At 70.6% G+C, this 56511-nt stretch carries 50 protein-coding genes and 1 pseudogene (1 of these 51 only partly in view); 28 read left to right on the plus strand and 23 right to left on the minus strand.

Features of this window, described 5'->3' with window-relative positions; genetic code table 11:
- The 6 genes from AC2W7E_RS06270 to AC2W7E_RS06295 form a co-directional block, all read left to right on the plus strand.
- On the plus strand, nucleotides 1-568 hold a 568-nt coding region (locus tag AC2W7E_RS06270; RefSeq protein ID WP_485988762.1), incomplete at its 5' end, for an FHA domain-containing protein.
- Nucleotides 565-4539, plus strand: coding sequence for a type VII secretion protein EccC (locus AC2W7E_RS06275; RefSeq protein WP_025104637.1), 3975 nt, complete (start codon nucleotides 565-567; stop codon nucleotides 4537-4539). The genes AC2W7E_RS06270 and AC2W7E_RS06275, both read left to right, overlap by 4 nt.
- Before the next feature lie 19 nt (nucleotides 4540-4558).
- On the plus strand, nucleotides 4559-4861 hold the full coding sequence (locus AC2W7E_RS06280; protein ID WP_085604937.1) for an SAV_915 family protein: 303 nt from the start codon (nucleotides 4559-4561) through the stop codon (nucleotides 4859-4861).
- On the plus strand, nucleotides 4858-5154 hold the full coding sequence (locus AC2W7E_RS06285; protein ID WP_062635420.1) for a hypothetical protein: 297 nt from the start codon (nucleotides 4858-4860) through the stop codon (nucleotides 5152-5154). The genes AC2W7E_RS06280 and AC2W7E_RS06285 overlap by 4 nt, the downstream gene beginning before the upstream one ends.
- The gene (locus AC2W7E_RS06290; RefSeq protein ID WP_485988763.1) at nucleotides 5154-6365 is read left to right on the plus strand and encodes a hypothetical protein; all 1212 of its coding nucleotides are present in this window, start codon (nucleotides 5154-5156) and stop codon (nucleotides 6363-6365) included. Before AC2W7E_RS06285 ends, AC2W7E_RS06290 begins: the two co-directional genes overlap by 1 nt.
- The gene (locus AC2W7E_RS06295) at nucleotides 6362-7123 is read left to right on the plus strand and encodes a hypothetical protein (protein ID WP_485988764.1); all 762 of its coding nucleotides are present in this window, start codon (nucleotides 6362-6364) and stop codon (nucleotides 7121-7123) included. Before AC2W7E_RS06290 ends, AC2W7E_RS06295 begins: the two co-directional genes overlap by 4 nt.
- 9 nt (nucleotides 7124-7132) lie before the next feature.
- Here the strand turns inward: AC2W7E_RS06295 and AC2W7E_RS06300 are convergent, their stop codons facing one another.
- Both AC2W7E_RS06300 and AC2W7E_RS06305 read right to left on the minus strand, forming a co-directional pair.
- Nucleotides 7133-7609 (minus strand): recombinase family protein, encoded by a 477-nt coding sequence (locus AC2W7E_RS06300; protein ID WP_485988765.1) that lies wholly within the window; start codon nucleotides 7607-7609, stop codon nucleotides 7133-7135.
- A 53-nt stretch (nucleotides 7610-7662) separates the two neighbouring features.
- Nucleotides 7663-8652 (minus strand): malate dehydrogenase, encoded by a 990-nt coding sequence (locus AC2W7E_RS06305; RefSeq protein ID WP_025104631.1) that lies wholly within the window; start codon nucleotides 8650-8652, stop codon nucleotides 7663-7665.
- A 51-nt stretch (nucleotides 8653-8703) separates the two neighbouring features.
- Here AC2W7E_RS06305 and ypfJ point away from each other — a divergent pair, with 51 nt between their 5' ends.
- The gene (gene ypfJ / locus AC2W7E_RS06310; RefSeq protein WP_371510995.1) at nucleotides 8704-9585 is read left to right on the plus strand and encodes a KPN_02809 family neutral zinc metallopeptidase; all 882 of its coding nucleotides are present in this window, start codon (nucleotides 8704-8706) and stop codon (nucleotides 9583-9585) included.
- A gap of 70 nt (nucleotides 9586-9655) precedes the next feature.
- Nucleotides 9656-10626, plus strand: a pseudogene (pip, locus tag AC2W7E_RS06315) (prolyl aminopeptidase).
- A gap of 10 nt (nucleotides 10627-10636) precedes the next feature.
- Here pip and AC2W7E_RS06320 read toward each other — a convergent pair.
- The 6 genes from AC2W7E_RS06320 to AC2W7E_RS06345 all read right to left on the minus strand — a co-directional run bounded on the left by AC2W7E_RS06320 (nucleotide 10637) and on the right by AC2W7E_RS06345 (nucleotide 15115).
- Nucleotides 10637-11647, minus strand: a complete 1011-nt coding sequence (locus AC2W7E_RS06320; RefSeq protein ID WP_485988766.1) for an aldehyde dehydrogenase family protein — start codon at nucleotides 11645-11647, stop codon at nucleotides 10637-10639.
- Nucleotides 11536-12399, minus strand: a complete 864-nt coding sequence (locus AC2W7E_RS06325) for a hypothetical protein (RefSeq protein ID WP_485988767.1) — start codon at nucleotides 12397-12399, stop codon at nucleotides 11536-11538. The genes AC2W7E_RS06320 and AC2W7E_RS06325 overlap by 112 nt, the downstream gene beginning before the upstream one ends.
- A gap of 67 nt (nucleotides 12400-12466) precedes the next feature.
- Nucleotides 12467-12730, minus strand: coding sequence for a glutaredoxin family protein (locus AC2W7E_RS06330; protein ID WP_025104627.1), 264 nt, complete (start codon nucleotides 12728-12730; stop codon nucleotides 12467-12469).
- Entirely contained in the window at nucleotides 12727-13644 is a 918-nt protein-coding gene (locus AC2W7E_RS06335) for an alpha/beta fold hydrolase (RefSeq protein WP_485988768.1), read from the minus strand. Before AC2W7E_RS06335 ends, AC2W7E_RS06330 begins: the two co-directional genes overlap by 4 nt.
- Nucleotides 13641-14618 (minus strand): cation efflux transmembrane domain-containing protein, encoded by a 978-nt coding sequence (locus AC2W7E_RS06340; protein WP_485988769.1) that lies wholly within the window; start codon nucleotides 14616-14618, stop codon nucleotides 13641-13643. The genes AC2W7E_RS06335 and AC2W7E_RS06340 overlap by 4 nt, the downstream gene beginning before the upstream one ends.
- The gene (locus AC2W7E_RS06345; RefSeq protein WP_485988770.1) at nucleotides 14615-15115 is read right to left on the minus strand and encodes a hypothetical protein; all 501 of its coding nucleotides are present in this window, start codon (nucleotides 15113-15115) and stop codon (nucleotides 14615-14617) included. Before AC2W7E_RS06345 ends, AC2W7E_RS06340 begins: the two co-directional genes overlap by 4 nt.
- A 109-nt stretch (nucleotides 15116-15224) precedes the next feature.
- On the opposite strand from AC2W7E_RS06345, the gene AC2W7E_RS06350 reads away from it, so the two are divergent.
- Entirely contained in the window at nucleotides 15225-15617 is a 393-nt protein-coding gene (locus AC2W7E_RS06350) for an SIP domain-containing protein (protein ID WP_102208730.1), read from the plus strand.
- Nucleotides 15618-15624: 7 nt separating this feature from the next.
- Here the strand turns inward: AC2W7E_RS06350 and AC2W7E_RS06355 are convergent, their stop codons facing one another.
- A complete protein-coding gene (locus tag AC2W7E_RS06355; RefSeq protein ID WP_060922253.1) occupies nucleotides 15625-16080 on the minus strand; it encodes an FAD synthase family protein in 456 nt (151 codons plus the stop codon).
- 169 nt (nucleotides 16081-16249) lie between these two features.
- Between AC2W7E_RS06355 and AC2W7E_RS06360 the strand changes: the two genes are divergently transcribed.
- Nucleotides 16250-17428 (plus strand): glycosyltransferase, encoded by a 1179-nt coding sequence (locus AC2W7E_RS06360; protein ID WP_485988771.1) that lies wholly within the window; start codon nucleotides 16250-16252, stop codon nucleotides 17426-17428.
- Here the strand turns inward: AC2W7E_RS06360 and AC2W7E_RS06365 are convergent.
- Genes AC2W7E_RS06365 through rfbA form a run of 3 tightly spaced genes read right to left on the minus strand, consistent with a single transcriptional unit; the run spans nucleotide 17425 to nucleotide 20707 of the window.
- Nucleotides 17425-18840 carry a sugar nucleotide-binding protein gene (locus AC2W7E_RS06365; protein WP_485988772.1) on the minus strand — a complete coding sequence of 472 codons (1416 nt, stop codon included), beginning with the start codon at nucleotides 18838-18840 and terminating at the stop codon, nucleotides 17425-17427. The two genes, AC2W7E_RS06360 and AC2W7E_RS06365, sit on opposite strands and share 4 nt — an antisense overlap.
- A complete protein-coding gene (gene rfbB / locus AC2W7E_RS06370) occupies nucleotides 18840-19838 on the minus strand; it encodes a dTDP-glucose 4,6-dehydratase (RefSeq protein ID WP_315109726.1) in 999 nt (332 codons plus the stop codon). The genes AC2W7E_RS06365 and rfbB overlap by 1 nt, the downstream gene beginning before the upstream one ends.
- On the minus strand, nucleotides 19835-20707 hold the full coding sequence (gene rfbA / locus AC2W7E_RS06375) for a glucose-1-phosphate thymidylyltransferase RfbA (protein ID WP_085604093.1): 873 nt from the start codon (nucleotides 20705-20707) through the stop codon (nucleotides 19835-19837). The genes rfbB and rfbA overlap by 4 nt, the downstream gene beginning before the upstream one ends.
- A gap of 512 nt (nucleotides 20708-21219) precedes the next feature.
- Between rfbA and AC2W7E_RS06380 the strand changes: the two genes are divergently transcribed.
- Complete coding sequence (locus AC2W7E_RS06380; RefSeq protein WP_485988773.1) at nucleotides 21220-21876, plus strand: glycosyltransferase family 4 protein; 657 nt, start codon at nucleotides 21220-21222, stop codon at nucleotides 21874-21876.
- 9 nt (nucleotides 21877-21885) lie between these two features.
- Here the strand turns inward: AC2W7E_RS06380 and AC2W7E_RS06385 are convergent, their stop codons facing one another.
- Nucleotides 21886-23226: a phenylacetate--CoA ligase family protein gene (locus AC2W7E_RS06385; RefSeq protein WP_485988774.1), complete on the minus strand. Its 1341-nt coding sequence runs from the start codon at nucleotides 23224-23226 to the stop codon at nucleotides 21886-21888.
- A 42-nt stretch (nucleotides 23227-23268) separates the two neighbouring features.
- Nucleotides 23269-25266 (minus strand): glycosyltransferase, encoded by a 1998-nt coding sequence (locus tag AC2W7E_RS06390; protein ID WP_485988775.1) that lies wholly within the window; start codon nucleotides 25264-25266, stop codon nucleotides 23269-23271.
- A 187-nt stretch (nucleotides 25267-25453) separates the two neighbouring features.
- On the opposite strand from AC2W7E_RS06390, the gene AC2W7E_RS06395 reads away from it, so the two are divergent.
- The 9 genes from AC2W7E_RS06395 to AC2W7E_RS06435 all read left to right on the plus strand — a co-directional run bounded on the left by AC2W7E_RS06395 (nucleotide 25454) and on the right by AC2W7E_RS06435 (nucleotide 40125).
- Nucleotides 25454-26407, plus strand: a complete 954-nt coding sequence (locus AC2W7E_RS06395) for a glycosyltransferase family 2 protein (protein ID WP_315108093.1) — start codon at nucleotides 25454-25456, stop codon at nucleotides 26405-26407.
- Entirely contained in the window at nucleotides 26398-27117 is a 720-nt protein-coding gene (locus AC2W7E_RS06400; RefSeq protein WP_485988776.1) for a CDP-alcohol phosphatidyltransferase family protein, read from the plus strand. The genes AC2W7E_RS06395 and AC2W7E_RS06400 overlap by 10 nt, the downstream gene beginning before the upstream one ends.
- The gene (locus AC2W7E_RS06405; RefSeq protein WP_315108091.1) at nucleotides 27114-27731 is read left to right on the plus strand and encodes an arsenate reductase/protein-tyrosine-phosphatase family protein; all 618 of its coding nucleotides are present in this window, start codon (nucleotides 27114-27116) and stop codon (nucleotides 27729-27731) included. The genes AC2W7E_RS06400 and AC2W7E_RS06405 overlap by 4 nt, the downstream gene beginning before the upstream one ends.
- Before the next feature lie 196 nt (nucleotides 27732-27927).
- Nucleotides 27928-28461, plus strand: a complete 534-nt coding sequence (locus tag AC2W7E_RS06410) for a DUF4352 domain-containing protein (RefSeq protein ID WP_315108088.1) — start codon at nucleotides 27928-27930, stop codon at nucleotides 28459-28461.
- A 75-nt stretch (nucleotides 28462-28536) separates the two neighbouring features.
- Nucleotides 28537-33258, plus strand: coding sequence for a PKD domain-containing protein (locus AC2W7E_RS06415; RefSeq protein ID WP_485988777.1), 4722 nt, complete (start codon nucleotides 28537-28539; stop codon nucleotides 33256-33258).
- Nucleotides 33259-33269: 11 nt separating this feature from the next.
- Nucleotides 33270-34574 (plus strand): hypothetical protein, encoded by a 1305-nt coding sequence (locus AC2W7E_RS06420; RefSeq protein WP_315108086.1) that lies wholly within the window; start codon nucleotides 33270-33272, stop codon nucleotides 34572-34574.
- Nucleotides 34575-34629: 55 nt separating this feature from the next.
- The gene (locus AC2W7E_RS06425; RefSeq protein WP_085604072.1) at nucleotides 34630-35982 is read left to right on the plus strand and encodes a tyrosine-protein kinase domain-containing protein; all 1353 of its coding nucleotides are present in this window, start codon (nucleotides 34630-34632) and stop codon (nucleotides 35980-35982) included.
- A 254-nt stretch (nucleotides 35983-36236) separates the two neighbouring features.
- The gene (locus AC2W7E_RS06430; RefSeq protein ID WP_485988778.1) at nucleotides 36237-38804 is read left to right on the plus strand and encodes a right-handed parallel beta-helix repeat-containing protein; all 2568 of its coding nucleotides are present in this window, start codon (nucleotides 36237-36239) and stop codon (nucleotides 38802-38804) included.
- Nucleotides 38805-38814: 10 nt separating this feature from the next.
- A complete protein-coding gene (locus AC2W7E_RS06435) occupies nucleotides 38815-40125 on the plus strand; it encodes an MATE family efflux transporter (RefSeq protein WP_485988779.1) in 1311 nt (436 codons plus the stop codon).
- Nucleotides 40126-40146: 21 nt separating this feature from the next.
- Here AC2W7E_RS06435 and AC2W7E_RS06440 read toward each other — a convergent pair whose 3' ends face one another.
- The 3 genes from AC2W7E_RS06440 to AC2W7E_RS06450 form a co-directional block, all read right to left on the minus strand.
- On the minus strand, nucleotides 40147-41028 hold the full coding sequence (locus AC2W7E_RS06440) for a glycosyltransferase (protein WP_485988780.1): 882 nt from the start codon (nucleotides 41026-41028) through the stop codon (nucleotides 40147-40149).
- Between the two features lie 249 nt (nucleotides 41029-41277).
- Nucleotides 41278-42471 (minus strand): DUF1972 domain-containing protein, encoded by a 1194-nt coding sequence (locus tag AC2W7E_RS06445; protein WP_485988781.1) that lies wholly within the window; start codon nucleotides 42469-42471, stop codon nucleotides 41278-41280.
- Between the two features lie 4 nt (nucleotides 42472-42475).
- Nucleotides 42476-44002 (minus strand): sugar transferase, encoded by a 1527-nt coding sequence (locus AC2W7E_RS06450; RefSeq protein ID WP_025104608.1) that lies wholly within the window; start codon nucleotides 44000-44002, stop codon nucleotides 42476-42478.
- Nucleotides 44003-44356: 354 nt separating this feature from the next.
- Here AC2W7E_RS06450 and AC2W7E_RS06455 point away from each other — a divergent pair, with 354 nt between their 5' ends.
- Entirely contained in the window at nucleotides 44357-45502 is a 1146-nt protein-coding gene (locus tag AC2W7E_RS06455; RefSeq protein ID WP_485988868.1) for a low temperature requirement protein A, read from the plus strand.
- 9 nt (nucleotides 45503-45511) lie between these two features.
- Here the strand turns inward: AC2W7E_RS06455 and AC2W7E_RS06460 are convergent, their stop codons facing one another.
- A complete protein-coding gene (locus AC2W7E_RS06460; RefSeq protein ID WP_025104606.1) occupies nucleotides 45512-46126 on the minus strand; it encodes a TetR/AcrR family transcriptional regulator in 615 nt (204 codons plus the stop codon).
- A 368-nt stretch (nucleotides 46127-46494) separates the two neighbouring features.
- On the opposite strand from AC2W7E_RS06460, the gene AC2W7E_RS06465 reads away from it, so the two are divergent.
- From AC2W7E_RS06465 to AC2W7E_RS06475, 3 genes are all read left to right on the plus strand, one after another.
- A complete protein-coding gene (locus tag AC2W7E_RS06465) occupies nucleotides 46495-47445 on the plus strand; it encodes an intradiol ring-cleavage dioxygenase (protein ID WP_303708537.1) in 951 nt (316 codons plus the stop codon).
- Between the two features lie 195 nt (nucleotides 47446-47640).
- A complete protein-coding gene (locus tag AC2W7E_RS06470; RefSeq protein WP_303708536.1) occupies nucleotides 47641-47919 on the plus strand; it encodes a hypothetical protein in 279 nt (92 codons plus the stop codon).
- A 151-nt stretch (nucleotides 47920-48070) separates the two neighbouring features.
- Nucleotides 48071-49138: a fatty acid desaturase family protein gene (locus AC2W7E_RS06475; protein WP_485988782.1), complete on the plus strand. Its 1068-nt coding sequence runs from the start codon at nucleotides 48071-48073 to the stop codon at nucleotides 49136-49138.
- 63 nt (nucleotides 49139-49201) lie between these two features.
- Here AC2W7E_RS06475 and AC2W7E_RS06480 read toward each other — a convergent pair whose 3' ends face one another.
- The 3 genes from AC2W7E_RS06480 to AC2W7E_RS06490 all read right to left on the minus strand — a co-directional run bounded on the left by AC2W7E_RS06480 (nucleotide 49202) and on the right by AC2W7E_RS06490 (nucleotide 51668).
- Complete coding sequence (locus tag AC2W7E_RS06480; protein WP_025104602.1) at nucleotides 49202-50605, minus strand: coiled-coil domain-containing protein; 1404 nt, start codon at nucleotides 50603-50605, stop codon at nucleotides 49202-49204.
- A gap of 198 nt (nucleotides 50606-50803) precedes the next feature.
- Nucleotides 50804-51277, minus strand: a complete 474-nt coding sequence (locus AC2W7E_RS06485; protein ID WP_082749978.1) for a hypothetical protein — start codon at nucleotides 51275-51277, stop codon at nucleotides 50804-50806.
- 85 nt (nucleotides 51278-51362) lie between these two features.
- Nucleotides 51363-51668 (minus strand): DUF7882 family protein, encoded by a 306-nt coding sequence (locus AC2W7E_RS06490; protein WP_315108721.1) that lies wholly within the window; start codon nucleotides 51666-51668, stop codon nucleotides 51363-51365.
- Between the two features lie 163 nt (nucleotides 51669-51831).
- Here AC2W7E_RS06490 and AC2W7E_RS06495 point away from each other — a divergent pair, with 163 nt between their 5' ends.
- Both AC2W7E_RS06495 and AC2W7E_RS06500 read left to right on the plus strand, forming a co-directional pair.
- The gene (locus AC2W7E_RS06495; RefSeq protein ID WP_315108718.1) at nucleotides 51832-53157 is read left to right on the plus strand and encodes a VCBS repeat domain-containing M23 family metallopeptidase; all 1326 of its coding nucleotides are present in this window, start codon (nucleotides 51832-51834) and stop codon (nucleotides 53155-53157) included.
- Nucleotides 53158-53201: 44 nt separating this feature from the next.
- Entirely contained in the window at nucleotides 53202-54047 is an 846-nt protein-coding gene (locus AC2W7E_RS06500; RefSeq protein ID WP_315108715.1) for a transposase, read from the plus strand.
- Nucleotides 54048-54053: 6 nt separating this feature from the next.
- On the opposite strand, the gene AC2W7E_RS06505 is transcribed toward AC2W7E_RS06500, so the two are convergent.
- A complete protein-coding gene (locus AC2W7E_RS06505; RefSeq protein ID WP_315108713.1) occupies nucleotides 54054-54491 on the minus strand; it encodes a hypothetical protein in 438 nt (145 codons plus the stop codon).
- Between the two features lie 107 nt (nucleotides 54492-54598).
- On the opposite strand from AC2W7E_RS06505, the gene AC2W7E_RS06510 reads away from it, so the two are divergent.
- Together AC2W7E_RS06510 and AC2W7E_RS06515 are read left to right on the plus strand one after the other, a co-directional pair.
- Nucleotides 54599-55342 (plus strand): phosphotransferase, encoded by a 744-nt coding sequence (locus AC2W7E_RS06510; protein WP_315108711.1) that lies wholly within the window; start codon nucleotides 54599-54601, stop codon nucleotides 55340-55342.
- Nucleotides 55343-55378: 36 nt separating this feature from the next.
- Entirely contained in the window at nucleotides 55379-56434 is a 1056-nt protein-coding gene (locus tag AC2W7E_RS06515) for an alpha/beta fold hydrolase (protein WP_315108709.1), read from the plus strand.
- 53 nt (nucleotides 56435-56487) lie between these two features.
- Here AC2W7E_RS06515 and AC2W7E_RS06520 read toward each other — a convergent pair whose 3' ends face one another.
- Nucleotides 56488-56511: the 3' portion of a hypothetical protein gene (locus AC2W7E_RS06520; RefSeq protein ID WP_485988783.1), read on the minus strand. 192 nt of this gene lie beyond the right edge of the window; 24 of the gene's 216 nt are visible here — the last part of the coding sequence; its start codon lies beyond the right edge, outside the window; its stop codon occupies nucleotides 56488-56490.

Consider the following 56511-nt stretch of genomic DNA (forward strand, 5'->3'; position numbering starts at 1 on the left):
CGCTCGCTCCGCCGCAGGTCTGCCGCTGGTGGCGTCGCCGTCCGTCGTGGACGAGGACTCCCAGCCCACCGACGCCCGCGCCGCCTCCCGCCGCACCGAGACCCCGGAACCGGCGGCCCCCGGATCGGATCGGCCGCTCTTCACCGTCGCCCCGGCGCCCGGGTCGCAGGCGGGTACCGAGGCGCCTGCGGCAGCCCCCGAGACCGGGGCCCTCCTGCTCATCTTCGACACCGGCCAGCGGGTGCAGCTCGCCCTCCCCGTCGCCGCGAACCTCGGGCGCGGCCCCGTCGCCAGCGCGCACGACGACCGCCTCATCGTCGTCACCGACCCCGACGCTTCGGTCTCGAAGACGCATCTGCGCATCGAGCACTCCCGCGGCCGCACGTGGGTCACCGACTTCGGTTCCACCAACGGTTCCGACGTCCGCAGCGACGACGGCCAGACGACCGAGCTGGTCGCCGGCGAGCGCGTGCTCCTCGACGATGCCGACCGTGTCCGCATGGGCAACCGCAGCTTCACCATCAGCCTTCTGCTGGGCACCGACAGCAGCGCCGGAGAGAGAGCATGACAGGACCCCGTCTCGCCCCGCCCCGTGTCCCCTCCGGGAGGCTCCCGGTCCAGGCCCCGCCGGAGCTGCAGCCGAACGACGGCGGCATCGGGATCCTCGGGTCGCTGCTGCCCATGCTCGGCAGCGTCGGCGCGATCGTCATGGTCACCATGTCGAACCAGTCCGTCACGGGTCTGCTCACCGGCGGCATGTTCCTGCTGTCCTCACTCGGCTTCGTCGCCGTCAACGGGTGGCGCCAGCGTTCCCAGCGGCAGGCGGCCACGCTCGGTGCCCGCCGCGAGTACCTCGCGTATCTGACCGAGCTGCGGCAGACCGTCCGCGTCGCCGCCCGCCAGCAGCGCCGCTCCGCGAACTGGCACCTGCCGGCGCCGTCGACGCTGCCGTATCTCGCGGAGGAGCGCACCCGCGTCTGGGAGCGCGGCGTCAACGACCCCGACTTCCTGTCCGTCCGCGTGGGCGTCACCGATCAGCCGCTGTGCGTCACGCTCGAAGCCCCGGAGCTCCCGCCGCTGGCGCAGCTCGACCCCGTCGCCGCCTCGGCCGCGCACCGCTTCATGCTGACGCACGAGGTCCAGAAGAACCTCCCGCTCGGCGTCACCCTCCGCGACTACGCCCGCATCGAGATCACCGGTGACGAGGACGAGACCCGGGCGCTGGCCAGGGCCATGCTGCTGCACGCGGCCACCATGCACGACCCCGACGTGCTGCAGATCGTCATCGCCGCGGACACCGGCGTGCTCCCGCAGTGGGAGTGGGCGAAGTGGCTGCCGCACACGCACTCACGCACCGTGCGGGACGGCCTCGGCGCCGCCCGGATGATCGGCTCGCAGCTGTCCGAGCTCGAGGACATGCTGCCGCCCGAGGTGCGCGAGCGCTCGCGCTTCGCCCGCGACGGCTCCGGACCGAAGACGCCGCACATCGTCATCGTCACGGACGGCGCCACGACGTCGTTCAACGACGCCCTCGTCACCGGCGACGGCGTGCAGGGCGTGACCGTGATCGACCTCCCCGCCCGCTGGGGTGACCTCGACGACCCGAACGCCCTGCGCATCGCGTTCGAGACCGGCGGTGCCAGCACGCGCGCCGAGCTCGTCAGCCTGCAGGTGCCCGCACGGCCGTTCGAGGCCGATGCGATCACCATCGTCGAGGCGGAGGCGACCGCCCGCCGGCTCATCGCCCTGTACTCGGGCGGCACGGCGATCGCGAGCAAGAAGAGCGCGACCGGCCAGGCCGAGCTCGTCGAGCTCCTCGGTCTTCCCGATGTGCGCGACCTCGACCTCGACGCCGCCTGGGCACCGCGCCTGGAGCGCGACCGGCTCCGCGTGCCGATCGGCCAGACCGAGGACGGCAGCCCGCTCATCCTCGACATCAAGGAATCGGCGCAGCAGGGTATGGGCCCGCACGGCCTCATCATCGGTGCCACCGGCTCGGGGAAGTCGGAGGTGCTCCGCACGCTCGTGCTCGCGCTCGCGATGACCCACTCGCCGGAGCAGCTCAACTTCGTGCTCGTCGACTTCAAGGGTGGCGCGACGTTCGCCGGCATGGCCGACATGCCGCACGTCTCGGCCATCATCACGAACCTCGGTGAGGAGATCTCCCTCGTCGACCGCATGCAGGACGCGCTCCAGGGCGAGATGGTGCGCCGACAGGAGCTGCTGCGGGCCACCGGTCCGTTCGCCAACGTGGCCGACTACGAGAAGGCGCGTCGCGGCGGCCGCACCGACCTGGCGCCGCTGCCGGCCCTGCTCATCGTCGCCGACGAGTTCTCCGAGCTCCTGTCGGCCAAGCCGGAGTTCGTCGACACGTTCGTCAACATCGGCCGGCTCGGCCGCTCGCTGCAGGTGCACCTGCTGCTGTCCTCCCAGCGGCTGGAGGAGGGCAAGCTGCGCGGCCTCGACACGCACCTCTCCTACCGCATCGGTCTTCGGACGTTCTCGGCGGCCGAGTCCCGTACGGTCCTCGGCGTGCCGGACGCCTATCACCTGCCCACGCAGCCGGGCGCCGGCATCCTGAAGTCCGACACCGAGACCATGACCCAGTTCCGCGCCGCGTACGTGTCCGGACCACCGCCGCGTCGTCGTCGTCGGGCCTCGTCCGGCTCCGGCCAGAGCACGGGTTCGACCGCGGTCGAGCTGTTCACCGCCGCGCCGGTGTGGCGGGCGGAGGCGCCGGTGGACGAGCCGGAGGTCGTGGTCGACGCCGAGCCGGAGGAGAAGCGCAACACCTTCGAGATCGCGGTCGAGTCCATGAAGGGACGCGGCCCCGCGGCGCACCAGGTGTGGCTGCCGCCGCTGGTGACACCGGCCACCCTCGACCAGCTCTTCGGCGACCTCGTCGAGGACCCGTCGCTCGGTCTCGTCTCCCCGCGCTGGCGGAAGGCGGGAGCGCTCACGGTCCCGCTCGGCATCGTCGACGTGCCGCTGGAGCAGCGCCGCGAGAACCTCGCGGTCTCACTCGGCGGCGCGGCCGGCCACATGGCCATCGTCGGCGCGCCTCTGAGCGGTAAGAGCACGCTCGCGCGGACGACGGTCGCCGCCCTGGCGCTCACCCACACGCCACAGGAGGTGCAGTTCTTCGTCATCGACTTCGGCGGCGGCAGCTTCACCGGCATGCAGGACTTCACGCACATCAGTGGCGTCGCGACGCGGTCCGAGCCGGACGTCGTCCGCCGCACGGTGGCTGAGGTCACCAGCCTGCTGAACGCCCGCGAGGTGTACTTCCGGCAGCACGGCATCGACTCGATCGACGCCTACCGGCAGCGCCGCGGGCAGGGACTGGCCGACGACGGCTACGGCGATATCTTCCTCATCGTCGACGGATGGGGCACGCTCCGCGCCGAGTTCGAGATGCTGGAGCCGCAGATCCAGGCGATCGCCGCCCGCGGTCTCACCTACGGCGTCCACGTCGTGATCACGGCGGCGCGCTGGATGGAGATCCGGGCCAACATCAAGGACCTCATCGGCACCCGCATCGAGCTGCGTCTGGGCGACCCGACGGACTCCGAGGTCAACCGCAAGGCGGCGGAGAACGTCACGGCCATCCCCGGCCGCGGCCTCAACGACCGCGGTCTGCAGATGCTCACGGCGCTGCCGCGTGTCGACGGCGTGGACGACGCATCGAGCCTGCCCGACGGGATCGACGACCTCGTGGCGCGCGTCGCGGCGGCGTGGCACGGACCGGCCGGACCCAAGCTGCGCCTGCTGCCCTCGCGCATCAGCCATGCCGATCTGCGCGCCGTCGCGGCCGCGCAGTCGCCGGACGGCGCGGAGCCCCGCGAACTCCTGCTGGGCATCGACGAGGCGAACCTCGCCCCGTTCTCGATCGATCCGGTCGCCGAGCCGCTGCTGTATCTGTACGGCGACGCGGACTCCGGCAAGTCGTCGATGCTCCGCGGCGTCGTGCACGAGATCACGCGCCTGTACGGACCGACCGAGGCGAAGATCTTCGTCGTCGACTACCGTCGTGCCCTGCTCGGCGAGATCCCGCAGGAATACCTCGGCGCCTACCTCACGTCGCACGAGATGACCGAGGGCGGGATGAACGAGCTCGCGCAGTTCTTCCGGAGCCGCATCCCCGGACCCGATGTCACGCCCGACCAGCTCCGCAGCCGGTCGTGGTGGAAGGGGGCGGAGGGTTTCGTCCTCATCGACGACTACGACCTCGTGGCGACCTCGCAGGGCAATCCGGTCGCGGTCCTCGCGCCGCTGCTCGCGCAGGCGGCCGACCTCGGCCTCCACGTGATCCTCACCCGCCGCACCGGCGGGGCGAGCCGCGCCGCGTACGATCCGATCATCCAGCGCATGACCGACCTGGGTGCGACCGGCATCCTGCTCTCGGGCAGCCCCGAGGAGGGCCAGCTCATCGGCAAGGTGAAGGCCGTTCCCGCGATTCCGGGCCGTGCGCAGATCGTCAGCCGCGATCGGGGCCTCGTCTCCGCGCAGCTGCTGTGGGTGCCGCCGAGCTACGAGTGACAACCGAGGAGAGACCGAGATGACCTTCGAACCGATGCCGGCCGCAACGCCGATGGTCCCACCCGTGCTGTACCTGCCCCTGAGCGTGACGTCGACGCCCGAGGAGCAGCTCGTCGAGATCCGGGAGCTGAAGGACGGGCGGCGTGCACTGCTCGCCTACACCGCCCTCGACCGGCTGCTGGAGCTCGCCGGCGAGCGGCAGCCCTGGGTGCTGGTGCGCACCGAGGACCTCGGTCAGATCAAGGAGGCGCAGCCCTACGACGTCGTCATCTTCGACCTCGACGTGCCCGCGTCCTACCGCCGGAACGGAGCCATCGCATGAGCCGCATCGCGATGGATCCGGAGGTGATGGCCGTCCATGCGGACATGCACGAGGAGGCGGTCGAGCTCATCGAGACGAAGCTCTCCGGCATTCCGACGGCCGTCGACGGCGGGCTCGCCTCCGATACGGTCGCCGCGATCATGCAGCGGGTGGGGGAGGGCGTCGACGCCCTCTACCGGATCAACGGCACCCTCGGAGAGATCGTCCGCGCCATCGCCGACGACGCGGAGACGAACGAGCAGGACGTGATCGACCAGCTCGACCCGGTCGCGGCCATCGTCGAGGACCTCTGATGACGATCGACACGACCACGTACGGCGACGCCGACCAGGTGCAGGCGGCCGCGGACTGGCTCGACCCCGACCTGAAGGACGCCGCAGACGTCTCCTCCAATGTCACGACCTTCATCCCGACCGGCGTGCGCGGGCACTGGTACGGCGAGTCGGCGGACGACTACGTCACGATCCTCTCGCGCACGACCGACGCCGCGAAGGAGATCAAGGACCTCGCCCGTGACGCCGCCGAGAAGCTCCGGTCGTACGCCGGGCAGCTGCGGCGCATGAAGGAGGACTTCGCGACGCACCGCGACAATGCGCGGGCGGCGGGGCTCCCGGTCAACGGGATGATCATCGGCCGGCCGGTGTCCCTGATCCCGGTATGCCCCACCTCGCGCGACGACCCCTACTGGGACGAGTGGCAGGAGCACCTCGACCGCATCGAGCTGTACAACGAGATCGCCGCCGACGTCGGCTCCTGGTGGGGCGAGCTCGAGGTCTGGATCAGCGAGAACCTCGACGGCTTCCTCGGGACCATGCCGAGCCAGTCCACGGCGGACAAGATCCTGTCCGGTCTGCGGGAGGCGAGCGGCGAGGTCCCGAAGATCTACCTCGAGGGCCAGGGCCTGGCGTGGGCGGAGACGGCGGCCGAGCTCACCTCCCACGCGGAGGATCTGCGTCTCGGAGCATCGGACTTCGTTCGCGAGCTGCGCTCCGGCAACCCTGCCGTCAAGGCCGCTGCCGAGGCCGCCAACCCCACCGGCATGCGGTGGGCGGCTGACGAGGCCGAGGATCTGGCCCGCGGACTCTCTCGCGCGAGTCGGGCGGTGCCGTTCATCGGCTGGGGCGTCGACGCCTGGAACCTGGGCTCGGCGATGTCGTCGGGCGATGACCCGTCGTCCACCGCGGTGGAGATCATCGGCGGTGCGGCGGGTGGCGCGGCTGCGGCTGCCGGGGTCGCCGCGCTCGCGGCGGCCGGTGTCGTCACGCTCCCGGTCTGGGGCACGGCGGTGGTCGTCGGCGGGGCCGCGGTGGCGGTCGGTGCCGGTGCGGTGTGGGCGTACGAGAACTGGGTGCCGCAGGACGTCCGGGAGTCGATCGACGCCGGCATGGCGGATGCATGGGACACCACGACGGACTTCGCGGAGGACGCCTGGGAGAACACGACCGACTTCGTGGGCGACGCGGGGCACAACATCGGCAAGGCGTGGAAGGGACTGTTCGGGTGACAGGGCAGCAGCAGTCGACGTCTCCGGAGACGATCTGGGTACCCGGTCATCCGGGGTGGCAGGGGCAGCAGCGGGCGACCACGGCACTCACCGTGTTCGGCGTCGTGTTCGCCATCGTGGTCCTGCTGTTCAGCCTGATCCTGTTCGCCGATCCGGCTCCCGCGATGAAGGCTCTGGGGATCGGTGTGCTCGCGGCCGTCGCCGTGGGCGTCTGGCTGCTGGTGGCCCATGCCCGCGTCTCGCGGGTCCGAGTCGTCCGGCCGGTCGTCGACGGTCCGGCGATCGCGTTCGGCGGGGCCGCGGGGATCGTCTGGCCGCTGCGCGCCCTCGCGCCCGTGGGGGCCCTGCTCCTCGCGGCGTGGGCATGGAGCATCTTCACGGTGCCCGCAGACCGACTGCCGCTCCTCACCCTGCTCCTCCTCCCGGTGGTCGCGCTGATCATGACGGTCGCCGGCATCCGGTCGTGGTTCCGGGCTCCCTCCGCCCATCGCCTGACGCTGCGCCCCGACGGGCTGCAACTCCGGATCCCGCGCAACAACGTGGCCGTGGCATGGGACGAGGTCGTCGGCGCCGGCCTGGAAGGCAACCGCGTGGTGCTGCGGACGGCGACCGCGCAGCCGTCCTCGTGGGCGGCGGCCGACCTCGCGAGCGACCCTGTGCTCCTGGCCGAGCTGGTCACCTTCTACGCGAACCGTCCCGACGCCCGTGCCGAGATCGGCGCGGGCACGCTCGCCCGTCTGCGGTCCGGCGAGTTCTAGCGGCGCCTCTCAGCGGGCGCCGGCGGCGTCGGCGAGATGACGCGCCTCGTGGCCGAGGACCTTCACGATGATCCCGTGGCGCCGGAGTTCAGCGACGGTGCGCGCGCCCTCTTCGGCGTCGAGCCCCAGGGCCCGGATGTTCGCCACCACGACCACGTCTCCGGTCCGGAGCGTCGAGATGAGTCGCGCGAGGCGGTCGTTCCAGCTCTCCAGGATGTCCGGCGCCGGGTGACGGAAGCCCTCGATGGGCACGCCGAAGCGGGTGAGGTCGGCGCGCTGCTCGACGACCGACGGCATGCCCTCGCGGGCGACGACGAGGCCGACCAGGCGGGAGCCCGCGGGACGCGCGGTCCAGAAGTTGCGGTTCTGCTGCAGCTCCGTGAAGCACTTCGGGCACGTCGCTGCGTCGTGCGGGAGGTGGAGCGGGCTCGTCAGCGCATCGTCGAGAGACGGCGTCGTTCCCGCCGGGTCAATCGTGTCGCTCATCCCGCACCTCCGCCCTCTATTCTGCCCTGCCCAGGTGTCCCGCGGCGACCGGATCAGAGCAGTCCGAGGGCTCGGACCGCGTCCCGCTCCTCCACGAGCTCCGCGACCGAGGCGTCGATGCGCGCGCGGGCCCGGTCGTCGATCTCCAGGCCTTCCACGATGTGCCACTCGCCGTCGACGGACTGCACGGGGAACGACGAGACGAGGCCCTCCGGGACACCGTACTCCCCGCGCGAGACGACGGCGGCGGAGGTCCAGTCCTCGGTCCCGCGGACCCAGTCGCGCACATGGTCGATCGTCGCGCTCGCGGCGGAGGCGACGGAGGACGACCCGCGGACCTCGATGATCTCCGCGCCGCGCTTGGCGACCCGGGGGATGAACGTCTGGTCCAGCCACGCCGGGACGTCGCCGACGATCCGCTCCAGGGCATCCTGCACGGGCTTCCCACCGACGGTCGCATGCGACACGTCGGGGAACTGCGTGGCCGAGTGATTGCCCCAGATGGGCACCCGCCGCACCGTGTGCACGGGGGCGCCGAGCGTCTGGGCGAGCTGGGCCCGTGCGCGGTTCTCGTCCAGCCGCGTGAGGGCGGTGAAGCGGTCGGCGGGCACGCCGTCGGCCGCCGCGGAGGCGATCAGGGCGTTCGTGTTGGCGGGGTTGCCCACCACGGTCACGCGGACGCCGGGGGCGGCGTTCGCGGCGATGGCGGCGCCCTGCGGCCCGAAGATGCCGCCGTTCGCGGCCAGCAGGTCGCCGCGCTCCATGCCGGGACCGCGGGGGCGGGCGCCCACGAGCAGGGCGAGGTCGCAGCCGTCGAAGCCGACCGCGGCGTCATCGGTCACCTCCACGTGCTCAAGCAGGTCGAAGGCGCCGTCCTGGAGCTCCAGCGCCGCGCCCTCCGCTGCGCCGAGCCCCTGCGGGATCTCCAGCAGCCGCAGCCGCACCTTCTCATCCGGACCGAGCATGTCGCCGGCGGCGATGCGGAAGAGGAGCGCGTAGCCGATCTGTCCGCCCGCGCCGGTGATGGTGATCGTGGTGGCCATGTCACGAGCCTACGTCCGTCGCGGTGTCGGCGCGCGGAGTACCCTCGACGCATGACGTTCAATCCCGACGCCGACCTCTCCCGCAACACCACGCGCCGCCGTGGACGCACGGCGGCGATCGCGGGCGGCTCCGGCGTCGGCGTGCTCGCCCTCCTCGCCCTCATCGCCGGCCCCCTGCTGGGCATCGACCTGAGCGGACTCGTCGGCGGCGCGCCCGGGGGTGGGAGCGAGCCCGCCGGCGGTTCGGCCATCGAGAACTGCGACAGCGGTGCCGACGCGAACGCGAACGTCGACTGCCGGATGGCGGGGGCGCAGGTCGCGCTCGACGCCTTCTGGGAGGACAACGTGGAGGGGTACCGGGCTCCGCAGCTCATCGTCGTCGACGGAGCGACCTCCACGCAGTGCGGCACCGCCTCCAACGCGGTCGGCCCGTTCTACTGCCCGCCGGAGGAGACCGTCTACATCGACCCCACGTTCTTCCAGCTCATGCAGCAGCAGTTCGGGGCCTCGGCCGGGAACCTCGCGCAGCTCTACATCGTCGGGCACGAGTGGGGTCACCACATCCAGAACCTCCTCGGGGCGATGGAGCGGTACCCGAACAACGGGACGGGTCCCGGCAGCAACGGCGTGCGCATGGAGTTGCAGGCCGACTGCTATGCCGGCGGCTGGCTCGGCCGCGCGACCGAGCAGACCGACGCCGACGGCGATCCGTACCTCGAGAAGCCGACGGAGGAGCAGATCCGCGACGCCCTGAACGCGGCGTCGACCGTCGGCGACGATCACATCCAGGAGCAGTCCGGGCAGGTGAACCCGGAGACCTGGACCCACGGCTCCAGCGAGCAGCGTCAGCGCTGGTTCGCGGAGGGATACCAGAACGGGCTCGATGCGTGCGGGCAGGTGTTCACCCTCCCCGCCGATCAGCTCGACCCGTAGACCCGGCGCTCCCGCCGTTGTCAGATAACGTGGACTCGGCAGGACCGCACGACCGGTTGGGGGACCGAACATGACGAACACCGAGGGGCTCTATCCGCCCATCGAGCCGCACGAGACCGGAGTGCTGCTCGTCGGCGACGGGCATCGCGTGGCCTGGGAGATCAGCGGCAACCCCGAGGGTAAACCCGTCGTGTTCCTCCATGGCGGCCCCGGCAGCGGCACCTCGCCGTGGCAGCGCCAGTTCTTCGACCCCGACGTCTACCGGATCGTCCTTCTCGATCAGCGCGGATGCGGTCGGAGCACGCCGTCCGCCGCGGAGCCGGAGGCCGATCTCCGGCACATCACCACCGCGCACCTCATCGCCGACCTCGAACTGCTGCGCAAGAACCTCGGCATCGAGACGTGGCAGGTGTTCGGCGGGTCCTGGGGCAGCGCCCTCGCGCTCGCCTACGCCCAGGCCCACCCCGACGTGGTCTCCGAGCTGATTCTGCGCGGGATCTTCACGCTCCGTCGCGCCGAGCTCGAGTGGTTCTACGAGGGCGGGGCGGCGGCGCTGTTCCCCGACCTGTGGGAGGACTTCATCGCGCCGATCCCGGTCCTGGAGCGCTCCGGATGATCGAGGCGTACCACCGGCGGCTGTTCGACCCGGACCCGGCTGTCCATGAACCGGCGGCCCTCGCGTGGGCGGCGTGGGAGGCGGCGACCGTCACGCTGCGCCCCGACCCGGAGCAGATCGCGGCGATGGCCGATCCCCGCCGGGCCGTCGCTTTCGCACGCATCGAGAACCACTTCTTCGTGCACCGCGGCTGGTGGGCCGAGGGGCAGCTGCTCGCGGGGATCGACGCCATCCGGCACATCCCGACCGTGATCGTGCAGGGCCGCCACGACGTGGTCACCCCGATGATGACGGCGTGGGACCTGCACCGTGCCTGGCCGGAAGCCGACTTCCAGGTGATCGATGACGCGGGGCACTCCGCCGCCGAACCCGGCATCCGCGCGGCTCTCCGCGCCGCGACCGATCGGTTCCGCCCCGAGGGCTGACGCGTTCCGCTCAGGCGCGGAGCGCGCGCAGCAGTGTCTTCACGAGGCCGAGGGCGCCGCCGTCCGCACGATGGCGGGTGAGGCCCTCGCTCACGGCGGCACCGGTGCGGGAGGAGGCGAACCACGGCGGCTTGGGGAGGATGGTCATCCGCCCTCCGCCGTTCGCGACGGGGAGCGAGCGCGGGAACGGCCGGAAGGGGCCGCGCAGCACGGAGCGCTCCACCCGATCCAGGAGCAGGGCGTTGTGGACGACGCCGATGCCGCTGCCGACGTCATCGATCGTGCCGCCGGGGAATGCGCCCCAGGTGAGCGTCGGCGTGATGAACCCGAAGGCGGTCCAGCCGTTGATCGCGATCGAGCCGTAGTGCAGCGCGGTGAGTGCTCGCTCGAACCCGCTGCCGAGCGCCTTCTCGGTCGCCGGGTCGATGAGCAGGTTCGCGCCGAGCGTGCCCTGCAGCTTCTCGTTCGCGTGGGCGACCGCGGCGTCGAGGAACTCCTGGCCCGTGCCGGGGAGGCTCACCACGCCGAGGACCGGCGCGAAGTACTCCGTGTTCTCCAGGGCTGAGGGGTCGTCGTCGGCATCGATCTCGACGAGGAGCCGGTCGCCGAGCACGAGGGCGTCCGGGTAGTCGTCCGCGGCGGACTGCATGCGGGAGGGGGCGCCGGGGTACCAGATGGGGCGCTCCGGAGCGGTGGCGTAGGCGCGGCGCAGTTCGGCGCGGAAGTCGTCTGCCTGGTCCCAGTCCGCGGAGAGGATGACGACCTGCCCCGCGATGCAGTTGTGGCCGTCGTTCTGCAGGCGCATGGTCGCGATGTGCTCGGCCTGGTACGCGAGGTCGGCGGCCGTCCACTTCCCCGGCACGACGATGATGGGGGAGACCCCGCCGAGTTCCGCGGTGATGGGCTTCTTCAGCAGCGGGCGGTTCTCGCGACGGCGGCGCTTCGTCGCGGCCGCCCCCTCGCCGGTCGACGGTCCCCAGACGATGGTGTCGAAGGTCGCCGCCGAGCCGGTGATGTGCACGTGGGCGATGCCGGGGTGCTGGGTGAGGTAGGCGCCGGCGGCGGGCCCCCGCGCACGATGCGCAGCAGTCCCGGCTCGATGAGCGGGGCGAGCGCGCGCTTGTAGACGGGGACCAGGGAATCTTGCGTGGGGTTCACCTTCAGCAGGGCCGTGCGGTTGTGGGCGAGCAGTTCGTACAGCACGTCCAGCACGGGGATGGAGGTCACGTTCCCGGCGCCGAGCACGAGTCCGACGCCCCCGGACACCGTCGGCGTGCGCTGTGCCAGACCGGCGGTCGCGCGGGCGGTGTTCGGCGTGGTCCCCGGCTCGAGCCAGACCTCGCCGGTGAAGCCGGACAGCAGGAACCGGTCGATGCCGGTGAGGGGGAAGGCATGTACGCGCGCACGGCCGCCGGGTGCGCGGTCGACCCGGATGCCGTCGAGCGGATTCGCGCCGTTCGCGATCCGGGTGAGCGTGGCGATCGAGGCGTCGAGTGCTCCGAGGACGCTGTACGGGCCGCTCAGCCACTCCTCGCCGCGGAGCGGATGCCGCGCGTCCAGGCCCTTGGAGGCGGCGGCGATCGTCGCCCAGTCCTCCGCGGTCGCGGCGACGCTCGTGCGGACCTGCCGGAGCAGCGTCGCGCGCTGCGCTACGGTGAGCGCGGTCCACACCGCGGTCCCCGTCTGCAGATCGGCGACGGCGGCGTCGAGCCGTTCCTTCTCGCCCTCGCCGAGGGCGGGGGTGGCGGGCGCGGTCGTGGGCGCAGAAGTCATCGGCGTCTCCTTCGAACGGGCTTTCAGCTTAGGCGTCCGCGCGGAGATCCGCCGAGTGCGAGGACGATCAGATGATCGAGAGCTCGCGCAGCTTCGACTCCACGTCGGCGTTCGACGGCTCGACGTGGTGCGAGGCGTCGGGGTAGACCACGACGGGGATGTTCGTGCGGCCCGAGATGTCCTTCGCGATGTCTGCGGCGGCGGGGTCGGCGACCAGGTCGACATACGTGTACGCGACGCCGAGCTCGTCGAGCTGCTTCTTCGTGCGGATGCAGTCGCGGCACCAGTCGGCGCCGAACATCGTGATGGTGTCGGAGGCGGGGTTGGTCATGCCTCCAGCCTACGGCCGTGGGGGAGGGGTGGCTCCGAAGAAGCCCGCCAGTGCGGCGGCGAGAGGTTCGGGCGCCTCCTCCGCCATGTGGTGCCCGCTGTCGATGCCGTGGCCGCGGACATCGTCGGCCCAGTCCCGCCAGATGCGGAGGGGGTCGCCGTAGAGCTCCTCGAGATCGTCGCGTTCGGACCACAGCACGAGGGTCGGCATCCGGAGCCGACGCCCGGCGGCGCGATCGGCCTCCTCGTGCGCGCGGTCGATCGTGAGGCCGGCACGGTAGTCCTCGAGCATCGCCCGGACGACCGACGGCTGCCGCACCGCCTGCAGGAACTCGGCGTGGTTCGCCGTGCCCATCGTCGCCGGGTCGGCCTTGGGCGCGTACCAGGCCTCCGGGTCCGCGCCGATGACGCGCTCCGGGATGTCCGGCTGGCGAAGAAGAACCAGTGCCACCAGTGCGCGGCGAAGGTCGCGTCGCAGCGTCGGAGGTGCTCCGAGATCGGCAGGCAGTCCAGCAGGGCGACCTGTTCGACGGTCTCCGGGTGATCGAGGGCGAGTCGGAGCGCGACGTAGCTGCCACGGTCGTGCCCGACCAGGCGGAAGCTCTCATGGCCGAGTCGCTCGGCGACGGTGCGGATGTCGCGGGCGACGGCGCGTTTGGAATGGGCCGCATGATCGGCGGTGGGCGCCGGGCCGCGGGAACGCCCGTATCCGCGCAGGTCGGGGCAGATCACCGTGAAGCCGCGCTCGACGAGGAGCGGGGCCACCCGATGCCAGGTCGCCGAGGTGCGGGGGTGGCCGTGCAGCAGCACCACGGGCGGCCCCGAGCCGCCGTGGCGCACGAGGATGTCCGCCTCCGCGGTCGGGATCCGCGTGGTCGTGAAGCCGGGGAACAGCGCCTCGTCGGCGGCGCTCATCGACCGGGGTCCGCTTCGTCCGGCAGCTTCTCGACCGGGACGATCACCACGTCCTGCACCTTCCAGTCCAGGTCGGCGATACCCTCGGACGCGGCGGTCAGGTCGGCCGTGCGGACGCCATGATGATGCGGCACCACGAACGCCTCGATGTGGAACACCTGGCCCTGATCCCGCATGCGCACGGCCGCCTGATCCACCCAGGGGCGGCTGCGCAGGTAGGAGACGACATCGCGGGCCAGCGGATGCGGCTCCGCGCTGTCGAAGGTGCGGGCGCGCTGGTCCATGAGGTCGACGATCGCCGTCTTCGTGTTGCGGAAGCCGTCCCAGATGATGCCGAGCGAGATGAAGAGCGCCGCGGCACCGTCGAGCCACCATATGCCCGCGCCGACACCCAGCACTCCGACGATGGAGGCGACCGTCGTCTGCCAGTCGGCCTTGGCCATGTCGGCGTCGGCGTAGAGCAGCTTGTTGTGCAGGACGGGGGCGAGCTTGGCCTTGGCCGGGCCGTAGAAGAACACCGGCCCGACGATCACGACGGCCATGACGGCGACCATCAGCCAGCCGAGCCAGATCGTCTGTCCGAACACCTGCACGGTGCCGATGGTCGGATGCTCCCCGCGGATGAGCCCGGCGACGGCCTCGGCGGCGAGGTTCAGGCCGACCGCGAGGAGCGCGACACCGGCGACGAGGTGGCCGACGCCCATCGCCCGGTGGAGGCCATAGGGGTGCTTCCGGGTGGGGCGTCGCCGCACGAACAGGAGCGCGAGGAGGAAGGCGAACTGCGGGATGAGCGACAGCATGTCCTCGATCCACGCCGTGCGCATCGCCTGCGACTCGCCCACGACGAGGGCGATCACGGTGATCGTGATCGAGGTGTAGACGATCGTGAAGATCTCCCAGCGCACGGCCTTCCGCGTGGCCTGCTGCTGTTCGTCGGGGAGCTCGGTGCGCCCGAACTGCTTCGTCCCGGTCATCGAGCGACCTCCTCGTCGAGAGAGGCCTCGAGGGCCGAGAGGAAGGCGTTCTCGCCGAGGGGCACGAGCATGACGAGCTCCCGATCTCCCGCGCCCTCGATACCCGGATAGCCGCGGGTCACGCCCGCCTTGTCGATCCACGGGGTGTCCGGCGTCAGTCCGCCGGCCACGAGGTCGAGGTCGCCCGTCTCCAGCATGCCCACCAGGCTCTCCTCGGTCGCGACCGTCCACGTGACGTCCGCGTCGACGCTCGCGGCGAAGTCGTCGACGAGATCCACGACTGGCCCGCGCGGCTCGCCGCCGTCGACTTCTACGAGGCCCGGGTCGGGCGAGGTGCCGGCCCGCAGCTCCCCGCCCGTGACCCGGTCCAGGGTGCCGTCCGGGTCCGCGGGGACCGTCATCCCGCATCCGCCGAGGGCTGTGGCCACGAGGAGGCCGGCCAGGGCGCCGATCAGGCGTCGTCCGGCGGAGATCCGTCGATTCCTGTTGCTGCTCACGGAACAAGGCTGCCCCGCGGCGACGTCGCCGGCCAACGGCGTTGACGAGCGCAACCGTCGAAGGCTAGTCGCCCTTGAAGGTAAGGGTAGCCTTACCTATAGTGGAGGTATGAGCAGCGCGTGCGAGCACCTGGAGGATCCGGACTGGGAAGCGATGGAAGGAGCGGTGCTCATCGCCGGGGATGCGGCCGATGCCGGAGCCATCGCGCGCGTCGCGTCGCGGCTCCCGTGGGACGCGCACGGCGTCATCCTCATCGAAGCGGCGGCCCGCATCCAGTTCCGGCACATCGACGTCCCCCCGGGGGTCTCGGTCCGCTGGCTCGTACGGGCCGAGGGGACGCGCGCCCACGCGCGTGGCGAGCGCCTCGCGAACGCCGTCTACGCGTGGTGCCTGGAGTGGACGTGCAGCGAGCCCCCGGAGCACTGGACGGTGTGGCTCGGTCCGCACACGCCGCCGCACGTGGCGCGGATGGCGCGCAGCCTCCTCGGCGTCGCGAACTGACCCCGCCTCAGCGGGTCGCGCCGACCGCGGAGGCCGTGGCGTTGGCGGTGATCGCATCGAGCGCGCGGCGGAGCGCCGAGCTCGACGTGTGCGCGGTGTACGGGAAGTACACGACCTCGACGCCCACCTCCGCGAACTCGCTCTCCAGCCGGAGGCCCTTCTCGGTGCCGCGCCAGTCGTCGCCCTTGAAGAAGTGGGTGAAGCGCACGTCGCGCCACGAGTCCATCTTCGACGGCGTCGTCTCGACGTAGACGTCGTCGACGAAGGAGATGTGCCGGACGATCTCGGCACGTTCGGCGGTCGGGATGACCGGCTCGATCCCCTTGACCTGACGCAGCATCTCGTCGCTCACGACGCCGGCGATCAGGATGTCGCAGTGCTGTTTGGCGTGTCGCAGCAGATTCAGGTGCCCGACGTGAAAAAGGTCGAAAGCTCCGACGGCATAGCCGATACGCGTCCCCATGATCTCCCCAGATCGATCATTCCCCAGTCGAACGGATCCCCACCCGTTCGGCGCGACTCCCACAGCCGCAGACGACACTCTAGCAGGAACGTGTCCTGCAGCCCATAGGAACCCATGGAACGATGGATGCCGGAGCCGATGGGGCTGCGGAACGACGAAGGGGACCACGTTGGGGGCAGGGGTCACGGTCATCGTGCCGACGTACAACGAGCGCGACAACGTCGCCGAGCTCGTGGAGCGCACGGCCGCGGCCTTGGCGGGACGGGACGCCGAGATCCTCTTCGTCGACGACAGCAGCGACGACACCGCGGCCGAGGTGGAGCGCGTCGCGGTCGACGCCCCGATCCCGGTGCGGGTGATCCATCGCTCGGACAACGTCGGAGGCCTCGGCGGAGCGGTCGTCGTCGGCCTGGGCGCCGCGGCGGCCGATGTCTGCATCGTGATGGACGGCGACCTCCAGCATCCCCCCGAGCTGCTGCCGACACTGCTGGACCGCTTCGCGGACGGCGACGCGGACGTGGTCGCGGCCTCCCGCTACGTCGGCGGCGGAGACACGAGCGGCCTGGGAACGGCCGTGCGCTTCGGCGTGTCCCGCGCCGCGACGTGGCTGACCCGCGCGATGTTCCCCCGGCGGCTCGCCCGGAGCACCGACCCGATGACCGGGTTCTTCCTCGTCGACCGCCGTCGTCTGCGGCTGGATGCACTGCAGCCGCAAGGCTTCAAGATCCTCCTGGAGATCCTCGCGCGGACGGATCTGCGGATCGCGGAGATCCCGATGGAGTTCGCCGAGCGTCGACACGGCACCTCGAAGGCGAGCCTGCGCCAGGGGGCCACGTTCATCGCTCATCTCGCACGGCTGCGGTTCGGGAAGATGTCGCTGTTCGCGGCGATCGGCGTGCTCGGCGCCATCGCCAACCTCGCGATCATGTGGGCCCTGACGGCGGCAGGCGTCCCCTACGTCTGGGCGGCCATCATCGGCGCCGAGGTCACGATCATCGGCAACTTCCTGCTGCAGGAGCGCTTCGTCTTCGCCGACATGCGCACCGACGCCCGCAGCGCCGGGGTGCGCTTCGCGGCGTCCTTCACGTTCAACAACGTCGAGGCGGCCCTGCGCATCCCGGTGATGGTGCTCATGGTCGAGACATGGCACATCTCCAGCGTCCTGGCGACCGCGCTGTCTCTCATCGTGGCCTTCTTCGCCCGGTTCCTGTTCCACTCCCTCGTCGTCTACGCGCCCCGTCGGCGGCGTGAGGAGAGGGCGGCGGCGGGCGAGCCGGAGCCGAACACCGCGACGCTGCGGATCATCCGCGCCATCGATGCGGAGGCGATGAAGCCGGGAGAGCTCTAAGCGTCCGCGGACAGGTAGTCGGCGAGGGCCGCATCCGCGTCCCGCGGCGTCCAGCCGGTGGCCGTGATCCGGGCGAGGTCCATGACGCTCTTGCGCGGACGCGGCGCGATCGGTCCGGCCTGGTCGGCGAAGTACTCCTCCGTCGTCACCGAGGTGACCGCGGCCGGGTCGTGCCCGGTCAGCCGGTAGACCGCGCGGGCGATGTCGGCCCAGGAGTGCGGTTCGCCGCCCCCGGTCACGTTGTAGAGCCCGAACGGCGCCGAGACGTCGAGCAGGTGCCGGATGGCCTCCGCGAGGTCCGTCGTGAAGGTGAGTCGTCCGATCTGGTCGCCCACCACGCGCGGGGCGACGCCCCGCCCGGCCAGCGAGGCCATCGTGCGCACGAAGTTGTGACCGTCGCCGATCACCCAGGAGGTGCGCAGGGTGTAGTGGCGGGGCACGGTCGCCACGATCGCGTCTCCGGCGGCCTTCGTCTGGCCGTACACACCCAGCGGGCGGACTCCGTCCGTCTCCGTGTACGGCTCGTCTTTCGTGCCGTCGAACACGTAGTCGCTGGACACGTGCACGAGCGTGAGGCCGTTCTCGGTCGCGACCCGGGCGAGCGCGGACACGCCGGTGACGTTCGCCGCCCAGGCTTCCGCGCGGCCCTCCGCGGTCTCGGCGCGGTCGACGGCCGTGTAGGCGGCCGCATTGATGATCGTTCCGTAGTCGCGCCAGCGCCGTGCGCGGGTCAGCCCGGGGTCGCGGAGGTCCATCGTCTCGCGGGTCGTGTACTCGACGTGCTCCGCGTCGCCGAAGGCCCTCCGCAGCGCCAGGCCGAGCTGACCGGATGCCCCGACGACGAGGATCTTCCGCGGGCCGATGGGGGTCACCTCGGCCAGTCGAGGATGTGCCCGGTCCTTCGGAGAGATCTCGACCTGGTCGAGGGGGATCGGCCACGCGATGGCCGCCGTCTCGTCGGCGAGGTTCAGGAAGGAGTACGCGGCGTCGGGCGACCAATGGTCGTTCACCAGGTAGGTGTAGGCGGTGTCCGCTTCGAGCGTCTGGTACGAGTTGCCGACGCCACGCGGCACGAGGATCGCGCGCGACGGGTCGATCTCCGCCGTGAAGACGCGCCCGAACGTCTCGCCCGCCCGCAGGTCGACCCAGGCGCCGAAGATGCGGCCGGTGGCGACCGAGACCCACTTGTCCCAGGGTTCCGCGTGGATGCCGCGTGTCGTGCCGACGGCGTCGTTGAACGAGACATTGTTCTGGACCGGCCCGAAGTCGGGCAGACCGGCCGCGACCATCTTCTCGCGCTGCCAGTTCTCCTTGAACCAGCCGCGGGTGTCGCCGTGCACGGGGAGGTCGACGAGGAGCAGGCCGGGGATCGGCGTCTCCGTGATCGTGAGCGCCTTGCCGAACGTGGTCATCACTGCCCCCTGGCGGCGTAGAACGATTCCGTGGCGTCCTTGGCCGGCGCCCACCAGTCCTCGTTCGCGCGGTACCACTCGATGGTCGAGGCCAGGCCCGACTCGAAGTCGGAGAATCGCGGCGCCCAACCGAGCTCGGTGCGCAGCTTCGTGGAGTCGATGGCGTAGCGCAGGTCGTGGCCGGCGCGGTCGGTGACATGGTCGTAGGCGTCGGCGGGCTGGCCCATCTGCGTGAGGATCAGCTCGACGACGGACTTGTTGTCCTTCTCGCCGTCGGCGCCGATCAGGTACGTCTGGCCGATCTCGCCCTTCTCCAGGATCGTGAGGACGGCTGAGGAGTGGTCGTCGGCGTGGATCCAGTCGCGCACGTTCTGTCCGGCGCCGTACAGCTTGGGCCGGATCCCGCGCAGCACGTTCGTGATCTGGCGCGGGATGAACTTCTCCACGTGCTGGTACGGGCCGTAGTTGTTCGAGCAGTTCGAGATCGTCGCCTGCACCCCGAACGAGCGCACCCAGGCGCGCACCAGCAGGTCGCTGCCGGCCTTCGTGGACGAGTACGGCGAGGAGGGGTTGTACGGAGTCTGCTCCGTGAACCGTGCCGGGTCGTCCAGCTCCAGATCTCCGTAGACCTCGTCCGTGGAGATGTGGTGGAACCGGCGATCGTGGCGACGCGCGGCCTCCAGCAGCGTGTAGGTGCCGATGATGTTCGTGTCGAGGAACGGCCGCGGGTCGTGCAGCGAGTTGTCGTTGTGGGACTCGGCGGCGTAGTGGACGACAGCGTCGGTCCGGGCGAACAGGCTGTCGACGAGCGCCGCGTCGGCGATGTCCCCCTCCACGAGCTCGACCCGGTCAGCGGGCAGACCCGCGAGCGAGGCGCGGTTGCCGGCATAGGTGAGCTTGTCCAGGACCGTCACCTGCGCGTCCGTGTGCGCGACGACGTGGTGGACGAAGTTCGATCCGATGAAGCCGGCGCCGCCGGTCACGAGCAGGCGGGTCATCGAGCGCCCCTTTCGAGCAATCCGAGCAGGTAGGTTCCGTAGCCCGACTTCACGAGGGCTTCCGCGCGCGTGCGCAGGGCCTCGTCGTCGAGGAAGCCCTGACGCCAGGCGACCTCCTCCGGCACGCCGATCTTCATCCCCGTGCGGCGCTCCATCGTGCGCACATAGTCGGCGGCGTCGGTCATCTGGTCGAACGTCCCGGTGTCCAGCCACGCCGTCCCGCGCGGAAGGACCTCGACCTGGAGCTTGCCGCGCTCGAGGTAGGCCCGGTTCACGTCCGTGATCTCGTACTCCCCACGGGCGCTCGGCGCGAGGTTGCGGGCGATCTCGATGACATCGTTGTCGTAGAAGTACAGGCCGGGCACCGCGTAGTTGCTCTGCGGCGCGGCGGGCTTCTCCTCCAGGGAGACGGCCTGGCCGTCGGCGTCGAACGCCACGACCCCGTAGGCCTCCGGCTCCGCCACCCAGTAGGCGAAGACCGCGCCGCCGTCGATGTCGGCGAAGCGTTTGAGCTGCGTGCCCAGGCCCGGCCCGTAGAGCAGGTTGTCCCCGAGGACCAGGGCGACGCTGTCGTCCCCGATGAAGTCCGCGCCGATCGTGAAGGCCTGTGCGAGGCCGTCCGGCGACTCCTGCTGAGCGAACGAGAGGGAGACGCCGAACTGCGAGCCGTCCCCGAGCAGCCGCTCGAAGTGCGCGGCGTCGTGCGGCGTCGTGATGACCAGGATTTCGCGGATCCCGGCGAGCATCAGCGTCGACAGCGGGTAGTACACCATCGGCTTGTCGTAGACCGGGATCAGCTGCTTCGAGACCCCCAGCGTGATGGGGTGCAGCCGCGTCCCCGAGCCGCCCGCCAGAATGATGCCCTTCATGTATCCCCCTCGTGAAACATCGATGCTCGTGGCGGCGTCACTGAGAGGACGGCCATCCCCTGCCGTCCGACGACCCCCACAGTCGTACGCTCGACTCTAGCGGAGAAGTCGCCCTTTACACCGCCCGGGCCGAGGGCCATAGTGGGCCTCGTGGGATCCGAGGACAGCCCGGCGCTGTCCGTCACCTGGGCGCATCGTGCCGAGCAGTCGGCCTCCGTCTGGGCGCGCGCACACGCCAGGGGGGAGGTTCCGAGCGTGTGGCCGTATGGGCTGGACGCTCTCCGCGACCATGCCGTGGTGGAGGTGGACGAACTCCCCGATCCCGGTCGGATCGCACGGCTCCGCGCACGCGCCGGCCTCGGCCCCCGACCCCGCGCGGGCTCGCCATCGCCTGGGACGAGAACACGGCCTACCGCCTCCAGATCCTGCGGCCGCGGACGCGGTACGCCGCGGGGGTCATCTGGCTCACCGACATGGCGGCGGCCGGTGCCGCACCCGGTCGCTTGGTGACGATGCTGCGGGCGGCAACGGCGCTCTGGGTGCTCAGCGAGGCGCAGGTGGTCCCGCTGCAGCGTCTCCTCGGGGCCGGCGGGCCGCGGGTCTTCGTCGTCCCGTTCGGGATCGACCACGAGTTCTTCGCCGCGCACCCGCCGTCGGTCACCCCCCGGATCGTCAGCGCGGGCAACGACAGGGACCGGGATCCCGCGACGTTGTACGCCGCGCTCGCCCTGGTCCTCGCCGCGCGCCCGGGCGTCGACGTCGTCGTGCAGTCGCCCTCCGCGCTGACGCCTCCGGAGGGCGTCCGGCTCGTGCGCCGACTGCCGCACACCGAACTCCGCGATCTCTACGCGACAGCGAGTGTCGTGGTGACCGCGACCCGCCCGAACCTGCACGCATCCGGGATGACGGTCGCCCTCGAGGCGCTCGCCACCGCGCGTCCCGTGGTCGTCTCGGACACCCCGGGCATGCGTGACTACGTCAGCACCCGCACCGGTGCCCTCGTCCCGCCGGGGGAGCCGGAGGCTCTGGCGGAGGCGCTGATCGGGATGCTCGATGATCCCGACCGCGCCGCCGAGCTGGGGCGGCAGGGCCGCATCGAGGTCGAGCGGCGCTTCACGACCGCGACGATGGTCGACGCGCTCGTCCGCGGTCTCCGGGCCGACGGCTGAGGTCGGCGCTCAGGCCGAGGGAGGCACGTCGCTGATGATGTACTTCGTCTTGCCGCCCGTGTAGGGCAGGGAATCGACGAAGTCGGTACGCACCGGCACCTCGTTCGCGATCCGCTCCCGCAGTGCGGCGACCGCGCTCTCGATCTGACTCCGCGCCTCCGCGCCGTCGCCCTCCACGACGCGGATGGTGATCGAGTGATCGGCGAGCTGGTGGATCTGGAAGAGACGCACGGCTTCCGGGTGTGCGGCGAACATCCCCATGAGGCGGTGCGCGAGCACGGTGCCGCTGGGAAGACGGATCATGTCCGTCGTCCGCCCCTGAGGCTGCTCCATGAGTGGGAGGGCACTGCCGCAGCGGCACGGCTCAGATCGCAGGATGCCCTTGTCGCCGGTGCGATACCGGATCAGCGGGAAGACCTTATTGCGCAGATCCGTGATGACGAGGTCGCCCAACTGGCCGGGGGCTGCGGGAGCTCCCTCCTCGTCCACTACCTCCACCCGGCGGACGTCGGCGAAGACATGGAGGCCGTCGCGATGGGCGCATTCCCCGGCGATCCATCCGAACTCGGAACCGCGATACTCGTCGTAGACGGGAGCGCCGAAGACCGACTCGAGCCGAGCGCGGGCGGAGGCCGTGAGCGGCGCCGCCGTCGTGGCGATCGCCGTCGGGACGGGAACGCTCAGCTTCCGGCGCTCCAGGAAGTCGGCGAACTCCAGCATTGCTCCGACGTAACCCTCGATCAGGCGCGGTCGCGTCGCGGTGAGTCGACGATGGAACGCTTCCATCGTCTGCTCCGAGATCAGCCCGGCGTCCAGATAGACCTGGGTGGTGGGCCACCAGGCGAGGTCGTTCTTGATGGTCGCCAGCCGCCCGAAGTTCCAGCGACCGACCCTGGCGAGGTCGTCGTACGGCTCGATGCCCCACCAGGAGTACATCCTCCAGCTCAGCGCCAGGGCCGGCACCCTGGCGTCGTGGAGGGTGGCGAGGGGCTCTCCCGTGCTGCCGCCCGTCAGGGCAGGTCGCCCACTGGCTTCCGTCGCCTCGGGCGTGCGCATCTCCGCCGCGTGCTGCTTGACGGTCGCCCGGTCGAGGATCGGCAACGCCGCCCAGGCTTCCGGATCGGTCAGGGCATCCGCGCGGACACCGAGCTCGCGGTAGCGGGCGCCGTAGAACGCGGACGAGTCCATGGCGAACGCCGCGATGTCGCGAGCGAGCCTGTTCTGCATACGGGCGAACTCGGCCGGGGCCATGCGCTCGTTCGCGAGGAGTTCACGATGGAAGGCCCCCGCTCTCGCCCGTACGGTCGCTGCCTTGGCGCGGAAGAACGCGCCCTTGAGGGATGTGGACATGGATGGAGCCTCTCGTCGTTGAGCGGGCGGGGTGGGGGTGGGTCAGACGCGGTGGCGGCGCCGACGCTTGAGTGCGACGCCATCGCGGAAAGCGTCCCGGTGGGCACGGCCGGCGTCCGCCCATTCGCGGCGGGAGAGGTCGGGTGCCCCGGTCAGCGTCGATGCCGCGCGCCAGGCCTCGACCACGGCTGCGGCGTCGAGGTCGCCGTCGTACAGGAGCACCCACTCGGCCCCCACTTCGCGCGCCAGTGCCTCGTTCGCCTCGTTCCGCGGCACCAGCACGGGCCGTGCCATCGACAGGGCCGCGAGGACGCTGCCGGAGTTGTGCATGAAGCGGTAGGCCAGCACGATCAGCTCGGAGGAGGTCGCGAGCTGGACGAGCTCGGCATCGCTCAGGAAGTCCAGGTGCAGTTCGACGGCGGGGAGACCGGAGGTCCGTTCACGGAGGTCGTCGCCGAGCTCGGGGGTGGAGGGGCGACCGCCGATCTTCAGGCTCAGGGTCGGCTCGATCGTCACCGCCTCCGCGTAGGCGTCGATGAACCCTTCGAGGCCTTTGTAGCGACGCACCCCGCCGAACGATCCCAGCCGACCGGGCACGCGCTCGGCGGACGGGAACGCGGCGTACCAGTCGCGGTAGTGGCCGTGCAGGATGAGGCTGTGCGGCGTGCCCGGAGGGAGCGGCGTCGTCTCGTTGATGACGATTCGATAGTCGGTGTGCCGATCGATGGACCGCAGCAGCCACAAGCGGGGCGCGTTGTCATCGGGAAGCTCGATGTTGTGGACCGTCCGCACCACGGCGATGCGTCGAGACAGGCGGTGCCTGGCGACGAGGGCCGCCGTGAGGAGGAACTTGCCGGTGGACTTCCACCAGGTGGATCCGTGGAGCTTGGCCTCGGGCCAGTGCCAGTGGAAGGCGTCGTAGCGGCCGAAGAGGGCGGTCTTCCACGAGAACTGGAGATGCTCCAGCCCCTCCGTCGTCCCCAGGGCCTCGTCGAGCATCTTGTTGTACGGATTCGTCGTGGGGCGCGGCGCGCCCAGGGACTGCATCACGCGGATGGTCGACGCGGATTCGGTCATCGTGTTGTCCTCCGAAGGGCGACGGTATTCGTCGTAGCGGCGGCCGAGAGCGGCGGCAATGGTGCCGCGGCCGCGGTGGATCAGGCGGGTGCCGCGGGCGTGATGGGTGATGTTCGAGGTCGCGGCACCGAAGGCTCGACGCGCTGCACCGACGACGATCCGGGCGATTCCACCGATCAGGGAGCGCACCCGGAGCAGACCGCGCTGCAGCTTCCCGCGGGTGAGCTTCAGGTCGATGCGGGTGCCGGCATTGGCCGAGCTGAACGCCCGCTGCGCCGCCCACGCGCGGCTGAGCCGCGCGGCGACGACGAGGTCCTCGGTCTCGGACTCGTTGCACCAGACGATGCGGCCGCCTCGGCCGACGAGTTCGCGGGTGAAGAGCGTGTCCTCGCCGCCGCCGAGCCCGAGGGACGGGTCGAAGCGCACGCCTAAGCCGCGCACTGCCCGTAGGTCGAGCAGCAGGTTCCCCGCCGCGGCGACCGAGAGCACCGTCCCGGTCGGGCGGGGCGGACGACGGAACGTGCCGGAGGCGAGCAGCCAGGGATCGACGTCGTCGTCGAACACGGAGATGACGCGGCCCATGACGGCATCCGCGTCGAACGCGCGCCAGGTGGTGATCAGCGCCGAGAGCCAGCCGGCACGGGGGACCTCGTCGTCGTCGATGAAGGCGAGCAGGTCGCGGTCGGCGCACTCGTCCAGCAGCCGATTCCGCGCGGCGACGATGCCCGGCGTCGGCTCGACGACGTACCGGACGGGCAGGGCGGCGTTCGCGGCCACCTCGCGCGCGGAGCCCGCGGCGTCGTTGTCGACGACCAGCACCTCCACGTCCACGCCGAGGTCCGCACATTCCGCGATCCGGTCAGGGAGTGCGCGCAGCAGCGCTGCCAGCAGCTCCGGCCGTCGGTAGGTGGGCACGCCGATCGTCACGGCGATCGCGTCGCCCGTCCCCGGTCCCCTCGTCATCCGCCTCATCCCCATGGCAGTCGTGCGCCTGTGTCCCCGCGCCGGCTCATCGTACCGTGAACGGCGGGTGCGCCGAGCCGGCTCTGGCGTATAGTCGGTGTCCTGGGAGTCGACGCCGGTCGCGACTCTGGGGAATTCGACCGGCGACCCGAGCGGACCGTGTGGGCGGATCCGGGGGGAGGATCGCGTGTCAATCGTGCACGGACGGCTGGCCGTCGTCGTCGTGAACTACGCCTCGGCGCGGCTGCTCGAGCGCAACCTGGTGCTCGTCGAGCGCGAGGCCCGTGCCGTCGACGAGGGGACGCTGATCGTCGTCGTCGACAACTGGGCGGGTACCGCCGAGCGCGAGGCCGCCGTCGCCGTCGCACAGGCGCACGGATGGACCCTCATCGCCCCCGAGACGAACAGCGGATTCGGCGGCGGCGTCAACATCGGGGTCGCCCGAGCGCTCGCCGACGGCGCGACCGACGTCCTCGTGATCAACCCGGACGCCCACATCGACCGAGCGTCGCTGGCGCGCCTGGCAGCGGTCACCGCGGCCTCGCGCACGACCCTCGCCTCGCCGGTGATCACCGACTCCGACGGACGCACCTGGTTCGCCGGCATCGACCTCCTGCTCGACGACGGCACGATGCGCGCGCGCCGCAAACGCCGGGCTGACGACGTGCGCCCCTATGAGCCGTGGCTGAGCGGCGCCTGCCTGTGGATCACCCGCGAGGTGTGGGCGCTCTCGGGAGGCTTCGACGACGAGTACTTCCTCTACTGGGAGGACGTCGACTTTTCCCGCCGCGTCGTCTCGGCCGGAGGCACGCTCGTCCTCGTCGAGGAGGCGACGGCCGTGCACGACGAGGGCGGTACGCAACGCGCCGAGCCCCAGCTCGCGAGGGCGAAGTCGGAGGGCTACTACTTCTACAACATCCGCAACCGGATGCTGTACGCGGTCCGGCACCTCGACGACGAGACCGTGCATCGCTGGCGCCGGTCGATACCCCGTACCGCCCGCGAGGTGATCCTCCGCGGCGGCCGGAGACAGCTGCTGCACTCCGCCGCTCCGCTCCGCGCCTACGTCCGCGGGGTGCGCGAGGCCCGGCGGATCGCGCGCCTGTCCGGCACGGAATCGAAGGGAACGACATGGTCGTAGACGCCTACCGTCAGCTCGCGAGGGCGCAGAAGGGTCACGCCCGCGGCGCCCCCGCTTATTCGGTCTACGTGAATCGCCGGCTCGGACGCGTGCTCGCCGCGGTGGCGTTCCGGCTCGGACTCACGCCGAACCAGGTGTCGATCATCAGCGCCGTCCATTCGTTCGCCGCCATCGGCCTCATCGCCTTCGCCCCGGTCACCGTGCCATTGGGGCTGCTCATCGCGCTCCTTCTCGTCCTCGGCTACGCGTGGGACTCCGCGGACGGTCAGGTCGCCCGGCTCCGCGGCGGCGGGAGCCCGCAGGGCGAGTGGCTGGACCACTTCATCGACACGCTCAAGATCGCGTCGCTTCATCTGGCGGTGCTGATCGGCCTGTACCGGGTCCTCCCGGAGACGCCGTCGCTGCTGCTGATCCCCATCGTGTTCAGCATCGTCGCCACGACCACGTTCTCGGGCATGCTCCTGAACGACCTCCTCAAGGGCAAGCACGCCGTCGCGTCCACGCACGAGCGTGGCGGGGGAACCCTCCGACGCTCGCTCGTGCTGCTGCCGACCGACTTCGGACTGGTCTGCCTCGTCTTCGTCCTCTGGGGCTGGACGCCGGTGTTCCTCGTCGCGTACAGCGCGCTCTGTGCCGCTGCGGTCCTGTTCCTCGCGCTCGCGGCGGTGAAGTGGTTCCGTGAGATCGGAAGGCTCGGTGACGCGGCATGACCGGCGGCTCGATCCTCATCGTGTGCGCGGCCAACGTCTGCCGGTCGCCGCTGGCCGAGCTGGCGCTGCTGCGCCGGCTCGGGGAGGGGTCCTCGCTCTCGGTGCGCAGCGCCGGCGTGCGCGCCAACGACGGAGATCCGATCTGCGCCGACGTCGCGTCGCGGCATGCCGACGAGGACTGGCGGGCACGGGCGCAGGCGCATCGAGCCCGCGAGGTCACCCCGGAGATGCTGGCCGCAGCCGACCTCGTGCTGACCGCCTCGCGCGATCTCCGGGGCGAGCTGGTGCGGGCGGCGCCGGAGCACCGCGACCGGATGTTCACGCTGCGTGAGGCCGCGCACCTCGGCGTCGGGTTCGCGCCCGGCGGCTCCGATGTCATCGCCGACTACGTCGCTCACCTTGACCGGGCGCGGACGCGCGCGGTGCCCCTCAGTGGCTCGCCGGGTCGCGGCGGGGGGCTCCGGCGTCTCCTCGGTCGTCGCTCCGTCGAGGACCCGGCCTCCATCGCGGATCGGCACGGGAGCCGGGGCCATGCCGGCACCCTCTCGGAGGTCGAGCAGGCCGTCGACGCGATCGGCGGACAGCTCGGGCGATACCGCCGACACTCCTCCTGAGCGGAGGGTTGTGGTTTTCCACGGTCGGCAATAGCATTAGCCGACGCCGTGTTCTGCACGGCTGGGGGGAAACCGGAGCCGAGGGGGCTCCGGCTGGGGATCTGGGTTCTGGGGAGCTGCAGTGTTCACTGTTTCAGCATGCCGTTCTGGGGACGGCTCATCTCGCGCACGACGTGCGCTGTTCATTGCGCCCGTCGTGGCGCTCTCGCTCGTGTTCGCCGGATGCACGGCGGCACCGGATACCGCGGCGTCGCCGGAGCCCGAGGGCACCAGCACGACCGACTGGACGCCGCCGGCCGATCCCGAAGCCCAGGGGCCCACCGAGGCTCCCGCGCTGACCGAGGAGAGCGGTGCGCTGGACGCGGAGATCGCGCTGTCAACCGACATGGTCGTGACCGTCGACGACATCTCGACCACCGAGATCACCCCCGAGACGCCGGGCGAGTATGCCGGCTCCGCCGTCGTGGTGACCGTGAAGGTCGCCAACGACTCGAAGCGGGCGCAGAGCATCGACTCCGCCGTCGTCAGCCTCGTCACGGACGACGGCGACGTCGGCGTGGCCACCACCGCGGGGCCGAACGAACCTCTCCATGGAGAGCTGGCCGCCGGCGACGAGGCCACGGGAACCTACGTCTTCATGCTCGACCCCACGAAGGGTCGCGCCGTGAAGATCAGCGTGAACTACGCCGCCGGCGAGCCGGTGGCGACCTTCGCGGGCGAGCTCTCCTGAGCCGTGGGCGCGACGACTTTCACCGCGTCTCGTACGTGACATTTTCGAAGAAGAAATCTGGGGCTGGGGAGCAACATGGGTAAGACATCCACTTCGAGGCGGGCGCTGAGCGCACTCGCGTCGGTCGTGACGGCCGCGCTGCTGATCACGGGCATGACCACGCTGGGGGCGACCGGGGCCGCGGCGGCGGATACGCCGTCGACGCCACCGCCGCTGCTGCAGCGGAACGACGACGTCGTGACGTCGGACCCGATCCCGACCGTGCAGATCGACAACGGCTACGTGTGGTCGCAGACCACGATCGGGTCGACCGTCTACGCGGTGGGCAAGTTCGACAACGCCAGGGCGCCGCTCGCCGTACCGGGGACCAGCCTCACCGCCCGGTCCAACGTCCTCGCCTACGACATCAACACGGGGCAGCTGCTCTCGTTCGCGCCGCAGGTGAACGGCGTGATCAAGGCCGTCGCCGCCTCGCCGGACGGCAGCCGCATCTACATCGGCGGCTCCTTCAACTCCGTCAACGGCCAGACGCGCTGGAACTTCGCCGCGCTGGACGCCGTGACCGGGCAACTGGTGCCCGGGTTCTCGCCCTCGATCGGCGGCAGCGGCGTGTACGCCCTCGCCACCTCGGGTTCGAGCGTCTACGTCGGCGGTCTCTTCACGCAGGGCAACGCGACCCCGCGGAAGAACCTCGCAGCTTTCTCGGCGACGAACGGCGCGCTGCTCAGCTGGGCGCCGCAGACCGACCTCCAGGTCGACGCCATGGTGATGGACCCGGCGGGTCAGAACGTCATCGCGGGCGGCCGGTTCTCCCAGGTCAACGGCGACCTGACGATGCGCGGCACCGTCGCACTCGACAAGACGACCGGCGCGGTGGACAGCGGATGGGCGCTGCCACAGACGGTGAAGAACGGCTCCAACACCGGAGCGAACTCGGGCAAGGCGGGCATCTTCGGTCTCGCGGCCGACGCCAATGCCGTGTACGGCACCGGCTGGGTCTACGCGGATGCGGCCACCGGAAACCTCGAGGGCACCTTCGCGGCCGAGGCCGGAAGCGGCCAGGTCCGGTGGATCGCGGACTGCCTCGGCGACCACTACGGCGTCTACTCGACCGGCAAGACGGTCTACACGACCAGCCACACCCATGCCTGCAGCACCATGGGCATGCACCCGGAGCAGAACCCGCGTACGCACCGCTACTCGGAGGCGTACACCGCGGACGCCCGCGGTCTGCTGGGCAACCAGCCCGCGGCCGGTGGCACGTACAAGAACTGGGCCGGTACGCCGGCGCCCTCGGCCTACGCCTGGACTCCGGACTGGGCCGTCGGCGTGACCACGGGCATGGGGCAGGCCGGACTCTCGATCACCGGTGCCGGGAACATGATCTCGATCGGCGGTGAGTTCCGCTCCGTGAACAACGGCCGCTTCGAGGGGCTCGTGCGCTTCTCCACCAACCCGCCCGGCGGCGCGAAGGACGGCCCTCGGCTGTCGGGTGCCAACTGGACCGGCACGGCGCAGTCGTTCATCCCCGGACGTGCGCGGATCTCGATCCCCGCGAACTGGGATCGTGACGACCTCACGCTGACCTATGAGCTGCGTCGGACGGGGACCACCTCACCGGTGGCCACCGCCACCGCCCGCGGCACCTGGTGGGACCGCCCCTCGGTGAACCTCGAGGACAAGACCGCAGCTCCCGGGTCGACGCAGGAGTACACCGTCGTCGCGAAGGACAGCGCGGGCAACTCCGTCTCCAGCCAGGCGATGAGCGTGACCATCGCGGCCGGTGCGGTGTCGAACTACGTCAACGCCGTCACGGCGGACGGGCCGCAGCTCTACTACCCGCTCGGCACCGCCCCGCAGGACTGGGCCGGATCCAACACCCCCGTGTTCGGCACGGGAGTGACCGCATCGACGTCCGGTGTGGAGAACACCGCGACCGGCGCCTCGACCTTCACCGGGACGAACACGGGCCGTGTGGCCTCCGGAAGCAAGGTCGCCGCGCCTTCCGAGTTCTCGACCGAACTGTGGTTCAAGACCAACACGACCAGCGGTGGCAAGTTGATGGGCTACGGCGCCGCGGCGTCGGGTGAGTCCACCAGCTACGACCGTCACATCTACATGACCAACAACGGCCGCCTCGTCTTCGGTACCTACAACGGCAGCACGCAGACGGTGCAGAACGGCGCGGCGCTCAACGACAACCAGTGGCACCATGCCGTCGCGACGCAGAGCGCGGACGGGATGAAGCTCTACGTCGACGGCCAGCTCGTGTCGTCGCTCGCCGGGGCCACGACCGCGGAGAACTACACGGGATATTGGCGTATCGGCGGGGACAACCTCGCCGGATGGCCGTCCGAGCCGAGCTCCAAGTACTTCAAGGGGGCGCTGGACGAGGTCGCGGTCTACCCGTTCGCCCTCACGGCGACCCAGGTGAAGACGCACTACGGAATCGGCAAGGGCTTCCAGGCCCCGACGGCTGTGTTCACCGCCACGCCGACCGACCTCGCCGTCGCGTTCGACGCGGAGGGTTCGGCGCCCGCAGGCTCGGCGACGATCGCCGGCTATCGGTGGGACTTCGGCGATGACTCGGCGACGGCCACCGGCAAGACGACGAACCACACGTACGAGAAGTCCGGCACTTACACGGTGTCGCTGACCGTCACGGACAGCAACGGACTCGCCACCACGGCGGAGAAGCAGGTCGTCGTGCAGGCACCGAACGTCCTCCCGACGGCGGCCTTCGAGACGACCGCGAACGGCCTGACGGTCTCGGCCGACGCGTCCGCCTCGGCGGACTCGGACGGCTCCCTCGCCTCCTACGCCTGGAACTGGGGGGACGGCACGACGTCGACCGGGCAGGTCGCCACGCACGTGTACGCCACGGCCGGCACCCGCACGGTGACTCTGACCGTGACCGACGACCGTGGCGGGAGCGCGTCGACCACACGTCAGGTGACGACCACGCATGCCGACCCGGTGGCGGCCTTCACGGCGACGGCCTCGGGGCTGAACGTCGACGTCTCCGCCGCGGGTTCGAGCGCGTCCGACGGCGCGACTCTGACCTACTCGTGGAACTGGGGCGACGGATCCCCCGCGGGCTCCGGAGCCTCCGCCGGCCACGCCTACGCGAGCGCCGGGGCGCGCGAGATCACCCTGACGGTGACCGACAGCCTCGGGTCGACGGCGACGGCCACCAAGACGGTGACGCTGACCGCCCAGGTCTTCGCCGCGTCCGACTCGTTCGGTCGCGTCGTGTCCAGCGGCTGGGGCGCAGCCGACAAGGGCGGCACCTGGGCACCGATGAGCGGCTCCGCCGCAGCGCTCTCCGTCGGCGACGGTGTGGGCAAGGTCAACCTGGCACCCGGTGACACCAGGGAGATGCTGCTGCAGGGCACGTCCCTTCTCGACTCGTCCGTGCGGATCACCTACACGCTCGCCTCCGGGCCCTCCTCAGGTGCGGCGTACGAGGGGCTGGGCGCACGGCGCTCCGGGTCCTCGGGCTACCGAGCTCTCGCCTGGCACCGTCCTGACGGCACCACCTGGCTCGTGATCCACCGCAACGGCACGGCGATCGCCAGCACCGCCGTCTCCGGTCTCTCCTGGAGCGCGGGCAGTTCGTTCTCGCTCCTGATGGAGACGACCGGGTCGTCCACGACGACCATCCGCGCCAAGCTGTGGGCTGCGGGGTCGGCGGAGCCCGCCAACTGGCAGCTCACCACGACCGACGCGACGCCGGCGCTGCAGGTCGCCGGCGCCCCAACCGTGTTCTCCTACCGGTCGGGCAGTGGCACCGGCACCAACCTCGCCAGCTTCGACGACTTCACGCTGAAGAACCTCGGCACGCCGGCGCCGGACCCCGAGCCCCAGCCCGAACCGGAGCCCGCGAACGTCGCTCCCACCGCGGCGTTCACCGCGACCGCGACCAACCTCACGGTCGCCGTGGACGGCAGCGCCTCGACCGACTCCGACGGCACGATCGCCTCGTACGCGTGGAACTTCGGCGACGGGACGACCGGGACCGGCGCGACGAGCAGCCGCACCTACACCGCGGCGGGGACCTACACCGTCACCCTCACGGTGAAGGACGACAAGGGGGCCACGCACACCACCAGCAAGCCGGTGACCGTGACGGCGCCTCCCGTCGACCCGGAGCCCGAGCCCGAACCCGAGCCGCAGCCGGCTCCGGTGGCGGACGACGGCTTCGACCGCACCGCGGGGCCCGGCTGGGGCACCGCCACGGTCGGCGGGGCGTGGACGATCGCCGGCGGTTCGCAGGCGGCGGCGACCGTCGCCGACGGCCAGGCGAAGCTGAACCTCATCGCCGGGGACACCCGCCACGCGACGCTCAACACGACGTCGGTCGCCGACACGGTGCTCGAGACGCAGTTCCGGGTCGATCAGGCCCCGGCCGCGGGTGGCGCCTATGTCGGCGTGATCGCGCGGCAGTCGGCGGCCGGGAAGTACTTCGTCCGCGCCTGGCTGCGTCCTGACGGCACGGTCTGGCTCGTCGTGCACCGTGAAGGGACCGTCCTGCGCACGCAGGCTGTACCCGGGCTGGTCTGGGCGGCGAACACCTCCTACAACCTTGAGGTGTCCGTGACCGGGACGACGTCGGCGACGCTGTCCGCCAAGTTCTGGCCGACGGACACCACGAAGCCGGCAGCCTGGCAGATCACCACGACCGACGCGGCGCCCCTGGGCGCCGGCGCGGTGGGTCTGAGCGGCAACCGCTCCGGCAGCGCGACCGCGCCGCTGGGCGTGTCGTTCGATTCGTTCCGCGTCACCGCACCGCAGTAAGATCCTGACGCATGGCCACTGCTGTCCCGATCGCGCTCCTCGCCTTCGGCGGAATCGCGGCAGTGGCCATCGTCGTGTTCGTCCTCCGGCTGCTTCCGCGCGCCGCCTTCGCGGTGTGGGCCGTCGTGCTGTTCTTCGTACCGCTCTGGGTAGGTGTCAATCTCGGGTTCTACTGGGCGGGGATCACCCTGCTCACCGTCCTGCTGATCATCGTGAACTGGTCGGTCGTGCCGCTGCGCGCCGCCGACGCCTGGGTCGCGGCGTTCGTCCTCGTCGTGGTCGGCCTGTACGGGTTCGGCACTGTCGACCTCGCCTCCCTCGTCGCATCGCTCCTGGAGTGGGTGATCCCGTACATCTGGGGGCGCGTGGTGCTCGCGCGCGTGACGACCGACTGGATCACGTCCACGATCGCGGTCGTGGCCATCGTGGCTGCGGCGCTCGCTGTGGTGGAGTTCCTCACGTCCTTCAACCCCTTCGTCCTCATCCCCGGGTCGGGTGTGGTGTACGAGACGTGGAGTCCGCTGCAGGAGCGCGGTGGGGTCCTGCGTGCGGAAGGGGCGTGGGGGCACTCGATCGCGCTCGGCGCCGCGCTCGCGATGTCCTCCGCGTTCGTTGTGGCGACGCGGTGGCGGCTGTTCCCGAAGATCACCGGCATCGTGCTCATCGCCACCGCCACGGTCTTCACCTTCAGTCGTGCCGGTCTGCTCACCCTCGTGCTCACCCTGGTCCTGTCCACCTTCCTCATCGTCGGCGTCTCGACGCGCTTCCGGGTGACGGTGGCGGTCGCCGGAGTGATCGGCGCCGCGATCGTCATCCCCGTCATCGATTCCGTGTTCGGTGCGGCGGGGGATGAGGCCGGAGGCAGCGCCGACTACCGCACCGACCTCCTGGTCCTCCTGGAGCAGGTGCAGCTGTTCGGCAACCCGGGCGACTGGCATTCCCTCGTCTCCGGCGACTACTACCTGGGGTACTTCGCGCGCTCGGTGGACAACGCCCTCGTGCTCACGCTCCTCCGGTACGGCTACGTGCCGACGCTGCTCATCATGGCGGCCGTCGTCTGCGCGGCTCTCCTGGCCGTGCGGCGGTCGACGCGGAGTCCGGCCGCCCTCGCTGTCGTCGGGCAGCTTCCGAGCCTGGTCGTCGTCGCCCTCATCACGCAGTACAGCATGTTCCTGTGGTTCTGCGTGGGGCTCGCGGTGACCTGGGCGCGGGACGCGGGGACACGATCCACCGCGGCCGATACGGCATTCCTGCGCGATCTGGACACGTCGGCACCGCCGCCGACCCGAACCGCTCCACAGGTGCGGCAGACGTGAGGGAGACGTGCAGATGGCTCCTCTAGAATCGAGACCTCAGGGGGAATGGGGAGTCATGGCTGAGAGCCGGGTCAGCCTGCGTGTCATCGCGGGCTCACTGCGTAAGTTCTGGTGGTTGATCGTGCTGTGCGGCGTCGTGGGCGCCGCAGGGTCATTTGGATACGCGTCGCTGCAGACGCCGTTGTTCCAGGCGACCACCTCGCTCTACTTCGCGCTCAACCAGGGGACGAGTGCCTCGGACCTCAACCAGGGGTCCGTGTACACCCAGAGCCAGATGCTCTCCTTCGCTCAGCTGGCGACGAGCTCGCGGGTGCTCGACCCGGTGATCGAGGAGCTCGGTCTCGACACGACACCTCGCGCGCTCGCCAGAGACATCGAGGTCACCATCCCGCAGAGCACGGTCACCCTGCGTGTCACCGGCATCACCGACGACCCGGAATCCGCCGCCGAGCTCGCGAACGCAGTCGCCGAGCAGCTCATCACGGTCGTGAAAGACGTCGCCCCGAAGGACCCGCAGGGCGAGTCCACGATCACGGCCGAGGTCATCGACGACGCCGTGGTCCCGGAGTTCCAGTTCACCCCGAGCAAGCCGAGGGATGCAGCGCTCGGCGGGTTCCTCGGTGGCGTGCTGGGCCTCGCGGCCGCTGTGCTCATCGGAGTGCTGGACACGCGGGTCCGCAACGAGGAGGCGCTGACGCAGGCCGGGGGAGATCCCGTGCTCGGCGTCGTCTCCAAGTCGCCGTTGCTGGAGGCGCGGGGAATCGCCGTCGCCCAGGAGCCGCTCGGCCACACGTCCGAGGAGTTCCGGCGCATCCGGTCGGCGCTCGCGTATGCGAATGTCTCGTCCCGAGTGAAGGTGCTGCTGGTGACCTCCGGCATGCCAGCCGAGGGCAAGTCGACCGTGTCGGTGAACCTCGCGATGACCCTCGCGGCGCTCCGCAACTCCGTCCTCCTGATCGACGCGGACATGCGGCGCCCGCGCGCCCACGAGCACGCCGGTATCGACGGTTCGGTCGGACTCACCAGCGTGCTGCTCGACGAGGTCGAGTTCGAGGTGGCGAAGCATCGTGTCGCGGACACCACGCTCGACATCCTCCCGGCCGGCACCATCCCGCCGAACCCTGCCGAGCTGCTCACGTCGGCCCGCATGGCGCAGCTTCTCGACTTCGCGGCCGCGGACTACGACTACGTCGTGATCGACTCGCCCCCGACGCTCAGCGTCGCGGACGCCAATCTCCTGGCCACGCAGACGGACGGCGTGATCCTCGTCGTCGACGCCACGAAGACGAGGCGCGCAGCGTTGGAGAAGAGCATCAAATCGCTGGAATCGGGCGGCGCACGCATCCTCGGCACGGTCCTCAACCGCGCACGTCCCGATCGTCACCGCAGCGAGTACTACAGCGAGTGAGCGACCCGCGGTCCGATGTGCGCGGTCACGCAGCATATCGGCGGAGGCGTTCGAAACGTTTGCCATCGCCTGGAGAGGCGGTTATTCTTCATGGGTTGCGAGGGGGGCTCGCTCTTTGTCGCCGGGGTTGAAACTGCGGCGAAGCGTGGGTTGATCGTGCAGTCTGCCCCAGAAACGGTGACATCGTGTCCTTTCCGTTCCCTGTTCGTCTCTCGTCTTCCGCAGCGCCCGCCGCGCCGCGGCGTCGCCATCGCATGCTCGCTGGCGCCCTCGGCATCGCCGTCGCGCTCTCCGGAGCGCTGGTCGCCGCACCGGCGTCCGCGGCGGTCGCCGCCTCACCGTCCGTCCGGCCGGCAGCCACGTCTGCGGCGCCTCTGCTGTCGGACGATATGAACCGCACCGTCGCCTCCGGCTGGGGCGCGGCTCCCGTCGGCGCCTGGCGCGTGGTCGAGGGCACGTCGAGCGTCGCGAACGGGCGGGGGATGCTCGCCAGCCGGAAGCCCGGGATCACGGCGCGGGCGACCGTGGCCGGGGTGACCGCGGCGGACGTGTCCAGCCGCTACACGGTGACCGTCCCCGCCCTCCCCGTCGGTGGCCCCCTGTACCTCGCCCAAGCCGTCCGCATCGTGGGCAAGGACTCGTACGGCGTGCGGCTGCGGGTGCACCCCGACGGCTCCGCCTACGTCTCCGTCGTCCGGATGACCGATCTCACGACGGTGCAGAATCTGAGTGAGCGGCGACTCCCGTTCGCAGTGACGAAGGGCATGTCGCTGCGCGTCGCCCTCGATGTGACCGGAACCAGCCCGGTGACGCTGGCGGCCAAGGCCTGGGTGGCAGGGGCAGCCGAGCCCTCCGCGTGGCAGGTGACGCACGCCGATTCCTCGGCGGCCCGGATCACCGCGGCGGGGGGTTACGGCTTCGCGCTGTACACCTCGTCCGGGGCGAAGGCGGCCGCTCCGCTGGCGCTCGACGACCTCCTGGTCACCGCGCCGACTCCGACTCCTGCGCCGACGCCGACGCCGACGCCGACTCCGACTCCGACTCCTGCGCCGACGCCGACCCCTGCGCCCGCACCGAACCCGGCTCCGCCGGCGAACCCGACGAACCCGGTCACGCCCGCTCCGCCGGCGACTCCGGCCGGCGTCCGCGGAAAGCCAGGTGCTGCTGCCCCCGGCACGCTGTCGTACCCGGCTCCCGCGACCGCGATCTACGCAGCGCCGGGCGGATCCGACGCCGCTGCCGGCACGCAGAAGGCGCCGGTGCGCACGATCGCGGCGGCGCTGCGGCTCGTGCCGAACGGAGGGACCATCGTCCTCCGGGGCGGGACCTACCACGAAGAGGTCATCGTGCCCCCGCAGAAGCGGGTCACGATCCAGCCTGCTCCGAACGAGGCGGTCTGGATGGACGGGGCGAAGGCCGTCACCGGCTGGAAGGCCGCAGGGAACACCTGGACGGTGGACGGCTGGGGGACCGCGCTCGACTCGAGCCCCACGTACACGAAGGGTGCGCCCGACAACGCCCAGGCGGAGTGGCGCTTCGTCGATCCCGCGTATCCCATGGCGGCGCATCCGGATCAGGTGTGGGTCGCGGGCGTGCAGCTGCGGGAGGTCGGTTCCGCCGCACAGGTGGTCGCCGGGACCTTCTTCGTCGACGACAGGGCGAAGCGGCTCGTGATTGGCACGAATCCCACGGGCAAGTCCGTGGAGGCGAGCGTTCTCACTCAGGCACTCTCGATCCGCTCCGCCGGATCCGAGGTGCGTGGCATCGGGGTGCGGCGATACGCCACCAGCGTGCCCCAGATGGGGACGGTCATCGCCGCGGCGAGCGACATCACGCTGGCTGACGTGACCATCCGCGACAACTCGACGACCGGCTTCTACTCCTGGGCGCCCCGGACGACGCTGACGCGGGTCTCGTTGATCGGCAACGGGCTTCTCGGCGGTGGAGCCAGCCAGGCCGACGGCTTGAAGGTGAAGCAGATGCTCTCCGTCGGCAACAACGCCGAGCGCTTCAACCACTCCCCGGTATCCGGGGCGTTCAAGGTCACCCGGACGCGGGGTGTGACCGTTTCCGACAGCGCCTTCACCGGAAACGCCGGGCGTGGTCCCTGGTTCGACGAGTCGGTGATCGACATCGTCTTCACGGGCAACGACGTGATCGGCAACACCGGCCACGGCGTCATGGTCGAACTCTCCGAGCGGGCGGTCGTCGCGGACAACATCATCGCGCGCAATGGCGATTTCGGACTGTTCGTCCTGAACTCCGGAAACGTGAAGATCTGGAACAACACGTTCGTGGGCAACGCGAACCGCAACATCAGCATCGGCCAGGACGATCGCCGGGCCTCCGACCCGAACGCGGCCGGCCACGATCCCCGCACCCGCTACGCGCCCCTGGCGCCGTGGATCGTGCGCAACACCGTCATGTCGAACAACGTCATGGCGGAGAGCGCCGGCAACTGCCTCGTCTGCGTGCAGGACTTCTCGACGACCTTCACGGGTTCGCAGATGATGTCGAGCGTGAACGGCAATCTCTATCACCGCACCGCCGCGGGCACGCCGCGGTGGTTCTCCGCGTGGTCGAAGGGATCGGTCTCGCGGGATCCGGCGGTCGCCGACACCCTGGCCGCGTTCACCGCGGCGACGGGCCAGGACCGCCGCTCGCAGTTCGTGCAGGGAGCGTCCGTCGTGTCCGCGACGTACGCGCTGACTCCCGCGCAGGCTCAGCGGCAGGCCGCGATCGCGGTCCCCGTCCCGGCGGATATCGCCTCGGTATCGCGACTCCCCGGCAACAGCGCGACCCTGGGGGCCCTGCCGCGGTGACGATCTAGGTATGGGTTCTCTTCTCGCTGTCGGCGCCCGCGCGCTGACGATGGTCATCGCGCTGGTCTGCGGCGTTCTCACGACACGGATGATCATCGGGGACGCGGGCGTCGGCAGCTTCGCCCTCTACACGCTGCTCACGACGATCCCGTCGCTGCTGACGTTCACCGACCTGGGCAGCGGCGCCGTGCTCGTGAACGCCGTGGCCACGAGCGACGACGTCCGGACGGACGAGAAGCTGCGCTATCAGCTGACCTCCGTCGGACGGGTGCTCCTGCTGTTCGCCGCCTCCGCGATGGCGATCAACACCGTGCTCCTCGCCACCGGAGCCTGGGAGCTCATCTTCGGCGACGCCGGGCAGCAGCCGGGGGCGTCGCTGGCGGCGTTCTTCTGCGTCACGATCTTCTGCCTCGGGATCCCGCTCGGCATCTGGGCGCGGATCATGCTCGGGCAGCGCAAGAACCACATCGTGATCCTGCTGCAGGGCCTCATCTCGCCGCTCACCCTCGCCGGCGTCTGGCTGCTCCTCACGTTCGGCGGCGACGACCTCCACTCCTATGCGGCCATGGCATCCTTCGCCGCGTCGCTCATCGTCTCGATCCTGGGCGTGCTCATCACGGCGCGCACCACCTCGCCGCTGATCCCGGAGGCCGCCCGCATGGTGCTGCGGCCGCGACGCTTCCCCGGCGTCCGGGTCATGGACGTCGGCTGGCCGATGCTGGCGCAGATGGTGACCTATCCCATCGCGGTCGGGTCGCAGCGCTACGTGATCGCGCAGCTCGGCGGCCCCACCGATGTCGCGGAGTACGGGGTGGCCGGCCAGGTGTTCTTCGCGCTCAACGGCCTCGTGATGGCCGGTGGTCTCGCCCTCTGGCCGCACTTCGCCCGCATGCGGCACCAGGGCGACCTGCGCCGCGGGCCGTTCCTGCTGTCCGCGCTGTTCGCCACGGCGGTCGCCCTCGCGACGGTCATGGTGTGGCTGGTCGGCCCCTGGCTGTTCGGATTCATCACCCAGGGGGAGCTGGAGGTGCGGCCGACCACGATCTTCGCGTTCGGACTCATGATCATGCTCACGGCGGCCGTGTACCCGCTGGGCATGTTCATCATGGACAAGCCGGGCATCCGCTTCCAGGTGATCCCGACTTTGAGCATGGCCGCCGTCGGGATCATTCTCGCGTTCGTGCTCACGCCGATCCTCGGCATCGTCGGCCCGCTGGTCGGCGTCGCGTTCGCGCTGCTGGTCTGCCAGCTGATCCCGTTCTCGATCTACATCGTGCGCAACCGGGCACGGCTGACCGCCGAGGCCCCCGCATCGGTGTGACCCGCGGGCGTTCCTCGCGGGTCAGTCCAGGACGCCGGCGGTGACGCCGGCGCGGTAGACCGCGGGAGCGTGCCGACGCAGGGCCTCGTCCCGGCTCGCCGCGACGCCGGCGACATGGTCGTCCCAGCGCGTGCGGACCTCCGCGAGCGCGGTCGCGATCGCGTCGGCATCGTCCGGTGCGACCAGCTGCGCGGTGGCGTAGCCGCCCGCGGCTTCCCGCAGGCCGCTGCTGTCGCTCGCGATGACGGGACGGAGCCCGAGTACGCCCTCGACGGCCGTGTTCCCGAACGGCTCGTCCACTCGGGACGGTACGACCAGGACGTCGGCCTCGGCGAGGAAGGGCCAGATGTCGGGGTGGAACCCGGCGAAGGTGACGGGGACCCCGGTCTCGTCGGCCCGCGCGCGCAGATCGCGCTCGAACCACTCGTAGCCCTCGAAGACCGCGCCGAGCAGCGTGACCTCGATCGGGCTGCCCGCGGCCTGAAGCGCGGCGGCGGCGTCGATGACCAGATCGGGACCCTTCCGCGGCGAGAGTCGGCCCACGTAGAGCACGCGGAGGGGGCCGTCGAGGCGGGAGCGCGGCGGAGCAGGGTGCTCCGGTGACGCGACGCCGTTGGCGACCACGCGGGTCCGGTCGGCGAGGGCCGGGAGCGCGCGCCGGATCGTGTCCAGGCTGAACCGGCTGTTCACCAGGGTCCGGGCGGAGGCGAGGTGCGGCGCGTAGAGAAGCCGATTCACCAGCGTGCTGCCGGAGGCCTCGGCCTCATGCACGTGGCTGACCGCGCGCGTGCCCCGGAGCCGGGCGACGAGAGGCCACTGCGGGATGATGATCGTCGACACGTAGACGGCGTCGGGACGGACGCGTCCGATCAGCCGCCACGCCGCGCCGAGGCCGCGGAACATGTCGCGGAAGAGGCGGGGCAGCCCCGCGGGTGAGCAGGACCTTGCGCAGCACGAGCATCGGCAGGATGACGACCTCCGCGCCGGCCTCTCGCAGCGGGGCGACGAGGAGACCGGTGCTCGGCAGGGCGACCACGACGCGGGCCCCCGCCTCGACGAGGCCGGTCGCGCTCTCGAGGAGCATGCGGTCGGACCCGAACATCTCCGCTCCGGGATGCACCAGGAGGACGGTCTTGCGGTTCTCTCGCGCGGTCATCGGGCGGCGTCCGCGGGGGCAGGGGCCCAGTCCGTGCTCCGTCGGCGTGCGCGCCGGGCGGAGGGATGGATGCTCGAGCCCTCGGCGAGGCGGCGAGCGAGGTCTTCGTACTCGTCGGCCACGTCGTCCCACCGGAACCGGGTCCGGGCGATCTCCTGCACCGCCGCGGCGTGCGCGTCGCGTGCGGCCGCATCGCCCTCGGCGGCGGTCACATGCGCGGCGACGTCGTCCGCATCGGCGAAGAACCACCCGTTGCCGTCGAGCACTTCGCGGTTGAAGGGCACCTCGTAGCCGATCACGGCCGTGCCCGCTCCCATGGCGCGGAGGAGCGACGGATTGGTGCCGCCGACGGAGTGCCCGTGCAGGTAGGTGGCGGCGTGCGCGTAGAGCGCGTCGAGGAGCTCCTGGTCGTAGACGCCGCCGACGAGGCGGATCCGCTCGTCTCCCTCGGCGGCGTTCCGGATCTCCTGGATGTACCCGGCCGCGTACGGTGCAGACCCGACGACCACGAGCGGCAGGCGCGCGGCGCTGGCCCGGTAGCCGCGGACGATCTCGAGCACATGGTTCTCCGGCTCGAAGCGCGCGACGACGAGGTGGTAGCCGCCGGGCGTGAGGTCCATCTCGGCCAGACGATGCGTCGGGGGCTCGTCGAGGATCGGTGCACCGTAGCGGATCAGCTCCGTCGGCACGTCGAACTGATGGCGGTAGTAGTCGGAGATGCCGGGGGCGTCGGCGATGAGCGCGTCGGCGGTGCGGACGCCGAACTGCTCGGCCCAGCGATAGTAGGCCTTGCCGCGCGGACCCCACTTCGAACGGCGCCACTCCAGACCGTCCATGTGCAGGGCGACCGGCGCGCGACGCAGCCGGAGCAGGGGGAGGAACGGCGAGTTCGCGGCGTTGAAGACGAAGGTCGCGTCGGGCCGGCGGTGGACGAGCAGATGCAGGGCCGAGAGCCCGGTGTGGCTGAGCGTCTCGACCTGCTTCACGGGGACGGCGGGCAGATGCACCACGCGCATGCCGAGGTACCGCTTCTCCCGGTGCTCGGAGCCGCGGGTATACACGACGACGTCGTGCCCGCGGTCGGCCAGCCGTCGTCCGACCTCCTCGATGGCCGTCTCGAACCCGCCGTACGCGGCAGGCACGCCGCGGGTCCCCACCATCGCGATCGTGAGGGGTGTCCTAGTGCTCATCCGCTCAGTATGCCCCGCTCGGCTGCGCCATGACCTTCGCCGTGCGCCACATGATCTGCAGATCGTTCATGACCGACCAGTTCTCCACGTACCGCAGGTCGAGCCGCACGCTCTCGTCCCACGAGAGGTCGCTGCGTCCGGAGACCTGCCACAGGCCCGTGATGCCCGGCTTGATGTAGAGGCGGCGGAACACGGTGCCGTCATAGGCCGTGACCTCGCTGGGCAGCGGCGGACGAGGGCCGACGACGCTCATGTCGCCGACGAGCACGTTCCAGAACTGCGGGAGCTCGTCCAGCGACAGCTTGCGCAGCACCTTCCCGACGCGGGTCACGCGCGGGTCGTCCTTCATCTTGAAGAGCAGGCCGGCGCCCTCGTTCTGCTCCTTGAGCGCCGCGAGCTGCTTCTCGGCGTCGGTGCGCATCGAGCGGAACTTCACCATCTTGAACCGGCGGCCGTCCCGTCCCACGCGCTCCTGGAAGAAGAACACCGGGCCAGGCGAGTCGAGCTTGATGAGCGCGCTGAGCACGGGGGTGAGCAGCGCGATCGGGATGAGCGCGACGGTGGCCACGACGATGTCGAGCGCGCGCTTGAGAAGGTGGACCCCGCCCTCGTAGGTCGGGATCTTCACCTGGATCAGCGGCAGGCCGTCGACCTGGCGCAGCGAGATGCGCGGCCCCGCGACGTCCGTCAGACGGCTCGAGAGCACGAGCTCGGCGGCGGTGCCCTCGAGCTGCCAGCTGAGCTGCTTGACGAAGTCGGGGGACCCCTCGGGGCGGCTCGCCACGATGATGGTGTCCGCCCCGAGCTGTGCCGCCGCCGCGGCGACGGTGTCCAGATCGCCCACGACCGGGTAGATGCTCTCCCCGATCCTGAGCGCGCCGGCATTGCGATCCAGCAGCGTCGTCCCCACGACGTGATAGCCGTTCTCCCCGCCCTTCTGCAGGGAGTCGATCACATACTCGACGTCCTCGGTGGCGCCGACCACCAGTGTCCTCGACGCGAACCGACCGGACAGACGCTGCCGCTGCAGCCAGCGGCGCCAGGTCCAGCGGGCGAAGAGGAGACCGAGCATGCCGACCGGGAGGGCGATGAAGAACAGCGGCTGCAGTCCTTCCCACTCCAGGAGCACGCCCGCGATGGCGGTGATGCCGAAGGCGAGTCCCGCCGCGTGCGCGACGCGACGGTACTCCGTGGCCCCGGACCCGAAGATGGCGGCGGCTCGGCTGTTGAGCGCCGACAGCATCAGGTACCAGGCGAGACCCAGCAATGCGGCGTTGCGCACGGCCTCGATCACCGCGACGCCGGAGACCAGCTGGACCATCGCCGTCAGTGCGACCGCGATCAGGATGACAGCCGCATCCGTGATCCGCAGCCGCATCCGATAGCGACGCTCCCACTGGCGGCGTCGTTCGAGCGTCGCCGACACACGCGGCGTGCTCGCCGCAGGCGTCACCGACGCGGTCGCTCGCGGTGCCGTGATCGGCGTGAAACCCGTACGAGCGATGCTCAGAGCATCCTCGACGGAAGTCATGCCGAGGCCCCTTGAGCCGTGAATGTACGCAGATAACCCCAGTGCGCCATCGTTTCCCCAGTTTTCCCCAGACCGTGAACCCCACGTTCACGGACACGTCTGCGTCCCGACCCCTCGGGTCCTGCTGATGCTTCGCGATCCCACATCGTGAAGGTCCTCGTCGTCCCAACCGACGAGGCGTGCAGCAGGCACTGCAGACGTCCAACACTGTAGCGGATCCGCTCGTCGGAGGGAAGCCGTTCCGCGGACTCGGTGAAATCCGTTCCGGAATACCGCACAGCGCCGGGCGGGCGGGGCTACTCTTTCGCGGTGACCACGCACCAGACACCGAGCACGCGCTTCCACCTGCGTCCCATGGCACCGCGGGACCCGGGGCAGCCCCACCGCACGGCGAGCCCGTTGGAGCTCTTCTTCGACCTCGTCTTCGTCGTGGCCGTGAGCATCGCCTCGGCCCAGCTGCACCACGCGCTGAGCCACGGCGACTTCCTCCACGGCATCACCTCCTACGCCATGCTCTTCTTCGCGATCTGGTGGGCGTGGATGAACTTCACCTGGTTCGCGACGTCGTTCGACACCGACGACTGGCCGTACCGGATCGCCACGTTCGTCCAGATGGCGGGCGTCCTCATCCTCGCCGCCGGAGTCCCGCAGGCGTTCGACGAGGGGAACTTCACGCTCCCCGTCGTCGGCTACGTGGTGATGCGCGTCGCGATGGTGGCCCAATGGCTGCGCGCCTCGCGGACCGAGGAACCGCTCCGGGGCGTCGCGCTCCGCTACGCGCTCGGGATCGCGGTCGTGCAGGTGCTGTGGATCCTGTTCCTGCTCATCCCGTCCGGTCCGGTCCAGCTCGTCGCGTTCGTCGTGTTCGCGCTCATCGAGGTCGGCGTCCCGGTGTTCGCGGAGCGCCGAGGACAGACGCCGTGGCACCCGCACCACATCACCGAGCGCTACGGTCTCTTCACCCTCATCGTGCTGGGCGAGAGCCTTCTCGCCTCCGCGAATGCGATCATCGACGCGCTCGACGAGGTGGAGGCGCTCGGTCCGCTCCTCGCGATCTCGGCGCTGGCCTTCATCGTCACGGCCGCGCTGTGGTGGATCTACTTCTGGCCGCCCCACCACCGGGCCATCACGACCCTGGGGCGTTCCCTGCGCTACGGCTACACGCACTACTTCGTGTTCGCCGCGGCCGCGGCGTTCTCGGCCGGTGTCGAGGTCGAGCTGGATGTGATGACGGGGGAGAGCCACCTCGCCCCGGTGATCGCCACGTTCACCGTCTCGGTGCCGATCGCCGTCTTCCTCCTGGGGATCTGGTGGATCGCGATCCGCGACAACGCCGACCGCGTCGTCAACGCGGTCATCCCCCTCGGCGCGCTGCTCGTCCTGCTCGATCCGTTCGTGCCGGTGCCCGTGGCGCTGACGGCGACGGTCATGGTGGCGATCGTGGTCGTGCTGGTGATCCGGCCGCCCGTTGCTCGGGGAACCGTCGTCACGGACGAGTGATCCGCGGCGTCACACGCTGGCAGCGAAGAGCTCCCGGCATTCGCGGCGCAGGCGCGCGATCGCCTCGCCGTCGCCGCGCAGGTGGCGGATGAGGGCGTGCTGGAGCATGCCGTCCGTGAGCGCGTACGCGAAGAGCGGCGTGAAGCGGCACGGGCGTCCGCAGAGCTCGGAGTAGCGCTCGACCACGCGCCAGATGGCATCCTGCAGGTCGGCCTCGACTTCGGCGATCGTGTCGCCGAAGCCCGACTCGAACAGGGACTGGTTGCGGAGGTCGTACCAGAGCCGGTGCAGGCGGGCGTCGTCGTGCACGCTCCTGGCGAGCTCCTCGGCGGCCCCGGCCGCCAGCTCCTCCGCGGTCTCGGCCCTCTCCAGCACGGCGAGGTAGCGGTCGCCGAGCCCGCCCTTGGATATCCGCACGGCCTCCGCGATGAGGTCGTTCTTGTCGGTGAAGTAGTAGTGCAGCGACCCGTGGGAGAGCTCCGAGTGCTGCGCGATCTCGCGGAGTCCCGTCCGCGCGAACCCCCGCTCGGCGATCGCCTCCAAGGCTGCCTCGGCCAGCGCCCGCCGGCGCAGTGCGAACTTGTCCACCCCTGCGCGTTCCGCGCGCTTGTCCGCTGTCGTCATGCTGTCCCCCGGTCTCGTCCCCTTCGGGATCGGTGCGGGCAATGCTATGGCATCTCGCCCGATCTTGACAGGTGTCCGGGAAAAACTTGACAGGTGCCAAGTGGCATGTTCCACTGGATGCGCCACGGCCGCGCATGTCCCCTGCATGACGGCCGTCTTCGTGGCCGCGCGCGCGATTCCCCCCATCGCCCCGGCCCTGCGTTGTCCGCCGACTTCTTCGAGCGCCAACGCTGCAGAGCGGAGCGATGTCCCCGCATCCTCCGCTCTGCTCCTGACTCCACAGGAGCCCCAGGGATCACGCATAGCTTTTTGATTGTTCACCCGTCGAGCATGGGGGCAACGCCGCCGACGCTCGAGAGGAGCACATCATGAGCCGCATCCCCGAACCGACCCCCACGCCGCAGGGCCCCATGTACGAAGGACGACTGCTGGACCGCGCGGACGAAGAGGTCGTCGACCAGGGCGTCGCCTTCGACCTCCGGACGCTGATGAGCCGTCGCGGGCTGCTGATCGGCGGCGGGCTCGGCCTCGGTGCCGTCGTCCTCGCCGCCTGCGCTCCCGGCGCCACCGGATCGTCGTCGACGACGGCCACCCCCACGCCCAGCGCCACCGGCACGGCGTCGGACACGGTCACGGAGATCCCCGACGAGACCGCCGGCCCCTATCCGGGCGACGGCTCGAACGGTCCGGACGTCCTCGACGAGGCCGGGATCATCCGCCAGGACATCCGCTCGTCCATCGACGGCGGGGCCACGGCAGACGGCGTCCCGCTCTCCTTCGAGCTCCAGATCCTCGACCTCGCGAACGGCGGGGTGCCCTTCGCCGGCGTCGCGGTCTACGCGTGGCACTGCAACGCGCAGGGGGAGTACTCGCTGTACTCGTCCGGGCTCGAGGACGTCTCCTATCTGCGCGGGGTGCAGGTCGCCGACGACGACGGCAAGGTGTCCTTCACCTCCGTCTTCCCCGGGTGCTACTCCGGGCGCTGGCCGCACATCCACTTCGAGGTCTATCCGGATGCGACCGCGATCACCGACGCATCGAACGCGATCGCCACGTCCCAGCTCGCGCTGCCCGAGGACGCCTGCAGTGCGGTCTATGCGGAGACGGCGTACTCCGGATCGGCGGACAATCTCGCCCGGATCTCCCTGACCTCCGACAACGTCTTCGGCGACGACGGCGGGGTGTCGCAGCTCGCTACGACGACGGGGAGCGTCACCGGCGGATACACCGCGACCCTCGTGGTCGGCGTCGACACGACGACCACGCCGAGCGCCGGCGCCGCGCCCACGGGTGGCGGTGGTCGTCCCCCCGGAAGCTGAGGTTCTCGGCGCGTGGTTCGTGGATCTGCTAAGCTGATCGTGCAACGTGTGCGTTTCGCCCCCTCTCGGCCGCCTCGTCGCCACTGATCAGGGCCATCCACGGACCACGCACATCGACGCGCGCGGAATCCGCCCTCGGTCTCTTTCACGCGCGGAGCGCCACAGCGCGCCCGCCCCACAGCAATGAGCATGAGCATGAGTACCACCACCGTCCCTTCCTCCATCCCTCTTACCTGGAAACAGGCCGACGTCGACGTGCACGTCGCCACCCGCAACGGTGAGTTCGCCGGATTCGTCGAGTTCGACGGATCCGCGCACCGGCTGCGCGACGAGCGCGGCACCGACCTCGGGTCGTTCCCGTCGCTCGACGACGCCTTCCGTGCGCTCGCCGCCGCGCACCAGCCCGCCCGGCCGGCGGCATCGCCGGCCCTCCCTCGGACGCGCGGTCGGCGGCCGCGTCGAGCACGGGCCTGAGTCGTATGCCGCCTCGCGTATGCGAGCGCGGTTAGTGTGGCCACAGCGATCGGCAACCGCCCTTGGCTTCTTCAGCTCAAGGGCTCCCGATCGACAGGAGAGCATCATCTCCCGCACATCCTCCCCGTCCGTCACCGCCACCCTCGGCCCGGTGCGTCAGACCTACGCCGGGAACGCCGAGTTCCCGCCTCTCACCCGGGCGTACCGGGACGTGCAGCAGGTCGTGAAGGAAACCGGGCTCCTGCAGCGCACGCCCGTGTTCTACACGCTGGTCGGCGCGGCGCTGGTCGTCGCGTTCGCCGGCTGCGTCGCGGGCTTCCTCCTCCTCGGGGACAGCTGGTTCCAGCTCCTCATCGCCGCCGCCCTCGGGATCGTCTTCACGCAGGTCGCCTTCCTCGCCCATGAGGCGGCGCACCGGCAGATCCTCTCCACGGGACCGGCGAACTTCCGCCTGGCCCGCGTGCTCGCCGGCATCATCGGCATGAGCTACCACTGGTGGGACTCCAAGCACACCCGGCACCACGGCAACCCGAACCAGGTCGGCAAGGACCCCGACATCCAGGTCGACACCATCTCCTTCCTGGAGGAGGATGCGGCGCAGTCGCGTGGCATCGTCCGGCTCATCACGCGCGCGCAGGGGTGGCTCTTCTTCCCCCTCCTGACGCTCGAGGGGCTCAACCTGCACTACCTCGGCCTGAAGCACCTGATGACGCGGAAGAACGTGAAGGGACGATGGACCGAACTCGGTCTCATCGTCCTCCGGTTCGCCGTCCTCCTCGTGCCGCTGTTCCTCCTGCTCCCCGTCGGCATGGCCTTCGCGTTCCTGGGCGTGCAGCTCGCGGTCTTCGGCGTCTACATGGGCGCGTCCTTCGCCCCCAACCACAAGGGCATGCCGGTCATCGCCCCCGAGGCCAAGCTCGACTTCTTCTCGAAGCAGGTGCGCACGTCGCGCAACATCCGTGGCGGATGGTGGGTGACGGGGCTGATGGGCGGCCTCAACCACCAGGTCGAGCACCACCTGTTCCCGAACATGTCGCGGCTGCACCTGTCGAAGGCACGCGGCATCGTGCGCGACTACTGCGCCGCCAACGGCATCCCGTACACGGAGACGAGCCTCGGGCAGTCGTACGCGATCGTCATCGCCTACCTCAACCGCGTGGGCCTGGCGGCGCGCGACCCGTTCGACTGCCCGGCGGCGGCACAGCTCCGCCGTGCCTGAGCACACGGATACGACGAAGGGGCGAGCAGACACCTGCTCGCCCCTTCGTGTCTCTGCGCGGGATCAGCGCTTCGAGTCGTCCGTCTCGATCACGTCGATCGTGATCTTCTCCAGGGGGCGGTCGTCGTCGAACTCGTCGTCGAGGACCTCGTCGCCGCGGAAGGTCTCGACCGATGCCTCGACGACGTCGTCCTCGATGTCGTCGTCGTCCTCGTCGATCGTGGCCTCGGTCACCGCGATCTCGGTGGGAAGGCTGTCGTCGCTGAAGATGCCGTCCGGGCGGATGAGCTCGCGCACCTCGGCCATGAAGCTCGTGAGCTGCTGCTGCTGCCACCGCAGCTGACGGGCGCGGTCCTCGGCGTCGCGGAGGACGGTGGAGGTGTGTCCGGTGACCGCGTCGACGATCTTCTGCGACTTCACGCGGGCACGCTCGAGGATCTCCCTGGCGCGCACCTGGGCGTCGGCCTCGATCGCCTGCGCCTGCGAGCGCATGAGCTTCTCGTAGCCGTCCGCCTTCGCGGAGATGCGCTGCGCGTGCTCCAGCGAGGCCGTGACCTGCTCGTTCGCATCGGTGGTGATGCGCTCGGCGTGGGCGACGGCCTGGTTGTGCAGCACGAGGAACTCCTGCTGCGCGTCGTCCTGACGACGGGTGAGGGTCTCCTCGAACTCCAGCACGCGGGCGTTCATCTCACGGACCTCGCGCTCGGCGTCCGCACGCAGCTGCGTGGTCTCGCGCGTGACCAGCGAGCGGAGCGCGGCGGCGCCCTTCTCTGCCTCGGTGCGGATGGCGGTGGCCTCCTGGGAGGCCTGGCTGACCTTCTCCGCGGCGTGCGCCGCCTCGCGCTCGATGCGCGCCTCGTGGGCCGTGTACTCGGTCTCCATCTTCAGCCGCACCTGGTCGGCGTCGCGCTGCGCCTGCGAGATGATGCGCTCGGCGTCGGCCTCCGCTTCGGCACGCTGCGCGGCCACTTCCTCGCGGGCAGAGGTCATCAGGCGGTCGGCCTGCACGGCGGCGTTCTGGATGAGCACGTTCGCCTGCTCCTCGGCCACCCGCAGGATCGCCTCGAACTGCTGACGCGACGGTGCCTCCTCGCCATCGGCCTGCGGCATGTCGACGAGCTCGGAGGTCAGGGTCGCCACCTGCTGCTCGGCGTCGGAGGCCTTGGCGTTCGCGGCCGCGAGCTCCGCCTCCAGGGCTTCGCGGGCTTCGCGCTCTTCGGCCTTGATGGCCTCGACGGACTCGGCCTCGCGCGCCTTCGCCTCGGCCAGCTCGTCGGCCGCCTGCTGGAGCTGCGTGCGCATCGACGCCAGCGCGGCGTCGACCTCGTTCTTGTCGTAGCCCCGGAAGCCGATCGTGAACGCCGAGGTGGACGAGGAGGACGACTCGCGAGGAGTGGTCTCGATCAGCTGATCGAAGAAGTCCGGCGACCGGTCGTCGTCGCGGGGGGTGCCCGAGGAATCGCTCATGGGTTCAAGCCTTTCTGGCGTGTCCGCGACACGAAGCGGTCTTCGTTTCCGTGGACGGGTTCGCAAGCTCGGGGGAGGAGGCCCCCGGCATGCGCCACGACCGGGTCGTCATCCGTCCCTGCGGGGCGCGGCGCGCGTCTAGCCTAATTGCGTCACCTGGGAATCGTGACCCCTAATTCCAGGCCCTGCGAGCGACGATCAGACCCGGCGGAACCAGCGCGCGTTGCGGTCGTCGAGCTCCGGCCCGCGCTCGAACAGGGAGACGGGCCCGTCGGCCACCTCGATCCCGCGGGTCGCGGCCTCGGCGGACACCAGGGCGCGCAGCTCCCGCCAGAGGGGTGCGGTCTGCGGGAAGCCGAGGTACTCGCGGAAGGTCTCGACGCGCACGAGAGTCCCCGCGCTGCCGGGAACCAATCGCGCGACGGTGTCGTCCGGTTCGACGAAGCGGACGCCCAGCGCGCCGTCCGGGAGCAGCGAGAAGCTCCTGCCTCGCTCCTCGACGATCACGCGCAGCAGCTCCGCCGTGGCCGTCGGGGAGGCGTGGACGAGGAGAGTGGCTCCGAGGTCGGCGAAGATCTCCTCCATCCGCGCGGCGGTGTACCGGGCTCCCGCGCGCTCGCCGGCCGACGATGCGCTGCGCCGCACCCAGCCGCGCAGGAAGGCGGCTCCCACGATGAGGCTGAGGATGACCAGGAAGAGGACGAGGATCAGAGCGGTGTCCAGGGCAGCGACCTTCCGTGCTGAACGTCGGTGCGCGTCAGCGCGGGCCGGTGAGATGGTCCAGCTGAAGGTCGCCGGTGGCGTTGAGTGCCTGCATGATCTCCTGGATGCGTTGCGGGTCCACGGCCGGCGGCTCCGCCTCGTCGAAGCCGAACTGCAGGGGGATCGCGGGATGGATCCAGACGCTCGCTCGCCGGTCGATGCCGCCCTCGGGAGGCTGCCAGGTCATCATGAAGCTCTCCTGACGACGCAGCTTGGTGGCGATGACGATCTTCAGATGCGCGAGCGTCTCGTCCTCGATGAGGATCGGATCCGAGTGCCCGTCGTACCGGAGTCTTCCCATGATGCTGACGGTACACCCCCGTGGGGTCTCACCATCGCGGCGTGAGCGCGGCGGAACGCGAGCGAAGGGGGTGGCGTTCGCGGGGCGGAGCGCCTGGCCTTGGTACGGTGACCGCGGAGGACACCACGTCCCCTGGGGCCGCCGAGCAAGAGAGAACTTCGAGATGAAGCGCACGTCCCGCTTGCGTCTTGGTCGCATCGGGATCGTCGCCGTGCTCGCGATCGTGCTGGGATCGCTGACGCCGGCCCTCACCACGACCGGTTCCGCGAGCGCGGCGTCCGACGGCTACATGGTCTACCCGGCTTCGGGCAACATCCAGTCCAAGGTCGGCGACGGCTGCCTCGGCAACTATCGTGCGCACGACGGCATCGACATCTCGCGGAACGGCGGGACGCCGATCCTGGCGGCGTATGACGGCGTGATCAAGAGCCGCACGTCGAACGGCGGCTACGGCAACTACGTCGATGTGCAGCACCCGGGCGGCTATGTCACCCGATACGCCCACATGGCGGCATCCGGCTGGTACGCACCGGGGACGAAGGTTCTGCGCGGGCAGCAGATCGGCGTCGTCGGGAACACCGGCAACTCCGCCGCGTACCACCTACATTTCGAGGTGTGGCTGAACGGCAAGGTCTACTCCCAGATCAACGACGGATTCACCTGCCTGTCGAACGTCACGCGGGGAGGGACGATCCCGCTGTTCTTCCCGGGTCTCGGGGCGAGCGACTCGGCGGGCATCGACACCGCCGACTTCACCGGTAACGGTAAGGCCGATCTTCTCGTCGTCGCGGGCAACGGGGATCTCAGACTGCGAGCGGGGGACGGCCGCAGCGGCCTCGCCGGACCGACCACCCTGTTCGGAGGCGGGTGGGGGAACTTACGACGGCACATCACGCACTCGGACTTCAACGGAGACGGCCACGCGGACATCCTCGTGGCGCGCTCCGACGGCGCCCTGGAGTACTACGCCGGGAACGGCGCCGGCGGCTTCCGTGCAGCGACCACCCCGGGAGCCGGCTGGTACGGGATGCGTCACGTCACTTCCGGTGCGGACTTCACCGGGGACGGACGGCAGGACGTCATCGGAGTGTCCCCTGCCGGGACTCTCGTGATCTTCCCCGGCAACGGGGCCGGCGGCTTCCGCACTCCGAACGTCACCGTGGGCAACGGCTGGGAGGGTTTCCACTACCTCGTCGCCGGAGACTTCGACGGCGACGGACGGGGTGACCTCATCGGGGTCGCCGGTGATGGCGTGCTGAGGCTCTACACCGGCGCGTCCGGCCTGCGCACCTGGCGTCAGGCCGGGACCGGCTGGCAGGAGTTCACCGAGGTCACCGGCGGCGCGGACTACAACGGGGACGGTCGTGCGGACCTGGTCGCCCGCACGGCGGCAGGACAGCTCTACCTCTATCCCGGCAACGGCGCCGGAGGGTTCGGCACCAAGATCCTCATGGCCTCGGATGCGGCGGACTACCTCGCGATCGAATAGCGCGGGTCGCGTAGCGGGCACCGGCCGACGCGTATCGTGGGCGCATGGCCGCTCCGACCCTCGATGACATCGCGGCGGCGCTGTACGCCGGGCCGCCCGAGGAGTTCACGACCGCCCGGAACGCACGGGCGAAGGACCTCGACGACCGAGCGCTCGCCGCGGAGGTGAAGGCGCTGCGCAAGCCGGCAGTGGCTGCCTGGGTCGTCAACGTCTTCGCGCAGGAGCGTGCCGCGCAGCTCGGGGAGGCCCTGGCGCTGGCGGCGGAGCTGCGCGAGGCGCAGGCGGATCTGGACGCCGCGGCGTTGGCGAAGCTCGGCCGGGAGCGGCGCGCGCTGACCCGGCGGCTCGCCGAGACCGCCGCGGACCTTGCGGGCTCCCGCGGCGAACGAGTGACGGCGGCGACGCGGGATGCGGTCGAGCAGACGATCTCCGCGGCATTCTTCGACCCGGACGCGGCGGCCGCTGTCGCCTCGGGGCGTCTCGTGCGGGCATTGGAGCCTTCGGGCACGGCGGACGACATCCGCGACGCGGTGGCCGGAACGCTCCCCGCACTGCAGCCCCAACCCCCGCGTCCTCCGGACGAACTGCAGGAGCGTCGGAAACGCCGGGATGCCGAGCGTCAGCTGGCGGGTGCGGAGAAGGACCTCGCGGCTGCGGAGCGGGCCCTCGCAAAGGAGGACGAGGTGATGCAGTCGCTGAGCGATCGCGCGGAGGAGCTGGCCGACGGCATCGCCGAGCTGGAGGCGCAGATCGAGAAGCTGCATCAGGAAGCCGACCGCGTCGAGCGCGACCGTCCCGCGGCGGAGGAGCGGCGCACCGCGGCCGTGGAGAAGAAGGATGCCGCCGCCGAGGCCGTGCAGGCGGCGCGCGCGGCTCTCGCCGACCTCTGAGCGGTCTCAGCCCCGGGCGGCGGCTTTCTCCTCAGCGGAGTTCGGCGTCCATCCGAACCAGCCGTCGTCGGCCGGGATGACGCTCCAGTCGCCGCAGACGAAGACGGTCTTCGCCTCGTATGCGGACGGGCCGTCATCCAGGGTCCACGTCGGGGCGGAGGTCCGCTCCGTCTCCACGCAGTCGTCCGGCAGCGCTGTCGTGCTCGCCAGCAGGAGGACGGCGTCGTCCGCGTCCTCGAGGGTCGACGTCCTCAGCGTGAGGGCGGTCGCGTCTTCCGGAACCCAGTCCGCATCGATCGGCGCGTCCGCGCGGAAGGCATCGGCGTCGTCGAACGTCCTGGTCGACTGCTTGTGCACGAGACCCTCCACGGCGGCGCATCCACCGAGCAGCAGGGTGCCGCCGAGGAGCAGGGCGGCGGCGGGGAGGAGGTGTCGTCGTGTCATACTTCCACTCTGCTGGCGAGGCTCGCGGACGGCGTCCGTCGGGGGAGGTATCCCTCGTCACCCGGAGGAGTGATCTCTGCTGCAGGCGCCTCCGATAACCTCGGGGGATGCGGGAGGAAGTCCTCGAGGGCGGCAACGCGAGCGGACCCGTCGTGCGGGTCGGGGACACCGTCCGCAAGGCGTGGACAGCCGCGACCCCGCACATCGTCGCCTACGTGCGGGCGATGCGGGACGGCGGAGTGGATGCGCCCGAGCCGCTCGGCAGAGACGCGCAGGGGCGGCAGATCATCGAGTTCATCCCCGGCGCGCTCGCGATGGATGCCGCACCGCTCTCCGCCGCCGAGCTCGGCCGCGTGGGCGACATGGTCCGCCGGATCCATGACGTCTCGGCGCGGTACGTCCCTGCTGCCGACGCGATCTGGGAACCACCCCTCTCGGCGCCCGCGCAGGAGCTCATCTGCCACAACGACCTGGCACCGTGGAATCTGATGCTCGGCGACCGCTGGGTCTTCATCGACTGGGACGGCGCCTCCCCGAGCGCCCGGTCGTGGGACCTCGCCTTCTCCGCGCAGACGTTCGCGCTTCCCGATCCGACCAGGGACCCGCAGCGCTCCGCCGACGACCTCGCGGCCTTCGTCGATGGCTACGGCGCCGACGCGGAGCTGCGCGCGGTGCTCCCGGGCATGATGCGCCGGCGCACGCAGGCGATGCTCGACCTGCTGCGCTCGTCCGCGGAGGTGGGGCGCGAGCCGTGGGGGACCATGTACCGCGCGGGTCACGGGGCGCACTGGGCGGCGGTGCTCGACTACGTCACCGCGCATCGGGGTGTGTGGCAGCGCGCCCTGGCGTGACCGCTTCGCCGGTCCGCTTCTCCTAGGGTGATCGACATGAGTGACGACCTCGGCCGCGCAGTGATCGCGGATCTGTGCCGGATCCCGAACCCGGAGTCGATCGACAGGACGGCGTACGTCGACCTCGGCGGTGTCTCCCAGTTCGTCTCGATCCGCGGGCGCAGCACACGGAACCCCGTGCTCGTCGTCTGCCATGGCGGCCCGGCCCTGCCGTCGCTGCCCTCGTCGTGGATCTGGCAACGAGGCGTGGAGGAGTACTTCACGGTCGTCAACTACGACCAGCGCGCGAGCGGCAAGTCCGCGAGCGCGGTGGCTGCGGATCTGGACCTCAGTGTCGACCGGTACGTCGACGATCTCGCGGAGCTGATCGCGTGGCTCCAGAGCGAGCTGGGCGTGCAGAAGGTCGGGGTGCTCGGGCACAGCTGGGGGACGGTCCTCGGGCTCACCCTCGCCCGGCGGCGTCCCGACCTGCTATGGGCCTACATCGGCGTCGGCCAGGTCATCTCCGGTCCCGAGAACGAGGAGGAAAGCTTCCGCCACGCGACGCGGAGTGCCGTCGCGGATCGCAACGAGCAGGCGGTCTCCGAGTTGCAGGCGCTCGGGGAGTACCCCGGTGAGGAGCCGTTGACCGTCGAACGCATCGTGACCTGCCGGAGATTGGCGCAGTACTACGGCGGCCTCTCGGCGTATCGCTCCGATTTCGCGTACTTCACCGAGTCGCAGGAGCTGTCCCCGTATTACACGGACGCCGACCTGGGCCTCATCGGCGTCGGGCAGCGGGCGACCATGCCCGCGGTGCTGCCCGCCCTGTTCGGCTTCGACGCCCGCGACCAGACGGCGTTCGAGGTGCCGATGCTCCAGTTCCTCGGACGGCACGACTGGACGACCCCCACCGGACCGGTCGCCCGCTGGCTGGAGACCGTGACGGCGCCCGCGACGCACGTCGTGTGGTTCGAGAACTCCGCGCACCTGTGCATGTTCGAGGAGCCCGGGAAGTTTCTGGTGAGCCTCGTGGCCCATGCGCTGCCGCACGCGGTCGCGGCGGGGAACGCGAGGGCGGACGGCTCGACGGACTCACTTGTGCCGGCGTGAGTCTGCGGGTCGCCGCCTCCCGTTCTGCTCTCTTCACCCGCTCTGTTATCGCGTCAGAGATGGATGGGGCCGGGGGA

The sequence above is a fragment of the Microbacterium sp. CFSPD4_SD4 genome (assembly GCF_057364585.1).

Coding starts and splice junctions, on each gene's coding strand:
- AC2W7E_RS06280 (WP_085604937.1), top strand. CDS start 4,559: ATGACCTTCGAACCGATGCCGGCCGCAACGCCGATGGTCCCACCCGTG.
- AC2W7E_RS06440 (WP_485988780.1), bottom strand. CDS start 41,028: ATGTTCCGCGGCCTCGGCGCGGCGTGGCGGCTGATCGGACGCGTCCGT.
- ypfJ (WP_371510995.1), top strand. CDS start 8,704: ATGACGTTCAATCCCGACGCCGACCTCTCCCGCAACACCACGCGCCGC.
- AC2W7E_RS06305 (WP_025104631.1), bottom strand. CDS start 8,652: ATGGCCACCACGATCACCATCACCGGCGCGGGCGGACAGATCGGCTAC.
- AC2W7E_RS06300 (WP_485988765.1), bottom strand. CDS start 7,609: ATGAGCGACACGATTGACCCGGCGGGAACGACGCCGTCTCTCGACGAT.
- AC2W7E_RS06275 (WP_025104637.1), top strand. CDS start 565: ATGACAGGACCCCGTCTCGCCCCGCCCCGTGTCCCCTCCGGGAGGCTC.
- AC2W7E_RS06465 (WP_303708537.1), top strand. CDS start 46,495: ATGAGCCGCATCCCCGAACCGACCCCCACGCCGCAGGGCCCCATGTAC.
- AC2W7E_RS06380 (WP_485988773.1), top strand. CDS start 21,220: ATGCTGCGGGCGGCAACGGCGCTCTGGGTGCTCAGCGAGGCGCAGGTG.
- AC2W7E_RS06330 (WP_025104627.1), bottom strand. CDS start 12,730: ATGACCAACCCCGCCTCCGACACCATCACGATGTTCGGCGCCGACTGG.
- AC2W7E_RS06335 (WP_485988768.1), bottom strand. CDS start 13,644: ATGAGCGCCGCCGACGAGGCGCTGTTCCCCGGCTTCACGACCACGCGG.
- AC2W7E_RS06510 (WP_315108711.1), top strand. CDS start 54,599: ATGCGGGAGGAAGTCCTCGAGGGCGGCAACGCGAGCGGACCCGTCGTG.
- AC2W7E_RS06405 (WP_315108091.1), top strand. CDS start 27,114: ATGACCGGCGGCTCGATCCTCATCGTGTGCGCGGCCAACGTCTGCCGG.
- AC2W7E_RS06325 (WP_485988767.1), bottom strand. CDS start 12,399: ATGACTTCTGCGCCCACGACCGCGCCCGCCACCCCCGCCCTCGGCGAG.
- AC2W7E_RS06425 (WP_085604072.1), top strand. CDS start 34,630: ATGGCTGAGAGCCGGGTCAGCCTGCGTGTCATCGCGGGCTCACTGCGT.
- AC2W7E_RS06505 (WP_315108713.1), bottom strand. CDS start 54,491: ATGACACGACGACACCTCCTCCCCGCCGCCGCCCTGCTCCTCGGCGGC.
- AC2W7E_RS06480 (WP_025104602.1), bottom strand. CDS start 50,605: ATGAGCGATTCCTCGGGCACCCCCCGCGACGACGACCGGTCGCCGGAC.
- AC2W7E_RS06450 (WP_025104608.1), bottom strand. CDS start 44,002: ATGACTTCCGTCGAGGATGCTCTGAGCATCGCTCGTACGGGTTTCACG.
- AC2W7E_RS06500 (WP_315108715.1), top strand. CDS start 53,202: ATGGCCGCTCCGACCCTCGATGACATCGCGGCGGCGCTGTACGCCGGG.
- AC2W7E_RS06515 (WP_315108709.1), top strand. CDS start 55,379: ATGAGTGACGACCTCGGCCGCGCAGTGATCGCGGATCTGTGCCGGATC.
- AC2W7E_RS06495 (WP_315108718.1), top strand. CDS start 51,832: ATGAAGCGCACGTCCCGCTTGCGTCTTGGTCGCATCGGGATCGTCGCC.
- AC2W7E_RS06490 (WP_315108721.1), bottom strand. CDS start 51,668: ATGGGAAGACTCCGGTACGACGGGCACTCGGATCCGATCCTCATCGAG.
- AC2W7E_RS06455 (WP_485988868.1), top strand. CDS start 44,357: ATGGCACCGCGGGACCCGGGGCAGCCCCACCGCACGGCGAGCCCGTTG.
- AC2W7E_RS06340 (WP_485988769.1), bottom strand. CDS start 14,618: ATGACCGGGACGAAGCAGTTCGGGCGCACCGAGCTCCCCGACGAACAG.
- AC2W7E_RS06435 (WP_485988779.1), top strand. CDS start 38,815: ATGGGTTCTCTTCTCGCTGTCGGCGCCCGCGCGCTGACGATGGTCATC.
- AC2W7E_RS06445 (WP_485988781.1), bottom strand. CDS start 42,471: ATGAGCACTAGGACACCCCTCACGATCGCGATGGTGGGGACCCGCGGC.
- AC2W7E_RS06390 (WP_485988775.1), bottom strand. CDS start 25,266: ATGACGAGGGGACCGGGGACGGGCGACGCGATCGCCGTGACGATCGGC.
- rfbA (WP_085604093.1), bottom strand. CDS start 20,707: ATGAAGGGCATCATTCTGGCGGGCGGCTCGGGGACGCGGCTGCACCCC.
- AC2W7E_RS06420 (WP_315108086.1), top strand. CDS start 33,270: ATGGCCACTGCTGTCCCGATCGCGCTCCTCGCCTTCGGCGGAATCGCG.
- AC2W7E_RS06400 (WP_485988776.1), top strand. CDS start 26,398: ATGGTCGTAGACGCCTACCGTCAGCTCGCGAGGGCGCAGAAGGGTCAC.
- AC2W7E_RS06290 (WP_485988763.1), top strand. CDS start 5,154: ATGACGATCGACACGACCACGTACGGCGACGCCGACCAGGTGCAGGCG.
- AC2W7E_RS06430 (WP_485988778.1), top strand. CDS start 36,237: ATGCTCGCTGGCGCCCTCGGCATCGCCGTCGCGCTCTCCGGAGCGCTG.
- AC2W7E_RS06470 (WP_303708536.1), top strand. CDS start 47,641: ATGAGTACCACCACCGTCCCTTCCTCCATCCCTCTTACCTGGAAACAG.
- AC2W7E_RS06365 (WP_485988772.1), bottom strand. CDS start 18,840: ATGACCACGTTCGGCAAGGCGCTCACGATCACGGAGACGCCGATCCCC.
- AC2W7E_RS06415 (WP_485988777.1), top strand. CDS start 28,537: ATGGGTAAGACATCCACTTCGAGGCGGGCGCTGAGCGCACTCGCGTCG.
- AC2W7E_RS06285 (WP_062635420.1), top strand. CDS start 4,858: ATGAGCCGCATCGCGATGGATCCGGAGGTGATGGCCGTCCATGCGGAC.
- AC2W7E_RS06350 (WP_102208730.1), top strand. CDS start 15,225: ATGAGCAGCGCGTGCGAGCACCTGGAGGATCCGGACTGGGAAGCGATG.
- AC2W7E_RS06355 (WP_060922253.1), bottom strand. CDS start 16,080: ATGGGGACGCGTATCGGCTATGCCGTCGGAGCTTTCGACCTTTTTCAC.
- AC2W7E_RS06385 (WP_485988774.1), bottom strand. CDS start 23,226: ATGTCCACATCCCTCAAGGGCGCGTTCTTCCGCGCCAAGGCAGCGACC.
- rfbB (WP_315109726.1), bottom strand. CDS start 19,838: ATGACCCGCCTGCTCGTGACCGGCGGCGCCGGCTTCATCGGATCGAAC.
- AC2W7E_RS06460 (WP_025104606.1), bottom strand. CDS start 46,126: ATGACGACAGCGGACAAGCGCGCGGAACGCGCAGGGGTGGACAAGTTC.